Below are 57671 nucleotides of genomic sequence, written 5' to 3' on the forward strand. Positions count from 1 at the left end.
ATCTGAACAGCACTTTTTCCGCCTTCGTTACTCACATACCCGATGCCGGTCGAGATGATGCCGTACAGCGTGACGCTGTTCTGCGCCCAGGCGCTCGTCGAGATCATCGAAATCGAATAAATTAAGATACCTAATTTAATTTTCACGAAGCATCCTTTTATGTCAGGAAAACGACGATTTAATTTAATGTGTCAGGAAACGCGAGAGGATCGGTTGAAAGCGGATTGCAGGAATTGCGTCAGACTCAGATCGAATTGCTCCGGATTCTCGATGTTGGAAAGGTGACCCGATTCGGGAATCACCTTGAGCGTCGCGTTGGGAATGCTGGCGGCCAGTTCCTGCGCCAGCACGGGCGGCGTCAGCGTGTCGTGCTCGCCGACCATGACGAGGGTGGGCGCGACGATCCGCGACAGGTCGCCGACGAAATCGTCGTTCAGATTGGCCTCAATGGTTTTCAGATAGCTGTCCGTACGCAGGATCGAAATGCTGGCGACCAGTTCATCGAGCGCGGCTTCCGTAATCTTCGGACCGGCAAGACCGCGCGCAACCGCCGGTGCGATGTCGGCCGGCGTCTTGCCCGCGAGAAGCGGTTGCGCACGGGCAGCGAGAAAAGCCTCCCGTTCTTCCGGCGTGCGGGTGTCGCGCGTATCCGGACGCGTGTCGACCAGCGTCAACGAGGCAACGCGCTGCGGATACTGCAGCGTAAAGCGCTGCGCAATGCGCCCGCCGAGCGACAGCCCGACCAGATGCACGCGAGCCGCGCCACAGTGATCGATGAGCCGCAGGACATCGTGCGCGAAGTCGGTGATCGTCACCTTGCCGTCATAGTCGTCACTCGCGCCATAACCGCGAGCATCCCAACTGACCGCGTGCGCGAAGGTGCCGATCGAAACCAGTTGCCGATACCAGTTCGAACGGTTTCCACCGATACCGTGCAGAAACAGAACGAGTTCTCCTGTGCCTCGCTCCGAAAAAGCGATCCTCGGCGCGCCCGGCACGAATGTGACCGGCCACGCGGCGGGAGCGCCGCGCCAACCTGCTTCCCCCATTTTTGTCCCCATAATAGTTAGCATGACATCACGCCGAAGCGTGCCGATGTTGCATCAGCCGGCAGAAACATGGAAAATACATGTAATTTCATATGTATGTGAACACACCTTAGGCCACCAATTTCTGCATGTCAACGGGCCACGCATAGCGTTGCGAAAAGACCGGCCGGAAACCACCAGCGGGATGTTTCCTCGAGGAGAAAAAGCAATGAATACGGCAAAGGGAAATCGTTCGAGCGGCAGAAAAAAGGAGAGCGGCGCGACGGCGGCGCCCCAAAGCACGGGGCCTCATTCATCACAGGAAAAGACAGGCCGCGCCGACATACCGCCCGACGCCTCGTACTTCACCGACCGCTTCGTGCCGTATCTGATCAACCACGCGGCCAGCCTGTTCAACCTGCAATTCAGGAAAGACCTGCGCAAGCTCGATATTTCGGTCATGCAATGGCGCGCGCTGGCCGTGCTGCACGGCGAGCCGGGATTGGCGCTGCGGGAAATCGTGGCGAAAACCGCAATCGACCAGCCGACGCTGAGCCGGGTCGTCGATCAATTGCACGAGCGCGGCTTGATCGAGCGCGCCGCGCGGGAATCGGACAGCCGATACCTGAGCCTGTCGCTCACCGCAAGCGGTGAGGATCTTTATCAGAACCTTTGGCAACTTGCATGGAAGCATTACCAAAGGGGGACGTCTCATCTGACGCCTGAGGAGACCGAGACGCTCATGATGTTGCTGAAGAAAACGATCAGCAGTCTTGAGGCAAATTGAATCGCACCGGTTTATTGCGGCTTGATCGGTCGTGAGTCGTGATTGCGCGCCGGCTGGAGAGCGAGGCGGATCGCTTCGTTCGCCAACACGCGGAATCGCACAACCAACCGAGTCCCGGGCAACGCCTTCTCTACCATTCACCACGGGCGATCAAGACATTGCTGGGCACCGCTCTTCGCGCTGTCTCCCGCCCGGCTTGACCGGCACATCATTCAAGCCTGCCCGCCCATCACGGCACCGGTTTTCCCGGAACCGAACATCAACTCCGATAGCGCGGCTGTCGCCTGCTGGATCGCCGATTCAATCGACGCGATCCCGTCATGCAGACAATTTCGTCGCTTAAGTCCGCGCGCTGCCCCCTTGCTGCCGGAGGCGTCTGATCTCTTCCTTCATGGCGCCCGCAACGGGCGACTCCCGCGCAGACTACCAGGACCCAACGCTTCGGATTCCAGAGTTATCTCTTTTGCCCGTCAAATTCGAAGCGCCTTTGCCCGCCTTCGTCAGTCCGGCACGCCCCCGCAGTTTCCGCATCCCCACCCAAGCGAACCGAACATCTAAGGGATACGCCTTATCCTTGTATGTATCCAAATTTGGATATAGTATTGAATACCAAACGCCGGGGGACGCTCCGGAGCCTACCTGTCCAGAGGAGTGTTCATGAGTAAATTGTCCGGCGCCGAAGCCATGGTGCGCATGCTGCAACTCAATGGCGTCAAACATATATTCGGACTGTGCGGCGACACCAGCCTGCCGTTCTACGACGCGCTTCACCGTCTCGATCACGGCATGCAGCACATTCTGACCCGCGACGAGCGTAGCGCCGCCTACATGGCGGACGGCTACGCCCGCGTCACCGGCAAGGTGGGCATATGCGAAGGCCCGAGCGGCGGCGGCGCCACGTATCTGCTGCCGGGACTCGTGGAAGCCAACGAGTCGTCGATTGCCGTCATCGGCATCACGTCCGACGTCTCGGTCGGCTCGCGCGGCCGCTATCCGCTGACCGAGCTCGACCAGAAAGCGCTATACCGTCCGCTCACCAAATGGAACACCACCATCGACCGCGTCGACCAGATTCCCGGCGCGGTGCGCGGCGCTTTCCGCGCGGCCACCACCGGCCGGCCGGGCGCGGCTCATCTATGCCTGCCGTACGACGTACAGAAACACGAAATGGATTACCCGGACCTGTGGGCCCAGCCGGGTCACGACCGCTTTCCGGCCATGCGCACCGCCCCGGCACGCGACGACCTGGTACGCGCCGCCGAACATCTGCTGTCAGCCCGCACCCCGGTGATACTCTGCGGCGGCGGCGTGGTCATCGCCGGTGCTTGCGCCGAGCTGCAAAAACTGGCGGAAGCGCTCAATGCGCCGGTCTGCACCACGGTAAGCGGCCAGGGAAGCCTCGCCGACACCCACCCGCTGAACGTCGGCGTCGTCGGTTCGAACGGCGGCGTGCTCGCCACCCGCGAGGTGCTGGCCGCCGCGGATGTCGTGCTCATCATCGGCTGCCGTGCCGGCTCGACTTCCACCGAACACTGGAAGGTGCCCAATGCGTCGGTGCCCATCCTGCATATCGATTCGGACCCGATGGTGGTCGGCACCAACTACCGCACCGAGGTCGGCATGGTGGGCGACGCTCTGCTGGCGCTGCAAATCCTCAACGAGGAAGTACGGGACCGTCTGCCGCAACGGCGCGGCGACACCAGCGACGGTCATGCGCTCGCGCGGGCGGCGCGGCACGCGAAGTCGGAAGCCTTCCTGCAGCTGGCCGCGTCGAACGACACGCCGATCAAGCCCGAGCGCGTGGTCGACGCACTGAACCGCCTGCTGCCCGACGACGCCATCGTGGTGGCCGACCCCGGCACCCCCTGCCCTTACTTCTCCGCCTATTTCTCGGCCGCGCACTCCGGCCGGCACTTCATCACCAATCGCGCGCACGGCGCGCTCGGCTTCTCGATGGCGGCCGGCGTCGGTGCGTCGATCGGGCGCCCGGGCTGCAAGGTCGTCTCGGTCATGGGCGACGGCAGTTTCGGCTTTACCGTCGGCGAACTGGAAACCGTGGTGCGCCACAAGGTACCGTTGCTGATGATCGTGTTCTCCAATTCCGTCTACGGCTGGATCAAGGCCAGCCAGAAAGCCGGCTACGAGGAGCGCTATTTCTCCGTGGACTTCGACCGCACCGACCATGCGCGCGTAGCCGCCGCCTATGGCGTCGCTTCATGGAAAGTCGAGGACCCCGGACAGCTCGATGCCGTGCTGCGCGCCGCCATCGCACATGGCGGACCGGCGCTGGTCGACATCATCACGCAGCCGCTCCAGGAAACCGCCGCGCCGGTCAGCCAGTGGATGGGCTGAGCGACGCACGGGCCACCGGAACATGAACAACGCAATCAGGACAGACAACCGGCCAATCGCCGTGCTCGGCGCCGGTACGGTCGGCCTATGCGCCGCCGCCGCGCTGCGCGAAGCCGGCTACGCGGTGGTCGTGATCGACCGCGCGGCGCCGGCACAGGGCGGCGCCTCGCTGGGCAACGCAGGCTGTATCAACCCGTCGTCGATCATTCCGGTCGCCATGCCGGGCGTGGTGCGGAAAGTGCCCGGCTGGCTGCTGCAACCGGATGGTCCGCTGGTGCTGCGCGCCGCCTGGCTGCCGCGCATGCTGCCGTGGCTGACGAGCTTCGTGCGGGCGGGCAATGCGGCAACCGTCGAGGCCTCGGCCGCCGCCTTGCAACGCCTGCTGGCCGGCAACGTCGAAGCCTGGCAGGCGCTGGCAGCGCAAGCCGGCGCGCGGGACCTGCTGCACGATCGCGGCAACCTGGTGGTCTACTCGACCGCGGAAGGCCACGCGGCCGACCAGCGCGCGATACGCCTGCGAACCGATCACGGCATCGCCGTCGAGACGCTCGATACCGCCGCGCTGCGCGACCTGGAGCCCGACCTCGCACCGGTCTTCACGCGCGGCTATCTGATGCCCGGCAATGCGCACCTGACCGATCCGGGCGAGTTCCTGACCCGCATCGCCGACTGGCTGGCGACACGCGGCGTGGAGTTTCGCCGCGCGGAAATCTCCGGACTACGGAGCAATGGCTCCGCAGTCACGGAAGTCGTGCTGACCGGCGAGACGCTGCCTGTGCAAGCGGTGGTGATCGCGTTGGGTGCCTGGTCGGGTCCGCTTGCGCGAACGCTGGGAGACCGCGTGCTACTCGACACCGAACGCGGCTATCACGTCGAAACGCCGGAGACCGAGGCCGGTCCGCGCCTGCCGGTCATGTGGGGCGAAGGCAAGGTGGTGGTGACGCCCATGCACGGCCGGGTCCGCTGTGCCGGCACGGTCGAGCTGGCCGGTTTGCGCGCCGCGCCGGACTGGCGCCGCGCCGATCTGCTAGCCCGGCTGCTTGGCCGCATGTACCCACGGCTGACACCCGGCGCCGAACGCGACGGCAGCGCGCATATGGCACGCTGGCTGGGCTTTCGCCCCAGTACGCCGGATTCGCTGCCGGTGATCGGCCGCTCCCGCCGCCACGCCAATGCCGTCTATGCGTTCGGCCACGGTCACGTCGGCCTCACGGCCGCGCCGGTCACAGGCCGGCTCGTCGCGAGTCTGATCGCCGGCCGGCCGGCCGCCATCGACCTCGCCCCCTACTCGATCGACCGCTTCCGCTGAAGCACCGCCTCTTACCGACACGGAGTCACCCCATGTCCTCAGACAGACACGCTGTTTCTTCCGCCAGCACGGCCGAGCGGTTCTACCATGGCGGCAAATCCGTCTATGGCGCACCGCTCGGCATCCTGATGCTGGATGCACGCTTCCCGCGCATTCCGGGCGACATGGGCAATGCCACGACCTGGCCGTTCCCGGTGCTCTACAAGGTGGTCAAGGGTGCCTCGCCCGACCTCGTCGTGCTGCGCGAGGCGAGCGGCACGCTGGAACGCTTTATCGACGCCGCGCGCGAACTGGTGGATCTCGGCGCCGAAGGCATCACCACCAACTGCGGCTTCCTCGCGCTTTTCCAGCGCGAGCTCCAGCAAACCGTACCGGTCCCGGTATTGACTTCCTCGCTGTTGCAGGTCGCCCAGGTCGGCCGCACGCTGGCGCCGGGCAAACGGGTGGGCATCGTGACGATCTCGTCGGCGACCCTCACGCCGCGCCATCTGAGCGCGGCCGGCGTGCCACCCGATACGCCGATCGCCGGCACCGACGAGGGCGCCGAGTTTTCGCGCGTCATCCTCGGCAACGAACTGACGCTCGATCGCGACCTGGCCGAGCGCGACGTCGTGACGGCCGCCATCACGCTGACGCGCAACCATCCGGACGTGGGCGCCATCGTACTGGAGTGCACCAATATGTGCCCGTACGCGAACGCGGTACGATGCGCGACCGGTTTGCCGGTGTTCGACATCTACAGCCTCGTCAGCTGGTTCCAGCTCGGCCTCGCGCCACGCCGGTTCTGAAGCGGCCAGCAAGTTGACCGGACGCCCGCGGCTCATTAATGTATACAGCTTTGGATAATGCCTGCGGGCACCTCACGTCATGCCGCGAACAGCCGCCCCTCGGGAAACGCCACCGGTCCGGGTCAATATTGCCGAGGACGTTTTCTGCCGTCTGCGGGACATGGCCATCCAGTACGAGTTGAAGCCCGGCGAACGGCTCAACGAAGTCGATCTGGCGGAACGTCTGGGCGTGAGCCGCACGCCTGTGCGCGAAGCGCTCTACCGGCTGGCCCAGGAAGGTTTTCTGGTCGAATCGGGCCGCGGCTACAGCCGTCGGCAACTGGACGTCAAGGAAACGCTGGATCTGTATGAAGCACGCTGTGCGATCGAGGCCGAATGCGCGCGGCTGGCCGCCGAGCGCGCGTCGGACGAAGCGCTCGACGAGATCGACGCGTTTCTCAAATCCAGTGCCGGCGTGCCGGCCGACACGTCGGCATCGCATCTGGTCGAACTGGACGAAGCGTTCCACGAGCGCATCGCGCGGGCGAGCGGCAATGCCGAGTTGATGCGCATCCTGATCAATCTCAATCACCGGATACGCTTCATCCGCTGGATCAATATGGAGAAGATCGGCCGCGACCACACCCAGGCCGAGCATCGCAAGATCCTTGCGGCACTGCGCAAACGCGACGCCGATGCGTGCGTGGCGCTGCTGCGCACTCATATTACGCACCGCACCGACCAGATCGTCGAAGCCATCACCGCTGGCCTCGCGCGTATTTATCTACAGCAGCCATAGCGGCTGCGGCAGGCGGTAACGACCGTCATGGCCGCACGGCACGACGGCGCTCATCGCGTTCGGTGCATGCCTACCACGCCAGCGCATAGCTCGGCCGCCGCGGATCGGCACCGGCGGTCAACACCCCCCGCCCGGGATCGCTGACGATCATGCAGGCGCCGCCGGCCTTCCAGCCGAACTGCGGCCACCAGTCCACCTCGTGCCCGAGTTGAGCCAGCGCGTCGCCGGTTTGCGGCGGCAGCCGTGCCTCGAGCTTGATCTTGCGCGGCGTATACGCGTGCGGATCGGTCGTGAGGGGGAAGCCGTAAGTGGCAAAGCGCGGCGCTTCCACCGCCTGCTGCGGGTCCATGCCGAAATCGACGACGTTCAGGAAAGCCTGCAGCATGGCCTGGATCTGCACGTCGCCGCCCGGCGAACCGAACGGCAGCGCGCGGCGGCCACGCTCGCCGTGTACGTCGTCGGGATGCGCAGGGCCGAACGCGATCATCGGGCTCGGTGTGAGCCGGGGCCGCTTGCCGGGCGCCAGCACCGAGGGATGCCCCGGATCGGTCCACGACTGCGCGCCGCGGCTGGACGGCATCATGCCGGTGCCGGGAATGATCGGGCTCTCGCAGGTCGCGTCGCTCGGTGTGGCTGAAAACAGATTGCCGTGCCGATCCGCCACGCACACGTACGAGGTGTCCAGCGCGGACACGTCGACGCCGCTCTCCAGCGGCTGCGCCGCCGGCATGCCGTCGAACACCCGATCGGCGCGGATACGCGCGCGCAGGCGGCTGGTGTAGTCGTCCGACAGCAGCCGCTGCAGCGGCACGTCGACATAGCGCGGATCGCCGAAGTATCGCTCGCGATCGGCGAACGTCAGCTTGAGCGCCTCGACCACGGTGTGCACGTAGGCCGGGCTGTTGTGTCCCAGCGCGGCGAGATCCACGCCTTCGAGCACCTTGAGCGTCTGTCCCAGGAGTGGCCCCTGGCACCATGGCGGGCAGCTATAGAGCTCGTATCCCTTGTAGCGGACCATGACGGGCCGCTCCACTTCCGCGTCGAACGACGCCAGATCTTCCGCCGCCAGCCAGCCGCCATGCTCGCGGTGATAGCTCAGCATGGCCGCGGCGATGTCGCCACGATAGAACGCGTCGTGCGCGGCGGCGAGACCATGCAGACGGCCACGGCCGGCCGCCCGCCGCTCCTCGTCGACCATGAACTGCAGCGTGCGCGCAAGATCGGCCTGCACGAACAGCTCGCCCACCGCCGGCGGACGACCGCCTGGAAGATAGATGCGCGCATTGGCCTCCCAGCGGCGGTAGCCGTCCTCGTGCTCGCGGATGGTTTCGGCCATCAGCGCATGCATGGCGAAACCATCGCGCGCGAAACCGATGGCGGCCTGCGCCACGTCGCCGAACGACAGCGTGCCGTAGTGCCGCAACGCGGTGATCCACGCCGCGGGCGCGGCCGGCACCACCGTCCGCAGCACCCCCGGGGGGATGCGCCCGCCATGCTCGCGCCGCAGATACTCTGCCGACGCCGCCCGTGGCCAGCCGCCCAGGCCCGCGATCGACACCACCTCGCGCCGCGCGGCCAGATAGATCAGGATCGGTGCAACCCCGGCCATGCTGACCAGATCGCTCTGCAACACACTCAATGCAATGCCGGCCGCGACGCCGGCATCGACCGCGTTGCCACCGCCTTCCAGCACGCGCATCGCCGCGTGCGCGGCACCATAGTGGCCGGCCACTACTGCATGACGCCGGCCCGTCACGGGCGGGCGATAACTATCGATCCCGCGTACGGCAGCAGCGGACGGAAGCTCGACGGTTGCCATGGGAAAACCCTCGGTTGCTATTGGATGTAATCGACACAATAATGTATCCAAACAACAATACATACATGGATACTAATTTACGCTGTTCGATACGTCAACTCGTGCAAGGGTAAAGGACATGCAATCAAACAACGGCGGAGCCTCTGCCGCAACCAGTCGTGCGCGTCTGAGAAGCATCGTCGTCTCGGCGACGATCGGCAATGCGCTGGAGTGGTACGACTTTCTGGTCTATGGCTACTTCGCCAGTGTCATCGCGAAAGTGTTCTTTCCGGTGCACGACGAGTGGGTGTCACTGCTGCTGTCGATCGGCACCTTCAGCGTCTCCTTCGTCACGCGGCCGGTCGGTGCCGTGGTGCTGGGTCTGTACGCGGACCGTCGCGGCCGCAAGGCGGCGCTCACGCTATCGATCTTCATGATGACCGCCGGCACGCTGGTGATCACGCTGATGCCCGGCTACAGCCGGATCGGCCTGTTCGCACCGCTCGGCATCCTGTGCGCGCGCCTGCTCCAGGGCTTCGCGGTCGGCGGGGAATACGGCAGCGCCACCGCCTTCATGGTGGAACACAATCCGGACAAGCGCGGCTATGCCGCCAGCTGGATGTTCTCCAGCCAGGGCATGTCCACCATCCTTGCCGCCTCCATCGGCAGTGCGTTGACCGTCGCACTGAGCGCGGAGCAGCTGCAATCGTGGGGCTGGCGGGTACCCTTCGCACTGGGCCTGCTGATTGGACCGGTCGGTTACTACATCCGCCGTCGGCTGGAAGAATCGCCGGAATTTCTCGCCGTCCACGCACGCACGACACCGCGGTCGCGCACCGCCGGCAGCGGACAGACGGGCAAGCTGCTGATCGCTACCGGCATCGTGGCGCTCTCCACGGTGATGACCTATGTGCTGCAACTGTACATGCCGCTCTATGCCGTCAGGCAGTTGCACCTGCCGGCCGCGCAATCGCTCGGCATCGTGGCGCTCAACGGCTTCCTCCAGTTCGCGCTGTCGCCCGTCATGGGAGCGCTGTCGGATCGCGTCGGCCCCATACGCGTCATGCTGACTACCGCGATGGCAATGGCCGTCTCGGTCTATCCGATGTTTCTCTGGCTCAAATACCACCCGACCATGGCGTGGCTGCTCGGGCTGGAAGTGATCGCCGGACTGTACAAGGCGGGTTATTCCGGACCCATGCCGGCATTGGTATCGGAAATCTTTCCAGTCGAAACGCGCTCGACCGGCCTGTCGTTTTCCTACAGCCTCGGGGTCACGTTATTCGGCGGCTTCTCGCCCTTCTTCGTGACCTGGGTCATCGGCGTCACGGGCGACACGCTGGCACCGAGCTATTACGTGCTGATGGCGGCGCTGATCAGCGGCGCCGCGCTCTCAGCGGTGGGCTGGCGTCGCGGCGAATGGCCGTTCGGGCGCCGACGCCATGTGGCAAATGCGCGGATACGCTGATGCCGCCTGGGCGGCAAGGCGTGCAACGTGACGCAGGACGCTCTCCGCCCGGCGAGTCGATGCCCAGTCATGTCGACGATGTTTCGACATGGCTTAACGTCAACCGCCGAAACCGTTTCGCTAAAAATTTCTTCCAGATAATTAGCATGTCTAATTTATAGATATTTGAATAAGGTTATTCAATTCCAGAAAGACGACAACTCAAGGAGACGCGAATGAAGATTCAAAAACTATCCGCAGTCGTTGCGTTAGCGACGATCGGATATAGCGCGCAAGCCTTTGCGCAGAGCAGTGTCACGCTCTACGGACTGATCGACGCCGGCATCAATTTCACGAGTAACGTGCAAACCGCACGGCCCGCCAGCGGTCCGCAAGGCAATCACCAATACTCGTTCCAGGATGGCGCGACGGGCGGTATTCGCGGTAGCCGATGGGGAATCAGGGGTGTCGAGGATCTGGGAGGTGGACTTAAGGCGGTATTCGTACTCGAAAACGGCTTCAGCATTGGAAACGGCGCCTTGGCGCAAGGTGGCGCGGAGTTCGGACGCCAGGCATTCGTCGGATTGCAAAGCTCATACGGCACCCTGACACTGGGACGTCAATATGACTCCGTGGTCGACTATACCCAGTTATTCCAGTCTGGAGCGCAATGGGCGGGATACATGGGTGCCCACGCCGGCGACGTCGACAACGCATTGAACACCCGACGCATCAACAATGCCGTGAAGTTCGCCAGCAACGATTATTCCGGGCTACGGTTCGGCGGTTTATACAGTTTCGGCGGGGTGCCCGGCAGTGTTTCCCGTAACCAGGTGTGGTCGTTGGGCGGCGGGTATACGCACGGTCCATTCGGACTTGGGATGGCCTATCTGAACGCTCGCAATCCAAACCTGGGGTTCTACGGCAGCAATCCCAATAACGGTACGACTGCCGCGAGCAACAATCTTGGCTCGCTGGGGTCGGCGACGACGCCGGAGTCCAATCCCATCTATGCCGGTTATGCATCGGCCTCCACGTTGCAGATCATCAGTGCAGCGGGTTCGTATCAGATCGGTAGCGCAACGCTGGGACTGACTTACTCAAACGTGCAGTTTCGCGGACTCGGCTCCACGAGCGGGCCGAATCCGCTGGGTTACACAGGCAATGCGCGGTTTAACAACGTCGAAGTGAACGGCAGATATCAGCTAACGCCTGCATGGCTCGCCGGCATCGCCTATATCTATACGAATGCAAGCGGCGCCGAAAACCGGAGCGGAGCGTTGTATCACCAGCTGCAAGCAGGGTCCGACTATTTCCTGTCCAAGCGCACCGACGTGTATTTCATCGTCGTTTATCAGCATGCGAGTGGAACCGACTCGCTCGGTCAGCCGGCGGTTGCGTATCTGACCGGGCAAACGCCATCGGCAAGCAACCACCAGCTTGCGCTACGCATAGGGATTACGCACCGGTTCTGATTGTCGACCCCACTGCTCCAAAATTCCAGCCACTGCTGTCGTACGGAAACACGTGCCCGCCTATTGACTCTCGTTCGAGCGATTGATAGCATGGCCTCACTTTCAAAACGCCCTCCCGGTTCGCCGGGAGGGCGTTTCGTTTTGGTTCCGCCATCTGAATGGAACCCTGAAATGAAAGTACCCCTTGAAATCCGTCCGGGCTCGGACGCCGGCCTCGGCTATGTACAGTACGGCCAGGGCCCGATTCATGTACTGGTCATGCATGACTGGCTCGGGGACCACGCCAGCTACGATGCAGTCATACCCTGGCTCGATGGTCATGCGTTCACCTACGTTTTCGCCGATTTGCGCGGCTACGGGCAATCCATCGCATTGACGGGTGAATTCACCCTGGAGGAAATTGCCACCGATTGCCTCATGCTCGCCGATCGGCTCGGTTGGCAGCACTTCCACGTAATCGGTCACTCGATGACCGGGATGATGACGCAGCGCCTCGCGGCAGACGCGCCTTCTCGCGTCATCAGCGCAATCGCCGTGTGTCCGGTTTCCGCTGCCGGAAACCGGTTGAGTCCGGAAGCCCTGACTTTCTTTGCCAGCACCGTAGAGGACGACAACGCCCTTCGGCGGTTATTCAAGTTCGTCTCCGGCGGGCTTTCCGACGAGTGGGTCGATAGCAAGGTGCAATATAACCGCGACACCGTAGCGCCAGCCTGCCGGAAGAAATACCTCGACATGCTGGTCACGGCAAATTTCGTCGACGACGTACGGGGACTCGAAACCCCTTTCCTGGTCATGATTGGCGACAAAGATCCGGGGCTCGATGCGCTGGCCATGCAGCGCACCTTTCTCGCATGGCATCCGAACGCGGAGCTGCACGTTATTCCTGACAGCGGCCATTACCCGATGCAGCAATGTCCGTCCTACTTCGCCACCGTCGTCGAAAGCTTCCTGAAGCACCAAACCGCCTGACGGGCCCAGGCAACACCCGCGCGCGGCGTCACGCCGTCACGTCGCGCGCAATCGTTGCGTCGAGGTCCGCGAAAGGCAGAGACGCGGCGTTGTCTGTCGTGCGCGTTACGATTGCGCGCCCAACGGATACGGAAGACACGAAGGAATGTCCAAAGTCAGGGTGCCGGTCGCATCGTCAAGGCGAAAGTACGAGTACGTCCACGGCAATGCTTAAATATCCAAAATAGTGGACATCGGCGGAATGGACGACTCCGGACACCGCATGACGATGCTCATGTTTCGCACGATTCAAATGCCGCCCAATGACTTATCCTCCGGCTATACTCGGAGCCTCTCTCCTCCTCGCGTGGCCCGGTATGAAGCGTGTCTCCGTACGGCAATCCTCTGTTCATGGAAAGGGCGTTTTTGCGCTTCGGGCGATTTCCACGGGCGAGCGCATCTTCGAGTACAAAGGTCTGGTGACCTCGTGGCGGGAAGCCGCCCGCCACTACGCGAAACGCGAGGAGAGCGGGCACACGTTCCTGTTCGGCCTGTCCGACGGACGCGTGATCGACGGCGGCCGCGGCGGGAATGGCTCGCGGTGGCTCAATCACGCGTGCATGGCAAACTGTGAAGCCGCCGAAGAAGACGGTCGCGTCTACATTGACGCGATCCGCGACATTGCGCCAGGCGAGGAGCTGTTTATCGATTACTCGCTCGAAATACCGCCCGAAGAAGCCGACGAGGCGCGCAACGATTACGCATGCCACTGCAACACCAAGGATTGCCGTGGCACGATGCTCAACCTGGCCTGAACCCGACCGATCTGTTTCGCCGCGCGCCTCGACCGGAAGGCGGCGGCGCGGAGCGTCCGCATGGTGCATGCATACACGTCCGCACATCAGCGCGATATAACGCCACCGCAACGCCACCGCAACGCCATCGCGCGAAGACCAGATTCACCCCTGCCTGGTCACCCGGCCAAACAGCAGCAGCGAGATACCGCCTAGCACGACAAACGCGCCCAACGTCGCGAAGCCGGGAATATACGAACCCGTCGACTGATACAGCATGCCCACCACGAAGCCGGCCATGGTGCCGCCACCGCCGGCGCCGATACCGTTGATGATGCCCGCGGCCGGACCCACGGCGTCCGGGTGCACGGTGCTTTGCACGATCGACCAGATGTTCGGCGAGAACGCGCTCGCATAAAACCCCAGCGAAAGCGTAATCAGGATCATCTTGGCCATCGCGCCGCCCACGAACGGGAGAGTCACGACGAGCAGGCCAGGAATGAGCAACCCGAGTCCGGCGATCAGGGTGCGCCGCTTCGTCCTGTCGCTCAGGCGTGAAAGCGGAATCGCCAGCACGACGGCGAACAGATAAGGGATGGAACTCGCGAATGCCTGTTCGAAGCCGGTAAAGCCGAGCGTCTTGACCGCGAGCGGAATCCACAGCGTGATGCCCCAGAACAGCGCCCCTTGCGTCAGGTAGCTGAACAACAGAAGCAGGAACGCGGGGCCGCCCAGCGAGGCGAGCGTCAACCGCTCTTTCTTCCCGGTCGAAACCGCGGGCTCGGGGAACGGCGCGGCGTCCTTGCGCGGCAAACGCCACAGATACAACGGCACGATAATCAAGAGTCCAAGCAGACCCGTGATATGAAACAGCGCGCGCCAGCCCAGCAGATCGTAGAACGGCGTCAGGATCATGAAGCCAAGACCGAGCGCCAGAAACTGACCGTAATACTGGATCAGGCTATTGGCGGTCGTCCGCTGCTCCGGGCTAAACCACGCTTTGGCGAAGCGCGATTGCTGCGGCCAGTAAATGCCTTCGGTCACGCCCAACACGACGCGGCAAACGAGCAGCGTGGCGATCGAGCCCGTCGTGCCTACGACGAGCGTCGCAACCGACCAGATCGCCACGCAGGCGATCATGATCCACTTCGGATCGCGCCGGCGCGTCAACAGGCCGCCGAGAATGTTCGCAATCGTATAGCCGATCAGAAAGGCCGTCAGCGCCCAACTGGATACCTTCGCGAACTGCGGGCCATCGAAACCGAGATCCCGCGCCACGCCCGGCAGGCCGACCGACAGATTCGAGCGGTCGAGGTAAGCGACGAACAACCCGATCATCAAGGTGCCGCCAATCGACCACCACGGTGCCGGCACCGCCGCGCTCCCGCCTGACGGCTCCAGTCGCTGTGTTTGCATGCTGCTTCTCCTTCCCTTGTTGTAGCGCCTGATGCGCCGGTGCGCGTTGCCCGACCGCAGGCGCGAGCGGTCGCCAGGTCATCGGAATGCCTGGGAAATGGCGGATTGGAAATGAATCAGCGAACCCGAAATGCTTCGAGCGCGTCGCGGTCGATCTCGATGCCAAGGCCCGGACCGTCCGGAATAGCCATGCCGCCGCCCGAGTGCACGAGCGGCGTCTTGAGAATCGCCTGGCGGATCGGATGCTCGGTCTGGTCCAGTTCGAGAATCGGCTCGACCGGCTGCAGCGAGGTCGGCGTATGCGTCGGCAGCGTCGCCATCAGTTGCAGCGAGGCGGCGATGCCGATGCCCGTACCCCAGACGTGCGGGTTGTAGCGAATGCCGAAGGTTGCCGCCATGTCGGCGATCTTCTTGCATTCGCTGATACCACCCGCGGCACACGTGTCCGGCTGAACGATATCGAGCGCGTGCGAGGCGAACACGTCGCGAAAACCGAGGCGGGTGAATTCGCACTCGCCGCCGGCAATCGGAATCGGCAGCGCGCGCTTCACCTCGCGATAGGCGTCGAGGTCTTCCGGGGGCACCGGTTCCTCGAACCAGCCGATATCCAGATGTTCGAGCTTGCGGCCCAACTGGATCGCCGCGACCGCGTCATACGCATGATTCGCGTCGATCATCAGGCCGACTTCCGGCCCGATGGCCTCGCGCACGGTGTGCGCGGCGAGGACGTCGTCACGGATACCGAAGCCGACTTTCAGCTTGACGGCATGAAATCCCTCGCGGACATAGCCGGCCGCTTCTTCGGCGAGATACTCCAGCGGGTTGCCGCCTTCGCGCCGATACAGCCCCGTGGCATACGCGCGCACCGAATTGCGCAACGGGCCGCCGAGCAAGTCGTAGACCGGCACGCCGAAGTGCTTCCCCTTGATGTCCCACAGCGCAATGTCGATGCCGCTGAGCGCTTCGACCACGAGCCCCTTCTGGCCGTGATCGCGCAAATCGGCGTAAATCTGCTGCCACAACCGGTCCGTGTGCAGCGGATTCTGGTTCAGCAGCCAGCGCGACATGGCCTGCACGACGGCCGACGTCATGCGTCCCGGTCCATAACATTCCCCCCAGCCGGTCAGCCCGGTATCCGTTTCGATTTCGACCAGCATCGCGGTGCGGCTGGCGTACCAGGCGCGCGAATAAGCGAACGGCTGGGATAATGATGCTTCGAGAACATGGGTGCGAACGGCGCTGATTTTCATCTGGGCTCCTTGGCGAATTGATTGACTGGCATCGCCTCGGTGCGGCAAGCCTAGATCGATTTATTAAATATTATTATATAATTCACTCACCTTTTAAGCGGGAAAACCCCAGGCCATGATGTTGAAAGGTCCCTTGCCCAAAACGCGCACCGAACAGGTAGTGGATGCGCTTGGGCGCGAAATCGTCTCCGGGAAGCTGGAGCCTGACAGTCCGCTGCCGGCGGAAGAGAACCTGCTGGCGCAGTACGGCGTGAGCCGGACGGTGTTACGCGAAGCGCTGCAGGTTCTGGCCGCCAAAGGGCTGATCGAGTCGCGCCAGAAACGCGGCACGCTGGTGACAGCACCGCCGAACTGGCATCAGCTCGACCCGGCCGTGCTCGGCTGGCACAGCCAGCTCAGCGCAAACGCACCGGTGCTAGTAGATCTGATCGAAATGCGCCGGCTCGTCGAGCCGTCCGCGGCGGCCCTGGCGGCGACCCGCTCCGGACCGGAAGACAAGACGCGGCTCGCGTCGGCGTATGAAGCGATGGCCACGGGCGCGCACACCGACGACACCGAAGGCTTCATCAAAGCCGATCTGGAGTTCCACACGGCCATCCTGCTCGCCGCGCACAACCGCTTCCTGTTGCCGCTGGCCCATGCTATCCGCGCGACGATGCTGGCATCGCTGCATCTGACCAATTCGCGCGCGGAAGAAAACCACGCGATCTCATTGCCGCTTCACAAGGCGATTCTCGACGCCATTCTCGCGGGTGACGGGCCCGGCGCGCACCGCGCAATGCTCGAACATCTCGACGACACGGAAATGCGCAGGCTGCGCTCCGCGCAGCAGCAAACGGACGACGAGTAACGCCGCTGCGCCCACTGCCCGCTGCTCGAGGCGCGATGCGGCCGTGATGGTCTGATCGGCTTGCCCCTGCCGTTGTGCGAATCGCTGACGCAAATGCCGATACGCCTCACAATGCGGGGCACGCATTGGAAATGCCGCCGTATTGACGCGCACGCATCTTCCCGTTATCTCCCTCACCCTGGAGCGGTCCTATGCAAACAGCAGTCGGATTCATTGGTCTCGGCGTCATGGGCACGCCGATGGCGCTCAACCTCGTGCGGGCCGGCACGCCACTCGTCGCCTGGAGCCGCTCCCAGGGACACTACGGCACGGTGCGCGACGCCGGTGCGCAAGTCGTCGAGGAAGCCGGCGAGGTCTTCGCGCAGTGCCGGACCGTGATCCTCATGCTCGCCAACGATCCCGCGATCGATGCCCTTCTTGGCCGCGGCACGCCGGCATTCGGCGCGCGCGTCGGCGGCCATACGATCGTCAACATGGGGACCACGTCGGCCGGATATTCCCAGGCGCTGGCGGCCGAGATCGAGGCGGCGGGCGGCCGTTACGTCGAGGCGCCCGTTTCGGGCTCGCGCAAGCCCGCCGAAGCGGGCCAGCTCGTCGTCATGCTCGCAGGCGCCGCCGCTGATGTCGAAGCAGTGCGTGCGCTCGTCAAGCCGCTGTGTCGCGACAGCTTCGTGTGCGGTGCGGTGCCGTCGGCCCTGACGATGAAACTCGCCGTCAATCTGTTTCTCATCACCATGGTCACGGGTTTGACCGAGGCCACACACTTCGCTGAGCGCCACGGCATCGATCTTGCGCAGTTCGCCAATGTGCTCAATGCCGGACCGATGGCCAGCGACGTATCGCGCGTAAAGCTGGACAAGCTGGCCACGCAGAACTTTTCGGTGCAGGCCGCCATCACCGACGTACTGAAGAACAGTCGCCTCGTGGCCGAGGCCGCGAGAGACGCGAGTATTGCGTCGCCGCTGCTCGACCTCTGCCACGCGCTTTATGGCGAAACCGAAGCACTCGGCCACGGGCAACAGGACATGATCGCGGTCATTCGCGCGATCGAGCAGCGCACCGACCACGGCGCGCCGGCAAACCAGCCGTCCGGGCCGCAAAGCTGAGCACCGCGAATGCCATCCGATAACGAGATGCATACGGCACCTACAGTACCTACAGCACCCGGAGCCTGACCCGGCATCGCGCAAGGCAGACGGCCGGCCTTGCGGTTGCCGCCCGTGCTTGCCGGTCTCAGCCTCTCCCCGCGCGCGTTATCACCAGCCTTGCGCGCGCAGCCTCTCGAGAGAAGCGCGCAGGTCCTCGATGGGGCGCGCGCTGATAATCTCCAGCACCACGTCCCCCGCGAATTGCATATCCGCGAGTTGCCGGCGTATCGCCTCGAAGTCGATGTCGCCCGAACCGATCAGCGCATGCTGCCATTTGCCCTTGCCCGCATCCGAAAGATGCACGACCGCGACACGCTTCGCGAGCAACGCGAGTCCGTCCACGGGGTCTTCTCCTATCGCGGCCGCGTTGGCGACGTCATAGAGCACGTCCACATTGCCGAAGTCGTGTCGGTCGAGAAACTGCGCAAGCGCCGCAGCCGTATCCAGCAGGCAGCCGGGAATGTTCTCGATCAGGATGCGCATGCCGAGCTCGCCCGCGCGATGCACAAGCCGTTCGAGCGCTTGCGAGTACACCTGAAGAGGACGCTCGTCGGGCGGCGGCAGAAGCATATGCTTGCGGCCCGAGTTGATCGTGAGCCACTTCGCGTTCACCGCATGCGCCAGCGACATCGCCTGTTCGTAGGTCGCCATCGCGAACTCCACGGCAGCGGGCGTCGAGCTTGCGATATTGATGTCGCTGCTCGGCAGATCGACGGCGATCACGCGTGCGCCGCACGCATCGAGCGCACGCTGCAGCGGCGGCAACGCGGCCTGCCAGGTCCACGGGTCCAGATGCGGGGCCATCGCCATCAACTGGAAATCGCGAAAGCCAAGCTCAGAAAACGCAGCAATGGCGCCTGCCGCATCATGCGTCCATACAGTGCCGAAGGTATGCGCGCCCAATAACTTCATGTGATGTTCTCCCGGATAAGCTGGATCGTCAGGCGACGAGCGCCACGCGATAATGTTCGACTGTCCGATGCAGACCCTCGCGAACCGGCGTCAGAGGCAGCGCGCCGAGCACGTCCTCGCCGGTCGCGCCAATCGCCGTCGACAGACTGGGCATCGGCGGACCTTCCGCGCGAATGTCCGCCGCGGGATCGATGCGACTCAATTCGTCGATCACGTCGCTCATGTCGGTGCTATGCCCCGGCTGATTAACCACGTGAGCGCCATCGAAGCTGCGCAGTAGCGCACGCTCGTAGGCCGCCGCGACATCGCCGACGAACACGAGGCCCGAGCGTCCCGTATAGGGAATGACATACGGTTCGCCCCGCGCCACCGCGCGGCAGGCGAGCGTCGGGCCCGCCGTGAGTCCCGTCTCGCGACCGGGGCCGTAAATGACGAACGGGCGAAAGCCGATGCTCGCGATGCCGTGGTCGAGCCAATATGCGCGCGCCGATCCCTCGTTCGCGAGCTTGAACGCGCCATAGTGCGTGGTCGGAAAAGGCACCTCGGGATCATCGGGTCCGTAGACGCCGCCGCTGCTCGAATACAGAACCTTGCGAATACCGGCTCCCTTCGCCGCCTCGAATACATTCAGCGTGCCGATGACGTTGACCACCGCGCCCAGCAGCGGATCGCTCTTGCAGGCGGGCGTCAGCAGTCCCGCCAGATGGATGACGTGATCGCAATCGCGCATCGCGGCGCGCACATCTTCCGCGCGACGCACGTCGCCCACGCGCCAGTCGAGCGTTGCCGCCGACGCCCCGAGCACGGCGGTCGCGATGCTGCGATCGTCACGCCATTCCATCAGGCGCACGTCGATGCCGCGCGCGATAAGCGCGCGCACGAGCCACGCCCCGAGAAAGCCGCCGCCGCCCGTAATCAGTACCTTCATGGAGTCGCTCCTTCGCTATCGTTCTGGAAACGCTCACGCGCGTCCGGTAGGGTCGCCCGCGCGCACCTCGTCGGAAACGGCATGCGCCACCGTCTCGCTACCGTGCTCCTGCTCGACGATGTAGCGGCGCAGCGTGAACGGCAATGCGCCCATCAGCACCGTCGTGCAGCCGAGAACGAACAGCGCGGTGCCGAAGCTGCCCGTGCTCTGCTTGAGCCAGCCGACCAGTACCGGGCCCACGTAACCCGTCAGATTGCCGAGCGAATTGACGAAGGCGAAACCGACCGCCACCGCATTGGTTCCCGCCAGCACGAGGCCGGTCATGGTCCAGAACGCGGGCTGCGTCGCGTTGACGCCGATGACGGCGAGCGTCAACGCCGCGATGTTGAGCACCGGCTGATTCAGCGTGTATCCCGCGATAAAGAGACCCGCGGCCGCGACCCATCCGGCGATCGCGTAATGCCAGACGCGCTCGCGCTTGAAGTCGGAATGCAGCCCCCAGAACACGACTGCGATGCCGGCGAAGCCATAAGGAATCGATGCGACAAGGCCGGTCTGGAAGGTGGACAGCCCGAAGCTCTTCACGAGTTGCGGCAGCCAGAAGTTCACGCCATTCGTGGCGAGGCCGTTCAATGCGAGCATCAGCACGACGCACAGCACTTTCGGATTCGAGATCGCCGCGAGCCAGCCGCCCTTCGCGTGCACCTTGGCGAGCGCGCGCTCGCCGTCCAGCACCTCGATGAGCCAGGCGCGTTGATCGTCGCGCAGCCAGCGCGCCTTGAGCGGGTTGTCCGCGAGATAGCGCATCGTCGCGATACCGAGAATCACGGCCGGTAACCCTTCGAGCACGAAAAGCCAGCGCCAGCCCGGCAAGCCGTGAGCGCCATCGAGGAGCGTCATGAGGCCGGTCGAAAGCGGTGCGCCGACGAAGCTCGCCACCGGAATGGCGAACATCAGAAAACCGACCACGCGCGCGCGGTAGCGCATCGGAAACCAGTAGGTAAAGTACAGCATGAGCCCCGGATAGAAGCCCGCCTCGCCGAGCCCGAGAAGAAAGCGCAACACGTAGAAGGACGTGGCGCTATTCACGAAGGCCATCGCCACCGAAATCAGGCCCCAGCTGATCATGATGCGCGCCAGCCAGCGACGCGCGCCGAAGCGCTCCAGCATCATGTTGCTCGGTATCTCCGCGAGGAAATAGCCGATGAAGAAAAGCCCCGCGCCCGTGCCGTACGCGACGTCGGAGAGTCCGAGATCGGTCTTCATGGTGATGGCGGCGAAGCTGACGTTCACCCGATCCAGGAACGCCACGAAAAACAGCAGTCCGACAAAGGGCGATATCTTGCGGATCACAACGGACATCGTTTCCCGCTGCAACGGGGAATCGTCGGTAGTGCGAAAACTTGCAGGGGTTGCTTTAGACATGGGTCTCCTCCTTTTTTCCGCTTGAAATCCTGAGCACCAGCTGCGCTCAGAAAAGCGTGTGCATGCGAAGTTCAGCGAGCGTGCGACAGCAATTGCGAAAGCCGGTAATCGGCCGCTTCGATATCGAGTAGTCCTTCCGTGCGCAACGCAGCGAGCACGCGTTCGCGCGCCGCCCCGAGTTCGTCGAGACCGAGACCCTCCACGATGACGACCGCATCGAATACGTCTTCCCGATTGGGGCCTTTCAGCTCGGTCTCTTTCGTGCGCACGCTCGTCACGTCGGCGACGTTCGAGCCGAGACGCACGCTGATCACACCGTCGATGGCCGCGATGTCGTACAGCGCGCCGGCGCAAACGCGCATGACGTCGTCACGGCGGCTTGCGTCGAGCGTCAGGCGATAGGTCGAGCACGCGCCGCCCACCCCATCGCCCATGCCCGCGGTCACCACGCAGGCGCCGCGAATGAAATTACGGAAGACGGGATGCATGCGCTTCGACCATTCGGTCGGATCGTTCAGGCGCGCGAGATAGCCCGGCGAGCGGAAGGTTTCGATATGCGCGCCGTCGTACAGCGTGAAGCAGCCATGCTTCGGCAGCGACCAGTTGACGTAGCGGCGCGCGGCAAGAAAGCCCGGAATGCCGATGCGCTCCGGCATATGCTCGCGCGTATGCCAGCGCTCGAACGCCTGCGTCTCGCCTGTTTCGATGTCGTGCCAGATGGCAAGGAATGCGTGGCCCGCGGCCATGACGTGTCTCCTGTGTTGCCGGCCACGCACGATGCGCGCCGGATCGTATGGCGACACATTACTATGAACTTGATCGGTTATTATTTATCGATCTGATATCACATAAATAACCTGAAGATGAATAATGAACTTTATCTTCGCGATCTGCGCGTGCTTTGCGCGGTCGCCCGGCGTGGGAGCTTCATTGCGGCGGCGATCGAACTCGGCACCTCGCCGCCCTACGTCAGCAAGCGCATCGCCGCACTGGAAGCCATGTGGGGCGTACAGCTCTTTCATCGCACGACGCGGCGCGTCGCCGTGACGGAAGACGGCGATATCGCCTACAGCCGCGCGCGTCGCATTCTCGAGGAAGTGGTCGAGATGAACGACCTGCTCGCCGGCGGCGAGCGCGAACCGCGCGGCACCTTGCGGATCAGCACGAGTCTCCGACTCGGACGGCTGCATGTCACGCCGATTCTCTCGATGCTGCGCGAGCGCCATACCGGACTCGAAATCTGGCTCGAACTCGTCGATCGGCGCGTGGACCTCGTCGGGGAGAACTTCGACCTCGACATCCGCGTGGGGGAAGTCCAGGAAGCGGCCGTCATTCCGCACAAGGTGTCCGAGAGTACGCGCGTACTGTGCGCGTCGCCGAGCTATGTCGAGAAGCACGGAGCGCCCAAATCGCTGCCCGACCTGGTCCAGCACGACTGCCTGGCATTTCGCGATCGCCAGCAGGCATTCGGCGTATGGCAACTGAACGGGCCGAACGGCGCGGAGTTCGTGAAGGTGACGGGGCCGATGGCGTCGAACCAGAGCGACATCGTGCGCGAATGGGCGCACGATGGACACGGCATCATCATGGCATCCGAGTGGGATGTCGCCGAGAGCATCGAGTCGGGCGCGCTCGTGCGTATCCTTCCCGATTACTCGCGCCCGGCCGACGTGTGGGCCGTGTCGACCGCACGTTCTTCGGCTTCGGCAAAGGTGCGCGTGGCGATCGAGTTTCTGCGCCAGCAACTGGCTGCCGGCCCGTTTGCGCTGCGAAGGCTATAGGCTTGATGGCGAGTGTGCCGATCGATATCGTCCCGGCGGCGGGTTGCGCTGCCTCCACGTTCATCCCAGCCGTCGCGCCTGCCTTGCTGCTCCGCCTGCGTCGCTGGTGGTGCGAAGTCTCCGGCTATTGGATGATTGGATATGACGTAATGGCCCGGCGTCAGTCTTCGCCCCGATTTTGAGCGAGGCGATGATGACAAAGGAGTTGAGAGGGCAAGATCGATGTCAAAGAAGACAGCACTGTCGGCAATGGTAGCTTGACGTGTAGCACCAGTCGGCCCATTGTCTGGCAGGGTAATGTCTTCGCTTTAAACGCAAGCCCGAAGCAGAGACTATGCTGCGGGCGATGCGCCGCTGTTTCGGCGCATCGCCAAGGTTCATTCCGCACGCCGACGCTTAGTCATACTCCTTCCTGGCTACTGTCACCAAAAGCAAAACCGGGTGTTAAACAAGCCCGGCATCTTGCAGACCCCTTCTGATCTGCTGATCCGCCTGTCGGCTTCGTAATTGAGCAGTTTGCCCAAGAGCCTGCATTTCGCTCAGATGTCTGCCGGCACTATCGACAAGGTTCTCAAGGTTTTCGGCATAAGGCGAAAGCTGGTTAAACGCTTCCGTGAGAAGCCGCGCGCTTTTTCCATCATTAGCTTCGTGCGCTCGGCCGATGTTGAATTGCATGACGTGAAGCGGCGATCGGCCCTCCGAATTCAGGGCCCGCAGTGCGGGGCCTAGCAGGCGCTTCCGGTCTGAGTTTGTGAGTCCCCAATCCCGCAGGAGCCGGATCGTGTCCGTAGTTGGGTTCTTTGCAAGAAAGTGGAAAGCATTGTTCTTATGTTCGGAGGACTGGGCGGTCGGATCGGCTCCATTCGCGAGCGCTTGCTGAAGTTTAGCGCTATCCCCGCGGGCGGTTTCATCGCGTGACGTGGCATTCAACTTTTCCTGAGGAGTGTGGCCAACCCGCTTCATCGCTCGCCCCATTCTGGATACGCCCGACTCCCGGGATGGACCTGTTATCTGACCGTCGCCGGAGGCCCGCGATGGCCGTTGCTCATCGTACCCCAACGTATTCAGGCCTTCGATCAACGTCGACGTCACTGAAACAGAGTCAACGGAGTGTCTCCGGTTCGAGGTAGATGCCGCAAACTCTGGCGGCAACGGTGGAACAGGTGGTACTTCCCCTCCTGGTTGACGATTAGATCTCAATAGTCCGCTTCCCATGCGGCGAAGACTCTGCAGTCCCCCTATGATGACCCCTTGGCTCTCCTGGCGCCTGATTGTAGGAGCTTGACCTTGATTCCGAGTCTCGTGTGTTCGCTCAGTATTCGCGGCTATGCCGCCTGGACTATGGCTGGATGACCCCGTTCTATTAATTGTTGAACTCATGCATTTCACCTTTGAGAAGAGATGGTGGAAATCTTTGACATAAACGTCATCGAAATTAATGTGTGGCCGTTTGTCAGCGACAATTGAATCGCGAAGTCAACGCGTGCGATACGAAGAAAACCCTGCGCAACGCCTCGATGATCATGAAGGGCCGCGATTTCGAGAAAACATACAAACACTATCTTCTTTGCAGGGTCAAGAAAAAAAGAGTAGCGAAATTTGTGTGCGAAACGCGAATATCCACGGAGATAGATGACGCGTTCAGTGAGGCTCGTAATCACAGAAAAACATCAAAGTGCCTTGCAACCGCAAATCAAGCTTCAGTGGGCAAGCGGCACCACCTGCGCATCCCGTCGCTCCGCCGGTGACCATCGTCGAGATCGATGAAGAGACGCTCGCGATCGGCCTCGACATCTACATGCCCGAGTCCGATCAGACCTCACCGGACAAAGTGGCCGACAATCTGTCGGCGCCCGACGCGACTCTCGCCACCGCGTTGCGCGCCCTGCCCAGCCACGACACGATTCTCGCGGCTTCTCTGCGCGCGGCGCCGACCCAATATTTTGCGGCCTGCCTACGGTCGAAACCATCGAGAAATAGCGCAACACTTCCCCTGCGCGAACGAAGCCGAGCGGGATGACCGGCATCGAGGGCGTGACGGTCGAACCGCGATGCACCTTCCAGTCACATGGCACGCCGAAACATGGCATCTCCTTGACGGCGCCCACCACCGGATTGATCGTGCGATAGCCGACGTGTAGAGGCCACTTCCGCACGCGCCAATTACATGCGACGTAATCGCGGCATGCCATGCAGCAGGTAAGCGGCAACGCGTCCTGCCCACAAACCGTGGTCCCGGTACACAGGCCCTCGCCACCACGCGGCCCACGCGCCAGGGTTTTCCCTCCTTCAACATCCGCGAAAGCGACCTACTATCAATGACTTAAAACTAACTAATTCATCAATTAGTGACGTGAGCATGCCCCAACCTATCCGCTCCCGCATGGGTCGCCGTCCTCATCCGCAGGACTTCGACGCGCGCGAACATCTGCTCGATGTCGCAGTCAGGCTGTTTGCCGAGCGCGGCATCGCCAACACGACGGTGGCGCAAATCGCGGCGGCGAGCGGCGTGACGTCCGCGATGGTGCATTACTGGTTCCAGACGCGCGAAAAGCTGCTCGACGCACTGTTCGAGGAAAAGCTCGTCGCCGCCTTCGCGGCGATCTGGGAACCGGTCGACCCCGAGCACGACGATCCGCTTGCGCTGACGCAAGGCATCGTCAAGCGCATGTTCGACGTCACCGAAAAAATGCCTTGGCTGCCCTCGCTGTGGCTGCGCGAAATCGTCAATGAAGGCGGGTTGCTGCGCGAGCGCGCGTTTGTCCACATCCCCTTGCAGAAGCTCGCGGGGTTTGGTCGGAACATCGCACGCGGCTGCGCGTCGGGCCAGTTGAACGCGCAACTCGAACCGTCGCTGCTGTTCAATTCCGTGCTTGCCCTTGTGATGCTGCCGCAGGCAACCGCGAAGATCTGGCAGCGCCTGAACCCGAGCACCTCGTTCGATCGCGCAACGCTCGAACGCCATGTCGTCGCGCTGCTCACGTGCGGGATGAACGCAACCCCAACGCCCGCATCGACGCCCACGGCGCCCCACGCGAAAAGGAAGCCGTCATGACTCCGTCCGCGCTCAAAGCGTCGCTTGCCGTCGTGCTGACACTCTGCATCGCGTGTGCAGGCTGTTCGCGGCAACCGGCGAACACCTGGCAAGGTTATGTCGAGGGCGAGTACCTCTATCTTGCATCGTCGCAGGCGGGACAGTTGACCCAGCTCGCGGTTTCGCGCGGGCAGACCGTCACGGAGAACACGCCGCTCTTCGCGCTCGAAGCACAAAACGAAACCGAGGCCGTTGCACAGGCCAACGAACAATTGCGCGCGGCACGCGCCCAGCTTGCCGATCTTGGAACCGGCAAGCGCCCGTCCGAAGTCGACGTGACGCGCGCCCAACTCGTGCAGGCCGAGGCGGACGCCGCGCGCGCCGCGACCCAGTACCATCGCGACGAACAGCAATTACGCGCGGGCGGCATCGCGCAAAGCCAGCTCGACGACTCGCGCGCGAACGCTCTGTCGAGCGCCGCGCACGTACGCGAGTTGCAAAGCCAGCTCGCCGTCGCGCGTCTGCCGGGACGGATCGAACAGATTCGCGCGCAGCAGGCGCAAGTCGACGCGGCCCAGGCCCAACTCGGCCAGGCCCAATGGAAGCTCGATCAGAAAAGCATCCACGCGCCGCACGGCGGCCTCGTCTTCGACACGATGTATCGCAGCGGCGAGTGGGTGCCGGCTGGCAGTCCCGTGGTGCGCATGCTGCCGCCGGAAAACGTCAAGGTGCGCTTTTTCGTGCCCGAGGCCGTAGTCGGTTCGCTCGCGCCGGGCCGCCGCGTATCGATCCATTGCAACGGCTGCGCGGCCGATATACCGGCCACGCTCAGCTTCATTTCGGACCAGGCGGAATACACGCCGCCCGTGATCTATAGCAACGAAAGCCGCTCGAAGCTCGTGTTCATGGTCGAAGCCCAACCCCAGACCGCCGATGCGCCGAAACTGCGGCCCGGCCAACCCGTCACGGTGACGCTGCAATGAACGCACCCGCCACCGCCGGCAACACGGCCGACCCCGCCTATGCCATCGACGTGCACGGGCTGAACAAGCATTTCGGCGCGAAGCACGTCGTCAACGATGTCTCGCTGCGCGTACAGCGCGGCGAGATTTTCGGCTTTCTCGGTCCGAACGGCAGCGGCAAAACCACCTGCATCCGCATGATGTGCGGCCTGCTCACGCCCGACTCCGGCAGCGGCACCTGCCTCGGCTACGACATCGTGCGCGAGAGCGCGCAGATCAAGCGGCACGCCGGCTACATGACGCAGCGCTTCTCCTACTGGGACGATCTGACGATCCGCGAAAATCTCGACTTCGTCGCGCGCATGTACGAGATGAAGAACCGCCGCGACGCAGTGGATCGCGCGCTCGAACAGCTCGGCCTCGCGAGCCGCGCCAAACAGTTGGCCGGCGCGCTGTCGGGCGGCTGGAAGCAGCGTCTCGCACTGGCCGCGTGCATGCTGCACGAGCCGGAACTGCTGCTGCTCGACGAGCCGACCGCGGGCGTCGACCCGAGCGCGCGCCGCGACTTCTGGGAAGAATTGCATCGCCTTGCCGCAAGCGGCATCTCGGTGCTCGTCAGCACGCACTATATGGACGAAGCGGAGCGCTGCCATAAGCTCGCCTACATCGCATACGGCAAGCTGCTCGCGCGAGGCACGTCGCAAGAGGTCATCGATTCGCAGAGGCTCGCGACATGGGCCGTGTACGGCCAGAATCTCGTCGAGCTCGGCGAACAACTGCGCCGCTCGCCCGGCGTCGAACAGACGGTCGCGTTCGGTTCGTCGCTGCACGTGAGCGGCCCGGATACGCCCGAGCTGCATGCGACGCTCGAACAGTTGGCCCGCTCGAATACGACGCTGCGAATCGAAAGACAGCCAACGGGCCTGGAAGACGTCTTCATCTTCATGATGAGCCGCTCGACCGACAACTACGCAACGCCTTCTACGGGTCAAGCATCGTGAACGCCGCCCGCCGCTTTCCGCGCTTTTCGCTGACACGCTGGTGGAGCATCGTGCGCAAGGAGTTTCTGCAACTGAAGCGCGACCGCATCACGTTTGCGATGATTATCGGCCTGCCGATCATGCAGATGACGTTGTTCGGCTTCGCGATCAACACCGACCCGAAGCATCTGCCCACCGCCGTGATCGCCGCCGATCACAGCGAGTTCACACGCAGCTTCGTCATGGCGATGCGCAACTCCGACTACTTCGACATCGTCTCGACGCTGCCCGATGAAGAGTCCGGCCGCCGTGCGCTCGCGCAAGGCAAGGTGCTGTTCGTGCTGAACATCCCCGTCGGCTTCACGCGCGATCTCGCCAAGGGTGCGCATCCCTCGCTGCTCGTCGAGGCCGACGCGACGGACCCGACGGCAGTCGGCACCGCGCTCGGTGCGCTGCCGTCGATTGCGCAATCCGTGTTGCAGAAGGACCTCACGGGTCCGTTGTCGGCGCTCGCGGTCGGCCCCGCCGCATTCGACGTGCAGTTGCACCGGCTCTACAACCCCGAAAGCGTCACGCAATACAACGTCGTGCCCGGCCTGATGGGTGTGATCCTGACGATGACGATGGTCATGATGACGGGCCTCGCGATCACGCGCGAACGCGAGCGCGGCACGATGGAAAATCTGCTCGCCACGCCGGTGCTGCCGCTCGAAGTGATGACGGGCAAGATCGTGCCTTACGTGGCGATCGGGCTGATCCAGGTGAGCATCATTCTCGCGGCGGCGCGCTTCGTATTCGGCGTGCCGTTCGAGGGCAGTCTGATCGCGCTGTATCTGTCGGCACTGCTGTTCGTCGCGGCCAATCTGACGATCGGCATTACGCTGTCGTCGCTCGCGCAAAACCAGTTGCAGGCCATGCAGCTGACGATGTTCTACTTCCTGCCCAACATCCTGCTGTCGGGTTTCATGTTCCCGTTCGCGGGCATGCCGAAGTGGGCGCAAATCATCGGCAACCTGCTGCCGCTCACCTACTTCAACCGGCTCGTGCGCGGCATTCTGCTCAAGGGCGTCGGCTGGGCCGACATGTGGCCGCACGTATGGCCGCTGCTGATCTTTCTATGCGTCGTGATGGGTATTGCCGTGAAGTTCTACCGGCGTACGCTCGATTGAGGATGGCCCGCCATGTGTTCCGCTTCCGCCGCCACTGCTCTCATCGCTTCTGCCGCTACCGCCTTTCGTGCTGTGATTGTTAAGGTCGCGGCTTGCCGTTTCGACGCACGCCGGCTTGCCGTGTTCGCCGCGAGCGCGGCATTGTGCGCGTGTACGGTCGGCCCGGATTTTCATCACCCCGACGTCACCGCCGTATCGAGCTATACCGCCGCACCGCTTGCGGCAAGCACGGTTGCATCCGACGGCCCCGGCGGCGGCGCGCAGCACTTCGTGCCGGCCGATCTGCCCGGCGACGGCTGGTGGCGCGCCTTCGGTTCGCCGACACTCGACGCCCTCGTGCAGCAGGCGCTCGACGACAGCCCCACACTCGCGCAAGCCCGCGCGAAACTCGACGAAGCGCAGCAGGACTATCGCGCGCAGGCAGGCGGCACGCTGTGGCCGCAGGTCGATGCGAACCTGTCGGCCACGCGCGAGAAAATCGATCCTGAGGCACTCGGCTTCGGCGCACTGACGCAGGGCCGGTCGTTTGCGCCGTTCACGCTGTACAGCGCGCAGGTTACGGTGTCGTACACGCTCGATCTGTTCGGCGCGAATCGACGCGCGCTCGAAGCCGTGGCCGCGCAGGTCGACTATCAGCAATACGAACTCGAGGCCGCGCGTTTGACGGTCGCGGGCAATGTCGTGACGGCGGCGATCCGGCGCGCGTCGCTCGCACGGCAGATTGCGCTCACCGAAGCGCTGCTCGCGGTACAAATGCAGCAACTCGATATCGCCGAGCGCCGCTATCACGCGGGCGGCATCTCCGAGGTCGATCTGCTGAGCCAGCGCACGCTCGTGCAGCAGACCCGTGCGACGTTGCCGCCCTTGCGCACGCAACTCGCGCAGACCGACCATCAACTCGCGATCTATCTGGGACGCGCACCAGCGGAACTGGCAGCCACGCACGACCTCGCCGCGCTCGATCTCGATACGCTCGTGCTGCCCACCGATCTGCCGCTAACGTTGCCTTCGACGCTCGCGCAGCAGCGGCCCGATATCCGTGCGTCCGAGGCACTGCTGCATCAGGCCAGCGCGAACGTCGGTGTCGCGACCGCCAATATGTATCCACGCATCACGTTATCGGGCAGCGCGGCGACGGAACGCGTGAGCGTGTCCGATCTGCTGACGGGCTTCAACGTGTGGAATTTCGGCGCGGGTCTCACGCAGCCGCTTTTTCATGGCGGCGAATTGCTGGCGCGCAAGCGTTCCTCGGAAGCGGCCTTGCAAGCGGCGCTTGCCGTGTACAGGCAAACCGTCCTGCAAGGACTGCAGCAGGTTGCCGATGCGCTGCGCGCGCTCGATCAGGACGCGCTCGCATTGCAGGCGCTCGACGATGCGCATCGCAGCGCGCAACGCAGCGCGGGCATCGCCGGCGAACGCTATGCGGCGGGTGGCATCAGTCAATTGACGCTGCTCGATACGCAGCGGCAGGAATTGCAGACCGGACTCGATCGCACGAAAATCGCCGCGCAGCGTTATGCCGATACTGCGGCGCTGTATCAGGCGCTCGGGGCTCGGCCTTAGTGCGTCAGGCATGTTGAAGCGCTGGCACGGCGTGGACAGGTATAAGTCAAGGCAGGATGGCGCGCAGCCGATCACGCCAGTTGGGCGGGATGTCGATTGTCCCCGTTCCCGCCAGTGACGCACGATTCGGCGCGATATAAGCCACTTTGTGAAATCACGCTGTTACATTCGGATGCTGTTGTACCTGCGTGCGCGTCGACAATGTATTGGACGACATTGAACCCGACGATTACCACGACGACATCGACACCGATGCGACGCACTCGCGAAAGTATCCTCATTTCGGCACCCCGAACTTGATCGGATTGATTTTCACAACCCGGTAATCGGAGAATAGAACCCTATCGCCGCCCGCGTTGTGTGCGTCCTGCCAACGCCGGAAATCGCTATTGTGGACGGGCCATTGCGATCCCCCTTCGCGGGGGTCTTCACATACGCGATGTCTCCAGGTTGTTCCCGCCATTCCCCATCGCTCGGCGTATAGACGGATAATTTTTGTGCGCTCATGCAGTTTCAGAAAGGGTCTATGGAATGGCCCTTTTAGCACGACCGCCGTACAGTACATCTCGAAATTGCCGTGCTAATGCCGGTTCTTCCGCGTGTCTTATCCCTCGATGAACTGCCCGCGGCAACCATAACTCACCCCACGACCCCACCGACAAACGACCGAAAACGATTTCGATTATAATCCGATCATCTTGAACGTCAGATCACGGATTCGGTAAGGCAGCCATGACACAGCGTATCAACATCGTCGGACTGGCCCAGCAACTGGGGCTGTCGGTGTCCACGGTCTCCAAGGCTCTCAACGACCGCCCGGACGTGAGCGACGCAACCAAACGCCGGGTGCGGGCCGCGGCGCAAGACCTCGGATTTCTCCCCGACCCGAGCGGAAGGCGGCTACGCACCAAGACGTCCGAAACCATCGGCTTTGTCCTGTCGCCTCAGCAAAGCGGCCTCGCGCATCCGCTCTTTCTCGATCTGCTGACGGGCATCGATCAGGGCCTGGAGAATTCGCCGTTCCAGCTCGTCATCGTCACCGGGCGGACCGTGGAGACGGAGATTGACAGCTTCCGCCGTCTTGTCGAAAAGCATCGCGTCGATGCGGTGATGTTCGGTCGGACACGGCGCACCGATCCCCGCATACGCTACCTCGAGGAACAGAAAGTGCCGTTCGTGACGCTGGGCAGAAGCGAGACAGGCGCGCCCTTTCCCTATGTCGACATCGACAGGACCGTGGCCGGCAGGAACGGCACCGCACGCTTTATCGGCCTCGGCCATCGACGCATCGGGCTATTGAATACGCCAGGCTATCTGATGATGAGCCACCATCTGCGGCAAGGCTACCGGGCCGCGCTAAGCGCCGCGGGGCTGCCCTACGAAGCCGGCCTGGTGATCGAAGCCGACTTCGGCGAGAGCGGCGGCCTGAACGGAGCGCGGCAGCTTCTCGCCATGAAGCATCCGCCGACGGCGATCATGTGCGGCCACGATCTGATCGCGGCCGGCGCCATGCAGGCGATTGCCGAAGTCGGCAAACGTGCGGGCACCGACGTCGCGGTGATCGGCTGCGACAACCATCCGCTCGGCCCCTATCTGAATCCGCCTCTGACGACGTTTTCCGCTCCCGCTCTCGACGCGGGACGCAGGATGGTCGAACTGCTCCTCGCGCACATGGCGGGACGTCCGGCCGAAGACCTGCAGGAGGTCTGGTCGCCCGAGATGATACTGCGGTCCTCTCACGGCGGGCAGCAGGAACCGGTTCGAAAAGCGGCCGCCAGAACCTGAACTCATCGTAGCGCCCTTGATATGGGTCATCTCGGCCGTATTTTGACGAAATCGTTTTCGATCATTTGGCCTATAAGGAGGAAATCGTGAAAGACCAGCAAGGTGGCTGCCTGTGTGGAGCCGTACGCTACGCGCTCAAAGGCCAGCCGCAAACAACCGTGATATGCCATTGCACGCACTGCCAGAAGCAGAGCGGCAGTGCGTTTTCGGTCAACCTGCTGATGCAGGAGAGCGACTTCGAACTGCACGGCGAGACTCGCTTCTTCGTCGATCGCGGCGATAGCGGCTTGTCGCTCCACCGTCATTTCTGCCCGACGTGCGGTTCTCCGATCATGACGAAAGCGGAGAACCTGCCCGGCATCGCCATCGTAAAAGCCGGCACGCTCGAACATATGGAAACGGCTCGGCCACAGGTCGAGATTTATACCGACCATGCGGCGCCTTGGTTCACGCCGCTCACGGGTGCGGCCCGCTTCGAGCAGAGCCCACCTGCCCAGTAACAAGGACTCCGGAAAAGGAAAGGAATCGAAATCATGAGCTTTCAGACAATCAACCCGACAACCGGCGAAGCCGGTCCGGAATTTCCGTTTCTCTCGAACGAGGAAGTCTTCGCGGCGCTGGCAACGGCGAACGCGTGCTTCCATGACGACTGGCGCAAGCGGCCAGTCGCCGAGCGGGCACGGATCGTGGGCCGCGCCGCCCGGATCCTGCGTGAAAAGCGCGACGAATATCAGCGCTATCTGACGCTCGAAATGGGCAAGGTGACGCGCTTCGGCTATATGGAAGTCGATCTCGCCGCCGATATCCTCGACTATTACGCCAGGAACGGCGAACGCTTCCTCGCCACGCGGACTTTGCCCGACGCGCCTGGCGCCATGGTGGTGTCCGAGCCGATCGGCGTCATCCTCGCGATCGAACCGTGGAACTTCCCCTTCTATCAGTTGGCCCGCGTGGCGGGGCCGCAACTCGTCGCAGGAAACGTGGTGCTGATGAAGCATGCACCGAACGTGCCGCAGTGCGCGCTTGCGTTTGCGCGGCTGTTCGAGGAAGCCGGCGCTCCGCTCGGCGCATACACCAACCTCTTCTGCAGCGTCGAGCAGATAGCGGACCTCATCGACGACTTCCGTGTGCGCGGCGTGGCGCTCACCGGTAGCGAACGCGCCGGCATGTCGGTCGGTGAACGCGCCGGGCGCAACGTCAAGAAGACGATCCTCGAACTGGGCAGCAGCGACCCCGCTCTGATCCTGCCGGGCGCGCCGCTCGAACACGCGATCGAGCAGGTCGTGATGGGCCGCACCTTCAATTCAGGCCAGGGTTGCGTGAACATCAAGCGCGTCATCGTGGTCGGCAAGGAGCGCGGCGAACAGATGCTGACCGCCTTGAAAGAACGATTCTCCGCGATCAGGGTAGGCGATCCGACCGACGCGGCAACCGATATCGGCCCGCTCGTCAGCGAACGCGCACTGGCAACGCTGTTGCAGCAGATCGCCGATGCGAAGGCAGCGGGCGCGGAAGTCGTGTTCGGCGGCAAGCGCGTCGAGCGGCCCGGCTTTTTCCTGGAGCCGACGATCATGACGAACATCTCGCCCGAGAATCCGCTGTTCGACCAGGAAGCATTTGGTCCGGTCCTGTCCTTCTATGTCGTCGATAGCGAGGAAGAGGCCATCAAGCTCGCCAACGCCACGCGATTTGGTCTGAGCGGCTATGTTTTCGACGCCGACACCGCGCATGCTCAAAAGGTCGCGGCACAGCTCGATTCCGGCATGGTGTACATCAACACCTGCTTCATGGATGCACCGGAAACGCCCTTTGGCGGCACCAAGAATTCCGGCTTTGGGCGCGAGCTTTCGGAACTTGGTATCGGCGAATTTCTCAATCACAAGCTGATCAAGGTCACGGAGATCGCCTGAGCGCGGTACCTGTGGCGATCGCCCTGTGTGCGCCCGCTGGCGGCCAAAGCTGTTCCGGCGGGCGCACAATTTCAAAGCATGAAGCGCTTGCGCAATGCAGGCGCTTCGATCATGTTCTCGCCCGAGCATGCCGGTTCAGGCGTGCAGACTATCGGCCTGAAGAGCTGCGCGACGATGACGGACTCCCTTCGACAGCGCGACGTGTCTTCCTTACGGGCGATTGCGCCTGGCTTGCGGCCCACTGCAGTCGGGAGATGGCGCGGCGGATGGCCTCGTCGAAACTTGGTTCGCTTGCGAGGTGGCGGTGATCGATCGATACGAGCCATCCTTGCGGCGAGTTACACCAGCGAATACGCCGTTCCTCGTACAGTTGTGAAAATGTTCTCCACAGACAGGCATCCTCCTGATTCGCGGAAGCTGCCGCGGCCAGCCGGCGCATCTCAAAGCCAGTCATTGCATTCACGAGCCCCTCCGGCTGCCACGTTGCAAGAATCAAATACGCTCGATAGCGATGGACACCGCTTTACCCGAGCGCGTCGACAAGCTCCGGAACGATTGTGAACAGGTCGCCCACGAGACCGTAGTCGGCGACACTGAAGATCGGCGCTTCGGGGTCCTTGTTGATGGCCACGATGACCTTCGAATCCTTCATGCCTGCCAGATGCTGGATCGCGCCGGAAATGCCAACCGCGATGTACAGTTGCGGCGCGACAATCTTGCCGGTTTGTCCGACCTGAAAATCATTCGGAACGTACCCCGCGTCAACGGCGGCTCGCGAGGCACCCAAAGCAGCACCCAGCTTATCGGCAAGCGGCTCCAGCACCTTCGTGTAGTGCTCGCCGCTGCCGAGGCCTCGGCCGCCCGACACGACGATGTTTGCTGCCGTCAGTTCCGGACGGTCCAGCTTCGTCACTTCACGGCTCACGAATTGCGACACGCCAGCGTCCGCTGCCGCTTCGACCCGGTCGATCGATGCGCTACCGCCTTCTGCCGCAACGGGGTCGAAACCCGTCGCGCGCACCGTGATGACCTTGATCGGATCACTCGACTGCACCGTCGCGATCGCGTTGCCAGCGTAAATCGGGCGCTCGAATGTGTCGGCCGAATCGACCGCTGTGATGTCTGAAATCTGCGCCACGTCCAGCTTCGCCGCGATACGCGGTACGACGTTCTTGCCGTAGGCCGTTGCCGGCGCCAGGATGTACGAGTAATCCTTCGCGATGTTCAGCACGGTCGCCGCGACGTTTTCCGCGAGACCTTCAGCGAGTTGTGGCGCGTCGGCGAGCAGCACCTTGCTGACGCCCGCGATTTTCGCTGCCGCATCAGCCGTCGCCTGGGCATTGTGGCCTGCAATCAGTACGTGTATGTCGCCGCCGATCTTCTGGGCCGCGGCGACCGTATTGAATGTTGCGGCCTTCAGTTGCCTGCCGTCGTGTTCGGCAATCACCAGAATCGTCATATCCCCTTTCTCCACCACCTGCGGTTGTCTTCAAAGCACCCTGGCTTCGGTCCTGAGCTTGTCGACCAGCGTCATCACGTCCGGCACTTTCACGCCTCCCGCACGCTTCGGCGGTTCGCTGACCCTCAGCGTCTTCAGGCGAGGCGAGACGTCGACACCCAGATCCTCAGGCTTCAGGGATTCCAATGGCTTCTTCTTCGCCTTCATGATGTTCGGCAGGGTGACGTAGCGCGGCTCGTTCAGCCGGAGGTCGGTGGTGACGACCGCGGGCAATCGCACTGAAAGCGTCTCGATTCCCCCGTCGACTTCGCGCGATACGATGGCCCGCCCCTCTTCGAGCACCACTCTGGAAGCGAACGTGGCCTGCGCAAATCCCGTGAGTGCCGCGACCATCTGGCCGGTCTGGTTGGCATCGTCGTCGATGGCCTGTTTGCCAAGGATCACGAGCCCGGGCTGCTCCCGGTCGATCACAGCCTTCAGCAATCGGGCAACGGCAAGCGGTTGCAACTCCACGTCGGTCTCGATCAGCACCGCCCGGTCCGCGCCCATCGCCAGCGCCGTACGCAACGTCTCCTGACATTGCACGACGCCTGCCGACACCGCGACCACCTCGCTCGCCACGCCGGCTTCCTTCAGGCGGACAGCCTCTTCGATGGCGATTTCATCGAATGGATTCATCGCCATTTTCAGGTTGTTCAGGTTCACCCCCGAATTGTCCGAGGCGACCGTCACTTTCACGTTAGCGTCCACGACACGCTTCACTGCCACGACAATTTTCACTCCATCACCTCTACTGTCCGGTCGTTCAGAGCGAGATCGACGCTCGCCCGATCTTTCATTTCGCAAGCATCGCGTCGATATCGCCCACGACGAAGTCTGGGCCGGATGCGGCTTGCACGCGCTTTATCATGTCGTGCATCTCGTCAGCACGGCGCTGCCGCGCCCAGAAAACGGGGCCGCCCAGGTAACGCGGGAACCCGTAGCCATGCACGAGCGCCACGTCGATATCGCTGGTACGAGAGGCAACACCCTCTTCCATCACCTTCGCCGCTTCGTTGACGATGGCGGCCATCGCACGCTCGACGATTTCATCGTTGCCCAGCGAGCGCGGAACGATGCCCCTCTTCCGTTGCTCACGAGCAATGATCGTGAGCACCTCCGGATCGGGAACACCGCGCCGGCCACCGGCCTCGTACAGGTAATACCCGGCACCGGTCTTGCGGCCAAACCGGCCGGCTTCGCACAACGCGTCCGGAATCGTCACATAGCGGGCGGGCCTGCTCACCGCATTCAGGCGCTGACGCATCTTCCAGGCGATGTCGAGCCCGGAAAGATCCGCGACGGCGAACGGGCCCATCGCGAAGCCGAATTCCTCCAGTGCTTCATCGATCTGCTCGGGCAACGCGCCCTCTTCCAGCATGTACTCGCACTGCTTGCGGTAGGCCGCAAAAATACGGTTGCCGATAAAACCTTCGGCGACCCGAGCGACCACCGGCACCTTTCCCAGACGTTTCGCGATTGCAATCGCGATGTCTACCGTCGCGGCATCCGTGTGCTCCGTTTCGACGATCTCCAGAAGCCGCATCGCCTGTGCCGGACTGAAGAAATGCAGGCCCACAGTACGGCGTGGACGACCCGCGTCCGCCGCAAGCCGGTTGAGGTCGAGATACGAAGTATTCGAAGCCAGAATGGCATCGGGCGGCAAGACATCGTGCAGCTTTGCCATGATGTCGCGCTTGACGTCGAAATCTTCGAAAACAGCTTCGATAGCGAGGTCGACCTCGTTCAATTGCCCGAGATCGCTGACCGTACGGACTCGTGCGAGCCGCTCGCGCATCTCGCGTTCGTCGAGCTTGCCCTTTTTCAGCAGTGTGTCGTAGGTGCGCTGAAGCTTCTCCGCGACTGCCGCCAGTGCGATGTCATGGGTGTCGAACAGAACGACTTCATAGCCCGCGTCGGCAAAGCATCCGGCAATGCCGACACCCATGGTGCCCGCGCCGACCACGCCGATTCGACGAATACCCACCGTGTCGGGACGACCGCCATAACGCAAACGCTGGCACTCCCGCTCGGCGAAAAACAGATGGCGGAATGCGCGCGCGGCAACGCTCGTGCGCAGCACGTCGAAAACCGCGCGCTCCCGTGAGAGTGCCTCATCGAACGGCACATCGCCTGCCATGTTGACCGCGTCGACCGCCTGCTGGATATGAGGCAGGTTCTTGCGCAGCCGCATGGCGGCGCCGATGGCCGACTCGATTTCCCCGGCCGATGCAAGCGGAACTTCGCGGTCGCGAATCCGCCGCTTCCTTGCCGCGAACGTCAGCGCGAACTGTGCGGCGGCATCGGCCAGATCGTCGTCGACGAGCTGGTCGATGAGCCCGAGCTGCAACGCTTCGGCTGCCGTCAGCCGGCGCGAGGAAGCGACAAGCTCGACGGCTTTCGCTTTGCCCGTGATGTATGCGACGCGCTGGGTTCCGCCGGCGCCGGGAATCATGCCCAGGCTGACTTCGGGCAATCCCATCGTCGCCCCGGAAACCGCAATGCGCCCATCGCAACCGAGTGCCAGCTCAAAGCCGCCACCGAGCGCATGACCATGGATCGCAGCGATGACCGGAACGGCTGCATTCTCGATCGCGAGAATCACCTCGGGCAATGACGGCGCCTGAATCGGGGCATCGAATTCGCGTATGTCCGAGCCGGCAATGAATGTGCTTCCGTCGCCAATGATGACGATGCCGCGCAGCGTGGCGTCGTTCCCGAGGGCAAGAATGCCTTCGAGCAGTCCGCGGCGAACTTCCACCGAACTTGCATTCACGGGTGGATTGTCGATCACGAGAAAACCGATGTCGCCATGCTTTTCACAACGAACCGGTTGCGCCGCCACCTCGAACTCAGGGCCTGAACGTCTGTCCATACTAGCCCCCGATCTTCACGAGAGCATCCACCGCGAGAACACCTTGTCCTTCTTCGAGCACCATCACCGGATTGACTTCCGCCTCCAGAACCGGGGCACCGGGCAGTGTAGCCAGCTTCGACACAGCGACGATGGCATCCGCCAGTGCTTCGAGGTCGCCGCGTGCCTTGCCGCGATAGCCGTCGAGCGCACGCATGGCCTTGACCTCGGAAATCATTTCGAGCGCCGCTTCCCGCGTAACGGGGGCGAGGCGCAGCGCGCGATCCCTGTAAATCTCCGTGAAGATGCCGCCTGAGGCCAGCATCACAATCGGCCCCACTTGCGCATCGCGACGGTATCCGATGAGAACTTCGCCCAGTCCCCGGGTCATCTGCTGGACAAGAACGCGCTGCAGTTCGAACCCTTCGACGTTGCGGGCCACGTTCGCGCGGATTTTTTCGATCGCGGCATCGAGTTGCCCGGCGTCACGGATGCCGAGTTCGACACCGCCCACGTCCGTCTTGTGCGGTACGTCGGCCGATAGCACCTTCACTGCAAGCGGATACGGCAGGTTATCCGGAAGACTGCCGTCGCCTGTTACGTCGATCGCCACGGCGGGCGCATGAACGACGCCGACCTTCGCCAGCAGTTCGTAAGCCGCCAACTCGTCCAGAAGTATCGGCGCACCTCCCGCGTCGACTGCGGCCGGCTCGACGATCGCGAGCGGGCTGCGTCGCGCATAGGCCGATGCGATCGAGTCCGCGCAGGACTCGGGCGTGCGGAAACACGGCACACCGCTCGCGGTCAGACGCCGCAGCGCTTCGGGGGCATCCGGCACGACAAACGCGGCGAGCGGAAGCAACGCCGGTGACTGCGTTGCGCTATCGATAATCGGACGCACCGCAAGCTCGGGAGAGAATCGCGCGGAGGAGCCGGCGACCGCCACGACCAGGTCGAATTCCGGCGCCGATCGCAGCACGCCGAGGGCCGCGCTCATCACGTCATAGCGGGTGCCCGCGAGCGTGAGGTCGACGATGCGGCCGCTGTTCACCTTCACGCCCGCAGCGGCCAGACGCTCGTAAGTCTGCGCGCTCGGATGCTGGACCTCGATGTTCCGGACTCCGAGCTGATCGACGACCATGGCCGCGCCGCCGCCGGTCGTCGTCACGACCGCGACGCGCGGCTTGCTCGCCGTGGCGGCTTGGGCAACGGGAACGCATGCCAGCAGAGGCAGGCATTCGAGAAACGCATCGAGCGTTTCGACGCGTGCGATACCGCAATCTCTCAGGAAAGCATCGGCGACATCGTCCTCGCCGGCGAGGGCTCCCGTATGCGAGACCGCCAACTCCGCGGCCGCACTCGAACGGCCGAGTTTGTAGGCGACGACAGGCTTGCCTTTCTGCGCAGCCTGAACGGCGAACTGGCGAAGTTTGTCGGAGTGCCGCAAGGTCTCGAGGAAGAGCATGTAGCCCGTGACCTCGGGGTCGTCCAGCGTCGCCGCGCAAATTTCGCCGACGCTCAGGTCGACCTCGTTGCCGACCGAAACGAGCCCGGCAAAGCCGACTCCGCGCTCCTTGCCTCGCGATACGAGCGCCCCGATCATGCTGCCGCTATGCGACGCGACAAAGATTCCGCCCACCGGCAGGTCCGGTTCCGCGAACGCCGCGTTCGCGGTCAGCGCAAGCTTCCTGCGCACGTTGACCATACCGAGGCCGCTCGGGCCCAGCACGCGAATCCCGGTCCGTTGAACGATCTCCCGTACGCGTTCCTCGCGAGCCTCGCCCTCCGGACCGCTTTCAGAGAAGCCCGCGGCGAGAATCGTGGCAACGGGAACACCGAGTTCGGCGCACTCCTGCAAAGCGTCGATCGCGGCGTCGGTCGGCGTGAGAATGAAGGCATGCTCCGGCACGACCGGCAGTGCGCGAACACTGGGCCAGGCCTGTTCACCCAGCACGGTGTCGCGGTTGGGATTGATGGGATAGACGTCACCGTCGAAGCCGGCCTGGCGGATAAACCGGAGCGGACGCGCCGCGGTTTTCGAGGGGTCGTCCGATGCGCCAACAAGTGCAACGCTGCGCGGTGCAAGGAGCACGTCGGCCAGCGACCTGCGCTGCGATTCGCCCTGGGGCATGATGCTGTTCTCCATGTTAGACGCCCCTCTTATTTGCGCTGATCGAAGCGGCGCTGGAACACGTTCTCGGCGATCCGGTTCTTCAGCACTTCGATCGAGCCGCCCGCGATCATCCAGCCACGCGTGCGACGAACGCAGTATTCGACCAGCGACTCCTGGCTATAACCCATGCCGCCCATGACCTGCAGTGCCTCGTTCGAAACATCGAAGCCCGTCAGGTTGCAATGCGCTTTTGCAATGGCCGTGTTGTACGCGGTCGGCAACTCGCCGTTCGGAACATTGGCCGCGCGATAGAGCAGCAGTTGCGAGGCTTCCAGCTTCAGCGCCATATCGGCGAACTTCCATTGAATCCCCTGGAACTCGCAAAGCTGCCGGCCAAACTGTTCGCGGATCAGCGCATGCTCGCGTGCCGTATTGAAAGCGTAACGCCCCAGCGCCAACGCACGCGATGCGTTGCCGACGCGCTCGACGTTGAAGCCCGAGATCTGCTTCTTGAATCCGCCCGGTCCCAGCAGAACATTCTCGGCGGGAATACGGCACTCTTCGATATACAACTGCGACCACTCTTCGCCGCTCATGAAGCTGGACGGCTGACCGACCGTAAATCCGGGCGTACCCTTTTCGATCAGCACGGAGCCGATGTTTTCCACACCGGGACCGAATCGGCAATAGACGAGAAACAGGCTGGCATCCGGACTATGAGTCGAGAAGATTTTCGTCCCGTTGATAACGTACTCGTCGCCCTCGCGCCGTGCCGACGTCTTGAGTTGCGTGACGGCCGAGCCGGCACCGGGCTCCGTCATGCCCAGCGAAATCACCTTGCGCCCGCTGAGCAGATCCTTGAGATAGCGCTTCTTCTGCTCGGCCGTCGCATACTCGACGAACGTGCGAATCGGCCCGAAATTCCCGGCCTGCACGATGTCCGCGCTCTTCGGACAAACCAGCGCGATTTCCTGAATCGCGATGACCGCATCCATGAGGGTGCCGCCCTGGCCGCCATCCTCTTCGTTCATCGTGATGCCGAGCAGGCCTTGCTCCGCAAGCTTCCCTGCAACGTCGAAATCGAAACCGGCATGATGCGCGCGCTTGAGTGCGCCTTCCGCCAACGTGTCTCGCGCGAATCGCTGCACTGCATCAGCGAACGCGGTCTGCTCCTCAGTAAGTGCGAAGTCCATGTTTTCCTCTTTGACCGTGGAACTGCTATGCGATTGATTATTCCAGCCGGTCGATTGACACACTACTTCGCATACGGTACGTTTCTGTGACTTTTTGGAACATCTCATGCCCCGGACAGTCCCGCCCCTGAACCCTCTTCACGTCTTCGAAGCCGTCGCCCGATTGGGCAGTCTGACGAGTGCCGCCGCGGAGATGTACGTGACACATTCGGCCGTGAGCAGGCAACTCGCCACGCTCGAAAACTATCTCGGCGTGAGTCTGTTCGACCGGGGACCCAGAGGCGTCAAGCTCACGAAGGTGGGAGCGGCTTACTACAAGCAGATTGGGCCGGCGTTCGCGTCCATCGTGAGCGCGACCGAGACGATCGTCGGCCGCGTGGAGGGAGAGCCGCTACGGTTATCGGTCTACAACACGTTCGCCGCAAAATGGCTCATGCATCGGCTGCATCGATTCGAGAAGGCACAGCCGAACATCCCGGTCGAACTCAGCACGACCGTCGCGAAGATCAATTTCAGCGAAGTTCAGGTCGATGCGGCTATTCAGTTCGGAGACGGCAACTGGCCCGGCATCAACTGCGAACGTCTGTTCGATGACGTCATCGAACCGGTATGCAGTCCGGAACTGTTGAAGAACGGCCCACCTCTCGCCACTATCGACGACCTGGCCAATCATCGGCTGCTTCAGTCGCGATACCGGCGCAACGACTGGTTCGACTGGCTGCGAGCGGTGGGCCGCGGCGACCTGGAAGGATTGGTGAGCCGTCAGCGAGGAGGATTTCAGAATTCCCTGCTTGCGTACCAGGCCGCAATCGAAGGGATGGGCATCGTCATCGGCCAAACGCGGCTGCTTGCGAACGACCTGACCACCGGCGTTCTGGTCCGGCCTTTTGACCGGCCGGTAACCCGCGAGCTCGCTTACTATCTGCTGGTTCCAGACAACCGGAAACACTCCCGGAAGGTCGAGGCGTTCAGAGCATGGCTTCGTTCTGAAATTCAATCGATGCCGGGCTAAACGTATCCGGGGCCCAGTTGATTGGCGAATCACGCCGGCCCCGGTGGAACACACTTCTAGCGACCGTCGCGGTCTCGCTTGAATCCTGCCGGCAACAGGTTCGACAGGTTCAGATCCGATACGTCGAGTTCTTCCATCCGCCACAGTTTTTCCAGAAGTTCGTGAGCGGCTTGCGAGCCGATCACGGGCTCGGCGAGTTCCCGGAACTTGTCGTCGATGTCCGCGTCGCTGAGCGGCGCTTCGGGGTCACCGCGCCGGTAAGGCGCGAATGCCTCGACTGTCTTGCCATCGACGGACGCCAGTTCGACGCGGGCAGCACGCATCCTCGGAAAATTCCGGGTTATTTCCGGGTCCGCGACCAGTTCGATCTTCTTCATCCACTCCCGCACGTGACCATCGCGCAGACGTTCGTCCGAAAAAGCCTCCAGACGGACCGAGCCGTACACCGCCGCATGTGCCAAAACGTAGGGCAAGCTGAAGCGCGCTTCAAATGCCGACTTCGGCTCACGAATACCCGCGACTTCAAGAGCAGGCGCGTATGTTCTGACGACCACCCGGGCAATTTGCTCCCAGCGTAGTCCGCTGGTTTTCATCGCATCGAGCAAGGCGTCGATAGCTGCGAATGTGTGGCCGCAGCAACCATGGTTCTTCTGAGTGATGCGCTCGATGTTGAATACGTCGCCCAGTCCGTCCGTTACCGAACGCCAATCGGGCGAGTCGCAAAGCGCGGCGCCGAATCCGGCGCTTCCTTCGAGAATGTCGGCCACGCCCGTCACGCCGGCCGACGCGCCTTGCGCCGACGTCACGCCGACCCAGGCCGCATGTCCCGCGTGAAGCGCCTTGGTCATCGCATCGGACCTGAAAGCCTGCTGCAGACCCGACGCAAACGTCGCCGATGTGGCCATGGCGTGCAACGCCGCCTGAGCGTCGCCGGGAGAGGTCAGGAGAACACCCGCGGCTGCCGCGCCAAAGCAGCCGACCGTTCCGGTGGTGTGGAAGAACCGATAGTGAGCCGGCTGGATCGCCGCTCCGATGCGTGTCGATACCTCGTAGCCCGCGACGATCGACTTCAGAAGCAGCAGACCGGAGGCATGCGAATCCTCGGCGAGTGCGAGAGCGGCCGCGATGGTGGGGCAACCTGGATGGTAGATGGCGTCGCGGAAAATGTCGTCGAATTCCACCGCATGCGAGATGCTCCCGTTGAGCCATGCTGCCGTCGCCGCGAACGCGGTCGTCTCGTTGCCGGGCAGGCTCGATCGTCCATGTCCGAGTTCGGCGCGATGCGCTTGCAACAACTGGATGCCGGGCGCGACCTGAGTACCCGGCAATAGCGCTGAAAACCAGTCGATCAGCACGCGTTTGGCCGCGCGAAGCGTGTTCGGCGTCAACTCCGCTGTCGCCTGCCCTTCAACATACTTTGCAAATGATTCCAGTATCATGGCTGCCTGTTCCGAGATGAGTTGGGCAATATCGGCTTACGCCCGATGAAAGCGGTGAAGAGCTAGGAGATGAATTCGCTCAGATGTCTGTTGAACCACTCGGCGCGCTCGTACTGGAGCCAGTGAGCGGCCGCTTGCACCGACGCACGATTCCTTGCGGAAAGGCTGTGAATCCAGCCCTCGCGCGCAGCCACCTCGTGAGCCTGATGCGGATCCTTCGAGCCGAGCACCAGCCATACCGGCGCCTGAACTCTTTCGATAAGCGCCCGGGTAGGATTGCTGCGGGCAATGGGCCGGGTCAGAACCCGGGTTGCGCGAACGTGCCGCGCCGCGAGCGCCGTGAGTTCCGGTGTCACCAGCGATGGATCCGACAGCATGATTTTCTTCAGCGAGACTTCCACGCCGCCCGCCATGCCCACACTGCGAGCGACCTCGGCAGCCTCTTTCTGAATCTGGCTCAGTGAGGCCGAAACCGGCCCCATGCCCGCGGGATTGACCAGTGTGAGCGTGCGAATCCGCTCAGGCCTGCTCGCCGCCATATATCCGGCAACGCAACTGCCGAACGAGAATGCCACGAGGTCGAACTGCCCGACGTCGAGTTCGTCCAGCAAATCGAAGACACGTTGCCCGGCAACTTCGAGCGAGAAAGTTTCGGCGGGAGCCGACGATGCGCCGAAGCCCGGAAGATCGGAGGCAATCACTCGCCGCCCTTGCGCGAGTGCCTCGAGGTTGGCTATCCAGTGATACCAGCCGCCGTGCCCGCCGTGAACGAAGACAACCGGCTGGCCCTTGCCGAGGTCCACATAGCTGAGGCTCCCGTTCGCCGCGGTCTGTTGCCTCGCCTGTCGCGACAGTCGCTCGAAGGCCGCTGCGATCATGACTCCACCGTCGAACGCTCGATGCGCTTGCCGTTGGTTTCGGCCATTACCAGGTAGGTGACCAGGCTTATCGCCGACCCCACGCATACGTAGATCAGAAAGAACCGTTCCAGGCTGCGCTCCTGAAGCCAGGTCATCAGATACGGCGTCGTTCCACCCAGCACGGCGACAACGAGATTGAACGGCAAGCCGATGCCCAGCGCCCGCACGTCGGTATCGAACAGCTCGGCCATTACCGCTGGTGCGATGGACGTGTACAGCGCATAGAGCACCATGCCGAACAGTTCGACGCGCAAAATGGACCAGAAGGTATCGCCGACCGACAGTACGACCGGATAGAGAAACACCGTGTACGCTGCGGCCATCACGATCAGTTGAGGGCGGCGGCCGAACCGGTCCGAGAGCATGCCAAACAGCGGTTGAACCACCGTGAACGCGATGAGGCTCCAGGTACTGGCCGCGTAGGCGGTCGCGGGCAGCGCACCCGAGCGGTGAATCGCATACACGGGAACGTAGACGATGAAGAGATAGAAGGCGAAAGCGCCAAGAATGCTGGTACCGATCAGCGTCAGCACCTCGCGCCGATGATCGGCGAGCAGAGCCCGGATCGAACCGCTGGTTTGCTGGTTCTGCTGTTCCGCGGCTTTCGTAAACGCTTCCGTTTCGGCGACCCGGGTACGCAGCCAGTATCCGAACAGACCTCCGGCGGCGCCGATAACGAACGGTATGCGCCATCCGAAGCTCGCCATCTGGTCATGGCTCAGCGACTGCGTCAGCGCCCAGGTAATGCCTGATGCCAGAATAAGTCCGATCCCGGTGCCGAAAAACAGGAAGCTGCCGTGATAACCGCGTCTATCAGGCGGCGCTGTCTCGGCGAGGAAAGAACAGGCCGCGGCAAATTCGCCGCCCACCGACAAGCCCTGCAACAAACGCGCGACCGTTGCGATGAGCGGTGCGGCAAGTCCAATCGTCGCGTACGTCGGCAAGACGGCAATCATGAGCGAACCGAAGGCCATTGACGTGACGGACACGGTGAGCGCCGTTTTACGGCCGTAACGGTCGGCGACGACACCGAGCAGCCATCCGCCGACTGGCCGCATCACGAATCCGAGTGCGTATACGCCGAAAGCGGCCAGAAGCGCGGAGCTCTGGTTGTCGGCGGGAAAAAGTTGCGCGCCGAAGAAAATGGCGAGATTGGCGTATATCGAGAAATCGAACCATTCGATGGCATGCCCGATACACCCGGCGATGCGACTTCGAAGATACGCTCTGGTCGAGGCCTCCGTTGCCTCGGCTGTGGATAGGGTGTCTGACACATTGTCTCCTTTGAGGCGGTTATCGCTCTTCCGGTGTCCCCTACGTCAATCTGGCTTCAAGACAGCGGATAGGTGCGCAGAGTTTGGCGCGCACAGCCTGCGTTGAACACTTCCTATCGCTCACACTGATGTTCTAAAAAGTCACAGTGCGCAAACGGAACTGCTGCGGCATCGCCGTGCTGGAATGGAAGAGTCGTCAACCAGATCGAGAGGCTCAAACGCGCCACCAGCCTCTGCCTCGCGGGAAATCATACCGACTGCCGGATTTCCCGGAAGTTACCTGATAAACCCACACGAATTAATATTAAAAAATACATAAATACCATCTAAAAAATATTTACTTAAAATCATTTAATCCTTCATAAAAACACCACCATAAAACCGATCTTCATTTTCTTGACACATGCCCGGCGACTGCTAACATAAACTGAAAATGCAAGCATTTCCGGTTTAAATAAGGCGTTACGATCCGTAAAAACCAGCTGATTCGATGAAATCCATTCGCCTTTCCAGTGCAATCAATCTCCCAACCATTTATTAATACAAATTCAATGCATCAAACATGGAAATTATTCATGCAATGTTAAATATATAGAAAGGAAATCGTTAAAAACGATACCAGTATGTTCGATGTGCAGTCATTAGCCGGACCGGAAAAATCACACGCGAACCGTCGTCGCACCCAACCGGCCACGGCACCTTTTCTAACACGTTGCGAGACAGGAATTCCATGCGCGGACTGATCCCTTCCCTGTGTACGGTCGTATTGCTCGCGACTCATTGTGCCGCCGCGATGGCGGGCTTTCAGTCGAACATCACGAACCTCTCCGATGACATCGTGTATGACATCAGCGAGAACGGCGCCAGTACGCGGACCGTTGCGAGACGCATGCGGATCAATACCGAGCAGGGTGTCACGCAGAGCGGGCAGATTTCGCTGCGTTACAGCGAATCGCAGCAGAATCTGAAGGTCGAGGAGGCCTACACCACGACGAAAGATGGCGTGCGTCTCGATGTCACGCCGGACAGGATATTGACGCAACAAAGCCCGAAAAGCGCAGGCGCACCGATGTTCGATGACGACAAGGTCAAGGTCATCGTATTTCCCGGCGTCGCGGTCGGCGCCGTGCTGACGCTGCGCTACGAGTTGACCCGGAACAAGCCGCTGTTCCCCGGCCAGTTCTCGATGAGCGAGTACTTCAGCAACGCGATTCAGCGAGATTCGATGCGGTTGACCGTGCATGCCCCGGCGTCGATGGCGCTTCACGCGGACGCGATCGGGCTCGATGGCGGGCGGATCGACACCAACCAGCCTGACCGGCAAGTGTGGCAATGGACGCTGACGAATCGTCCCGCGCATCCGCCCGAGTTCGGTTCGGTCAGCAACCTCGACTACAGTCCGCGTGTGGTGATGACGACCTTCCCGGACTTTGCGGCTGCCGGCGCCGCCTATCTGGAGCGTGCGCGTCCGAAGTCGGCTGTCACACCGGCGATCCGATCCCTTGCCGACCGTCTCACGCAAGGTGTCGACGATCCGCGACGTCAGGCGGAAATTCTCTACGACTGGGTCAGCACGCACATTCGCTACGTCGCGATCAATCTCGGCACGGGCAGCGTCGTGCCTCACGAAGCGGATGCGATTCTCGCGTCCACCTATGGCGACTGCAAGGACCACGTGACGTTGCTGGAAGCGCTGCTTGCTGCGAAAGGCATTGCCAGCGCGCCGGTGCTCGTCAATCTCGGCACGATGTACTGGCTGCCAGGCGTTGCCGATCCGCTCGCGGTATTCAATCACGTGATCACGTACTTGCCGGCCTTCAAACTGTTCGCCGATTCGACCGCGCAAGTTGCCCGCTTCGGCGTGCTGCCGGGTTCCGAACTCGGCAAACAGGCACTCCTGACGGATGATGGTACAGGCACGGCCCACGTCATCACGCTGCCACTCTCGACGCCCGACACCGGGCGTGTGCAGGTCACCACGAAGATTTCGCTCGACGCGCAAGGCAACGGCTCCGGAACGAGCCGGATCGACAACACCGGTACGTTCGACTGGGCAGCGCGCCGGATATTGACCCCGTTGCCGCCCGGCACCGAGTCGCAATTTGCCGCGCGCATGCTTACGCTAACGGGTCAGGACGGCTACGGTACCTATCTGCACGGCGATTTGCTCGATTTGCGCGAACCGTTCCAATACGAGACGCGCTTCACGTTGCCGGATTATGCGCAGCTACCGGGCCCGGGCGCTTTTCAGGTGCCGCTCGGCCTCGGTAGTTTTTCCGGAATCAGTACCGCATTCGAGACGATCATGGTCGACACGCGCGACTTCGCGATGCCGTTCCCCGGACGCCACGTGATGGAAACCACGACCATTACGCTGCCGGAGGGCATCACGGTGCCAAGGCTGCCACGCCCGGCCGAGATCCGCTCCCCGCTCGGCACCTATAGCTCCTCGTACCAGACCGACGGCCGGACCGTCACCATTACGCGCAACCTCGACATCAGTCTGCCGACCGCGCTGATCGAGCCAGCCCAGTATCCTGCGTTCCAGCAATTCGGGCGGGCAGTGAGGCGGGACTTGCGCACCGTACTCGTCTATTGACGGTACTGACGTGGTCCCACGGGATTAAGACCTGGCTCTGCGCGCCGACGAAGCGAGAACGAAGCGATCCGTCTAACCGGGCTCGTACAGGGCGAGTGGTCGATTCAACACGTTTCGCGCCATCGACCACTCGCGTGAAGCCCGAAGCCCGAACGCATCACTCCCGCACGACGGCCGACCGGCGCAGCACAGAGCGGCCGAGCCCCTGCGCAACGCCCACACCGAGCAAGGCAGTACCGCCGCCGAGCAGGTGATAAAGATGCAGGTTTTCGCCGAGCAACACGATCGCGATCAGCGCGGTAGCAATCGGCAGCACGTTCATGAACAGCGCGCAACGGTTCGGGCCGAGATGCCTGACGCCCTGCATCCACAGATACGGAAGCACGACCGAAGCGAGCACGCCCGCATACAGGATCAGCGGCACGCTCGCGCGCGTCGGCAACGCTTCGGCGGCCGGCAGGCGCAGCAGCATCGGCAGCATGAAGACAAGCGCGAACAGCGCCTGCAGGTACGTCGATTGCCAGGTCGGCAGACCGACGTGCCAGCGCTTGAGCAGCACGCCATACAGCGCGTAGGCGAGCGCTGCGAAGATCATCAGCAGATCGCCGAGATGCACGCCGTTCGCGAGCAGCGTCGCCGGATTGCCTTGCGTAATCAGATAGACCACGCCGAGCAACGACAGCATTCCGCCGCCAACCATACCGGACGTCGGCGTTTCGCCGAGCAGCACCGTACTCGCGACCATCGTCATCAGCGGTACGAGCGCGGTGATGATCGACATGTTGGTCGCGGGGGTGGTTTTCGCCGCTTCGTACGACAGGCTCTGGAACAGCGCCATCGCGAGAAAGCCGAGCACCGCGAGTTTCGGCAGTTGCGGCACGATCGCCGCGCGGTTGCGCCACGCCGGCTTCAGCGTAAATACGCTCATCAGCGCGACGGCCAGCAGCAAACGGTAAAACGTGATCGCCGACGGGTCGATCGTGTGCGCCGACAGCTTCGACACGATCACGTTGCCGGCCCACAGCAGGATTGCCACAAACGGAAACAGGAAATACGATCTCTTCATGTCTTGCTCTACTTTGATGTCGTTGATTGATATCGTTGAGACGGGATCGAAGCGGTGCGTTGATCGCTCGTGGACGCGGCTCGCGCACGGCTTCAGGGTGAAGTACCATCGTGCGCCCGCGGCCTCGCGGCTGTCTCACGTCAAAAAGTCTTTACCTGTCGTGAAACGGTCAAGTGAGCGGTCAAATAAGCAGTCAAATGAGAGATCACGCGGGCGATCGAAAGCGCACTCGACCGCGCATCCATCTGCTTGTTTCCATACCCTGTTGCCAGCACGAATGAACACGCGAACCCATTCCGATGCGCGCGGCGCGACCGACACGCCTGTCGCGCCCAACGCTCACGTGCCGTTCGAAAGCACGCCGATGCCGGTCTCGGCGATGGCGGCCTGGTATCCGCACGGCACCGTGATTGCCGCGCACCGGCATCGGCGCGCGCAGTTGCTGTATGCAATCGAAGGCGTCATGCAGGTCGAATCGGCGACCGGCTCGTGGGTCGTGCCGCCGACGCGCGGCGTGTGGCTCGAACCGGAAGTCGACCATTCGGTACAGATGAGCGGTGACGTGAAGATGCGCACGGTATTCGTCGAGCCGGGCGCGGCCGCGCATCTGCCGGCGCGCAGTTGCGTGGTCGAAGTGCATCCGCTATTGCGCGAGCTGATTCTCGCGGCGATCGACATACCGCTCGACTACGCGGCAGGCTCGCGCGACGATCATCTGATGCAGTTGCTGCTCGCGGAGTTGAATGCGGTGCCGTTGCTGCCGCTTTATTTGCCGTGGCCCGCCGAGCGTCGGCTGCGTGAAGTCTGCGACAATCTGCTCGCCGCCCCCGACGACAACCGCACGATCGGCGCATGGGCGCGCACGCTCGACGTATCGGAGAAGACTTTTCAGCGCTGGTTTCAGCGCGAAACCGGCATCACGTTCGGACGCTGGCGTCAGCAGGCGCGTCTGCTGCTCGCGTTGAAGCACCTCGCTCATGGAGAGAAGATCATCGCGGTCGCGATGAATCACGGCTACACGAGCCAGAGTGCGTTCGCCGCGATGTTCAAACGGCACTTCGGGGTCGTGCCGTCGGCGTTTTACGCGTAGTGGCGTAGTGGCGCGTGGGACCAGCGAGGGCTCGACGGCGACCGTGCGCTGTATCCCCGAATGCTGACGCATGCACGCGTCGGCGCGCGGTCTGTGCAATCTGGGGGGGCCCGCTTTCTTCGCAATCTTCTTTGCAAGCTTGGGGTTGGATGGGGAAGTTTGAGGTTGACGCATAGCGGGCTTGACCGTTAGTTGCGTTAAAAAGCAAGCGTCTCTTGCCCCCGATAGATGCCCTTCACTGTTCGACTGGTATGCCATGTGTCGTCAGGGGCGATCTGCACCGAGCCTGGCTCTCTCAGATCAGGCCCATGCCGCGACCGAATGCGACGCACTGCTGACGGCCTCGATCGGCTTCGATCTCTCACGCAGACAAGCTCGCAAGAATCCGTGAAAAATCGACACGCTTGCCGATGCCCGGGAAAACTCGCAACGCCAGTCGACGTGCAACCCTTGCTGCGCGTCGACTGGTGCACCCGGCCTGGCTTGTGATCCGATTAATGGACGCCGCTCACCACTGCATCGCCGCCCCCACGCCGACTGTCGTCCCCGCCGCGCTGGTGCCAAAGCCGGCCTTGACCTTGATGCTCTCGGAAATGCGAGCCGTTCCGCCAATGGCAACGGCCTGATATCCCCGATAGCCGGCGGTGCCCACTCCCAATGAAAGCGTCTTGCCCGGATCGACTTCGGGAATCATGGTCAGGGCCGTCGCCGCGGCGATCCCGGCATACGCATAGCGCGCGGTCGAATTGATGCCGTCCTGCAGTTGGGCGGCACGCTGGTCTGTATAGGCATTCGCCTGAGCAAGACCGGCATTCAGCTGCTGGACGTTCACGGCGTCGGTAGGCAGCGTGCCGGCTGCAACGTTCGCGACCTGCCTCTGGTTCGTCGCAGATCCCACTGAGACGACGTTGGTTCGCCCCCCGTCGTCACTGTTCGCACCGAGTGCCACGGAATTGTTGCCGGTCGCGCTCGCCCCGCTGCCTAACGCTGTCGAGTTATCGGCTGCGGCAGTCGAATGGCCGCCCGTTGCCGTGCTATTGGCACCCGATGCGACCGATCCCGAACCGCCGGCTGCGGAGTTAGGCCCGGTGGCGCCCGGTGGAATCTGCGGTCCGACGGGGTTGGAGGAAAAATCTCCGCCCCCGCCGGTTTGCTGCTTGATGAGCTCGGTGAGGTGTGTGGCAACGGCGTCGAGCTGGCTCACGTTGACCGCATCGTTTCCGGCACTGCCGCCCGCCACGCCTGTGATCTGCCGGTTGCCGACGTTCACTTCGCCCGCCGACGATTGCGGGCTGCTGAGCCCGTACGCGATGTAATTGCTCAGCGCACCAACCGTGGTCACCGAACCGGCGCCGAGCGCCACACTGTTCGCGAACGATGCCGTCGAGCCCGCGCCCAGCGCGAGCGAATCCACGGCGCTGCTGTTCGCGCCGGAACCGACAGCCACGGCGCCCGATTGCGTCGCGCTGGCCAGCGAACCCTGCGCCACGGACTGCGCGCCACTGGCGTTCGAGCCACTGCCGATTGCGATCGCGTCGGCCTGATTCGAGTTCGCGGCCTCGCCTATCGCCACGCCGCCAGGCGCCGTAGCGTTCACGATGGCGCCGTTGCCGATGCCGATACCGTTGTCGCCGTTGACGACGGTGGTCGGCCCAACCGCGATCGATTCGGCCCCCACGGCCAGCGAATCCACGGCGGTCGAATTCGCATGGAAGTATCGTGTGCCGGTCGCGGCGAATGCAGACAGCGCGCCGGCAAGTTGCCTGATGGTGACGGCGTCCTGGGGCTGGGTGCCGTCGGCCACGTTCGTCAATTGGCGAAACGTACCGGTCGTCGCGTTCCCGAACGACACCGCGCCAAGGAGCGTGAGGTCGGATGTGTTGTACGGGATCGCGTGACCGCCGTTTGGAATCTCGCCGACGCCGGGCACGACCGGGCGGTCGGCCACCGAGCCGGAACCAATGGCGACGCTGTCGGCGACGGAAGCCACGCTCTGCGGTCCGAATGCCAATGAGTTGATTGCCTGTGCCTGCGCGCCGGTTCCGGCCGCGAAACTGTCTGCACCGCTCGCGATCGCCAGAGGGGCAATCGCGATGCTGTCGATGCCGGTCGCCTGGCTGTCCGCAGCGGTCGAATTCGAGCGGAAGTATCGGATACCGGAGCCGTCATTGATATCGCCGACGGCGTTCTGCAGGTTGGTGAGATCTGTGTCGAGCCCGGTGAGTGCGGCACCGACGTTGTTGAAGATCGTGCCGCCGATGGTGTAACTGGGTGCGGAGACGCCGACGCCTGGTGTGTAGGTCGAGCCGCCGCCCAGTGCTGCGGCGACCGAAGTTCCGGTCGCGTTGCCTGCGCTGGCTACCGAGAAGAGTTGCGAGCCGTTCACTGCATCGGTCGAAGTCGCTGAGAGCACGCCTGCGGCGACGTTCTGGATCTGCCGCTCGCTGCCTGCTGCGCCTACCGACACCACCGAAACCGGGGCAGTGGCCGCGGCCGTACCACCGCTCAGGTCGAAGGCGCCTGTGTGCGGCGCGGCGGTGCTCGACCCGGCGCCTAGCGCCACGTCGCTGGCATTGTTTGCGGTGGCACCATTGCCGATCGCAACCGACGAGGGTCCCGTCGAGACGGACTGCGGCCCGAGCGCGACGCTGTCGGCGCCTGCTGCAGTTGCATCCGCGAGCGTGGAATTAGCCTGGAAGTACCGCGTCGCCGCATACAGTTGACTGCCGTTGATCGCATCCGTGCTGGTCGCGCTGACGGTGCCTGCCGCAAGCGCTGTGATCTTGTTGTTATTCATCTGAACGACGCCAAGCATTGAAATGCCGGCCGTACCGAGTAGTTCCAGCGTGCCGTCAATATAGCCAGTAACGCGGGCCGTGGAAGCACCAAATCCCGCACCGCCCGTATCACTGCCGGCATTGTTAAGAGAGAAGGCGTACGGGGTCGGGTTAGTACAGCCCAATGCCACACCCGTTCCAGAGCCGGGCCCCCAGCTATAACCAGAGGTAACGCCTGCTGCCGCATTGCATAGTTGCAGTCCGGAGCCGGCCGCCTCCGCAGTCGGCGATCCAGTCAATACCGCCGCCCCCGCAATGGTAAGGATGACATCCGCTAGTGCTCGTGACCTGCAGGGCTTGCCGCGTGCCGAAGTACGCTCGGATGCTGCTACCCACGACCCAAGTGCTTCATTCCATACGCTGACGAATTGTGCGTTCATGAGTGTCTCTCTTTCATAGAACTTGTGGACATAGTTCTAGGCTTTGGCGTAGCGCATACGCTCGAACAGGCGCGCGCATTCAGCGCAGTACCAACGATTAAAGCTATGGCAGGTGGCACGAACCAGACGGGTCGACTGCTTTGGATGCGTCGGCCAGATCAATACGTCAGTCAGAATGAGGACAGTCTCGACAAGCGTCGACGAGAGGTTTTTCGCGTAGCGATGCAGGTAGGACAGTGCAATCGAATGCCCGGTCTGCCGACCCGCTCGCGCAGACTGCATATCTGGACGCCGCCCGTTGCAAGCGCTCTCCAGGCCTGGAATTCAGGCAAATACAGTCGATGTATCTCGACCCTATAAACAAAGGAATTCTTAGTAATTTTCTGACGATAAAGGCAATGTATTTTCCTGCGCTCGATACACAGGATGTGTCTCTCGGTTCGCGTGCAGGCGATGACAAGTTGCTCGATTTCACAAAATCGCTTCGATATGTGACCACGGTGAACCCCTCGTATTCTTTGCAATCGTTTTTTTGCCGTAAACCGCGTAACAGGAAAATAGCACTAGTCCGGAAAAACTAATAGATGGTTAACACGACATAAATCAGGTATTTACCTCTCCTATCAGAATGAAAAATTCACTCTTTTTAATATTGAAAATTTTTCAAAGAATAGAAACCCATACATCGAGAAACAGGCAAGTGATTTTAGTGTGAAATAAATCGCACAAAATCTACATAAGCATAGCCAACTTATAATTCTGAAGCTGAGCCTCGCATATGCAGCATACGTATCGCCAACCGCTTGAGCAGCACGCTTTCCTCTATTGCAATGCGTTTCTTCACCACGGCGAACACAGGTACAAACTCAATCGCGAAGCCTATCCCGTTGTTCAGCGCGAGACCGTAACCGGCAAGTGTGATGAACATGCACGCATACGAAGGATGATTGGCGAGGTGGTAGAGGTCGGAGATGACCAGTTCGTGCTTGTCGCGAATGGCGACGTTATAGGCAAACATTCGTCTGCGCGACGCGATGGCCTGGATGCGTAGGACAGCGACAACTACAGGGCGAGTGCGATACCAAAAAATCTCATCAGGGCCATTCCTTGCCGGCACCATACCGCACTGCCCCATAACGGCGTTCAATTCACAAATCGCGCTCGATACCGCTCTGCCTTCGCGCACATCGTTGACCGTACGTGTAGGGAGAACGACATCGAGCATCAACTGACGAAGATCACGTGAAGATCAGGCGTCTCCAGGCGAGACTAAACACTGTAATACCTCAATCAGCAGTGGAGCAAGCTGAGCCGCCCTACAGGGAAAACGAGTTACTTATTTAGAAGATGTACCAATTCTCCGAAGAATGATGCAGTAGTGTGCCCCCATGAAACGGGATTAAAAAAGAGGCCGTACGCAGCCTTGAACTCAAGATCCAGATTGAGGCGATGGTCTCGGAGAAAAACATCAATCTCAGTCGCCAGCCTCGAACGTGCCGATAGATTGCTTTCACTCTCGTACAGAGCGAAGATCTCCTCTATGGTATTTCCCCACAGTTCGAAATCTTCTCCAAAGTAGTTCTGGATGAAGTTCGAAAGCTCAGGGTATCGATCAGTCTGCCCATGGACATTCATTCAATCAGATAAGCTGTGAGGATGTAATAAGGCATACGAGCCGGAACCGCCGCCAGTTGAGGCGCACTCAACACGACACGCACGCCACTCGAATCCTCATTTGACATTCCCATACCCCTGTCGTTATCCAGGCAGCCACATTAGCCGCCAGGCACAGGGGTATGGAATGGGCACAGGATGATTTTTCAGACTTCTTTGCGCGATTCGCGGTAAGCCGCCACACAGCACAACAGCGCAGGAAGCCTCATCTCGCCCACCGACGAAAACGGAGAGAACCACATCGATATCAGCTACCGCGACCAGTAGAACAGCACCCGATACCTGCAGCCAACATCAATCAGGAATCTCCGGCTCAACCAGCTTCGCCAGTTGCGCCAGCGACTCCTGCCAGCCGAGGTAGCACATCTCGGTGGGAATAACCTCGGGAATACCTTCCTGCACGATGTTGACTTCGGTGCCGCACAACACCTGCCGCAACGAAATCGTCGTGTTCATCTCGCCGGGCAGATTCGGATCGTCGAAACGATCGGAGTAGCGAATCTTCTCGAACGGCACCAGCTCGACATACTCGCCGCCGAACGAGTGGCCGTTGCCCGAGCCGAAGTTGCGGAAAGACATCTTGTACGTGCCGCCGACCCGCGCATCCATGTGATGAACCTGACATGTGAATCCGTACGGTGGAAGCCACTTCGCTATCGCATCGGGTTCGAGAAACGCGCGATAGATCCGTTCGGGCGTCGAGCGCAAGACGCGATGGAATTTAACGGTTCCGGTAGCCATGATGAGTTCGCCTTTCACGAGAGGGGTTGAACATACTCTCACGACGAGCCGGCGCTGCGGAGATCGACACCGCGAAGACCAGGAGAAACCCGTAGATACGTCTTACGTGCGTCTTCGCCACCTCGGAGCGCCGTGTTGCGGCTCGGGACGGACTCCCCCGCGCGTCTAATTCCGCGCGAGCGTTTGCCCGATCACGAAGCGGTGTCCCTCGGGTGTCGCGACGACGAATTCACGCATGGCGTACGGACGGTCCATCGGCGGCTGAAGAATACGCGCGCCTTTTTGCACGAGTTCTTCATGGAGAGCGTCCACGTCGTCGACTTCCATGTAACCGAAGTAGCTGTGATCGCCGATCGCGGACGGC

At 62.3% G+C, this 57671-nt stretch carries 47 protein-coding genes and 1 pseudogene (2 of these 48 running past the window's edge); 23 read left to right on the top strand and 25 right to left on the bottom strand.

Features of this window, described 5'->3' with window-relative positions; translation table 11 throughout:
* Both GXB81_RS00520 and GXB81_RS00525 read right to left on the bottom strand, forming a co-directional pair.
* Positions 1 to 146 carry the 5' end (the start) of a porin gene (locus tag GXB81_RS00520; protein ID WP_345889870.1) on the bottom strand. 982 nt of this gene lie to the left of the window's left edge, so 146 of the gene's 1128 nt are visible here — the first part of the coding sequence; the start codon lies at positions 144 to 146; its stop codon lies beyond the left edge, outside the window.
* A gap of 45 nt (positions 147 to 191) precedes the next feature.
* On the bottom strand, positions 192 to 1049 hold the full coding sequence (locus GXB81_RS00525) for an alpha/beta fold hydrolase (protein WP_205988009.1): 858 nt from the start codon (positions 1047 to 1049) through the stop codon (positions 192 to 194).
* Between the two features lie 208 nt (positions 1050 to 1257).
* On the opposite strand from GXB81_RS00525, the gene GXB81_RS00530 reads away from it, so the two are divergent.
* The 5 genes from GXB81_RS00530 (at position 1258) to GXB81_RS00550 (ending at position 7042) form a co-directional block, all read left to right on the top strand.
* The gene (locus tag GXB81_RS00530; RefSeq protein ID WP_205988010.1) at positions 1258 to 1815 is read left to right on the top strand and encodes a MarR family winged helix-turn-helix transcriptional regulator; all 558 of its coding nucleotides are present in this window, start codon (positions 1258 to 1260) and stop codon (positions 1813 to 1815) included.
* Between the two features lie 657 nt (positions 1816 to 2472).
* Positions 2473 to 4167, top strand: coding sequence for a thiamine pyrophosphate-binding protein (locus GXB81_RS00535; protein ID WP_167048586.1), 1695 nt, complete (start codon positions 2473 to 2475; stop codon positions 4165 to 4167).
* Between the two features lie 22 nt (positions 4168 to 4189).
* Positions 4190 to 5476, top strand: a complete 1287-nt coding sequence (locus GXB81_RS00540; protein ID WP_205988011.1) for an FAD-dependent oxidoreductase — start codon at positions 4190 to 4192, stop codon at positions 5474 to 5476.
* A gap of 32 nt (positions 5477 to 5508) precedes the next feature.
* On the top strand, positions 5509 to 6264 hold the full coding sequence (locus GXB81_RS00545; RefSeq protein WP_205988012.1) for an aspartate/glutamate racemase family protein: 756 nt from the start codon (positions 5509 to 5511) through the stop codon (positions 6262 to 6264).
* A gap of 79 nt (positions 6265 to 6343) precedes the next feature.
* Positions 6344 to 7042, top strand: a complete 699-nt coding sequence (locus GXB81_RS00550; RefSeq protein ID WP_205988013.1) for a GntR family transcriptional regulator — start codon at positions 6344 to 6346, stop codon at positions 7040 to 7042.
* Between the two features lie 70 nt (positions 7043 to 7112).
* Here the strand turns inward: GXB81_RS00550 and GXB81_RS00555 are convergent, their stop codons facing one another.
* On the bottom strand, positions 7113 to 8861 hold the full coding sequence (locus tag GXB81_RS00555) for a gamma-glutamyltransferase (RefSeq protein ID WP_205988014.1): 1749 nt from the start codon (positions 8859 to 8861) through the stop codon (positions 7113 to 7115).
* Between the two features lie 118 nt (positions 8862 to 8979).
* On the opposite strand from GXB81_RS00555, the gene GXB81_RS00560 reads away from it, so the two are divergent.
* The 4 genes from GXB81_RS00560 (at position 8980) to GXB81_RS00575 (ending at position 13525) form a co-directional block, all read left to right on the top strand.
* Entirely contained in the window at positions 8980 to 10308 is a 1329-nt protein-coding gene (locus GXB81_RS00560; protein ID WP_205988015.1) for an MFS transporter, read from the top strand.
* A 215-nt stretch (positions 10309 to 10523) separates the two neighbouring features.
* Positions 10524 to 11762: a porin gene (locus tag GXB81_RS00565; protein ID WP_205988016.1), complete on the top strand. Its 1239-nt coding sequence runs from the start codon at positions 10524 to 10526 to the stop codon at positions 11760 to 11762.
* A 171-nt stretch (positions 11763 to 11933) separates the two neighbouring features.
* A complete protein-coding gene (locus GXB81_RS00570) occupies positions 11934 to 12731 on the top strand; it encodes an alpha/beta hydrolase (protein WP_205988017.1) in 798 nt (265 codons plus the stop codon).
* 356 nt (positions 12732 to 13087) lie between these two features.
* On the top strand, positions 13088 to 13525 hold the full coding sequence (locus GXB81_RS00575) for an SET domain-containing protein-lysine N-methyltransferase (protein ID WP_205988018.1): 438 nt from the start codon (positions 13088 to 13090) through the stop codon (positions 13523 to 13525).
* Between the two features lie 144 nt (positions 13526 to 13669).
* Here GXB81_RS00575 and GXB81_RS00580 read toward each other — a convergent pair whose 3' ends face one another.
* Complete coding sequence (locus tag GXB81_RS00580) at positions 13670 to 14920, bottom strand: MFS transporter (protein ID WP_167048568.1); 1251 nt, start codon at positions 14918 to 14920, stop codon at positions 13670 to 13672.
* A gap of 116 nt (positions 14921 to 15036) precedes the next feature.
* Entirely contained in the window at positions 15037 to 16170 is a 1134-nt protein-coding gene (locus GXB81_RS00585; protein WP_205988019.1) for a mandelate racemase/muconate lactonizing enzyme family protein, read from the bottom strand.
* A gap of 115 nt (positions 16171 to 16285) precedes the next feature.
* Between GXB81_RS00585 and GXB81_RS00590 the strand changes: the two genes are divergently transcribed.
* Positions 16286 to 17020 (top strand): FadR/GntR family transcriptional regulator, encoded by a 735-nt coding sequence (locus GXB81_RS00590; RefSeq protein ID WP_167048564.1) that lies wholly within the window; start codon positions 16286 to 16288, stop codon positions 17018 to 17020.
* A 191-nt stretch (positions 17021 to 17211) separates the two neighbouring features.
* Positions 17212 to 18126 carry an NAD(P)-dependent oxidoreductase gene (locus GXB81_RS00595; protein WP_205988020.1) on the top strand — a complete coding sequence of 305 codons (915 nt, stop codon included), beginning with the start codon at positions 17212 to 17214 and terminating at the stop codon, positions 18124 to 18126.
* Between the two features lie 150 nt (positions 18127 to 18276).
* Here GXB81_RS00595 and GXB81_RS00600 read toward each other — a convergent pair whose 3' ends face one another.
* From GXB81_RS00600 to GXB81_RS00615, 4 genes are all read right to left on the bottom strand, one after another.
* A complete protein-coding gene (locus GXB81_RS00600) occupies positions 18277 to 19080 on the bottom strand; it encodes a sugar phosphate isomerase/epimerase family protein (RefSeq protein ID WP_205988021.1) in 804 nt (267 codons plus the stop codon).
* Positions 19081 to 19108: 28 nt separating this feature from the next.
* Positions 19109 to 20008, bottom strand: a complete 900-nt coding sequence (locus GXB81_RS00605; protein WP_205988022.1) for an NAD(P)-dependent oxidoreductase — start codon at positions 20006 to 20008, stop codon at positions 19109 to 19111.
* 33 nt (positions 20009 to 20041) lie between these two features.
* The gene (locus GXB81_RS00610) at positions 20042 to 21433 is read right to left on the bottom strand and encodes an MFS transporter (RefSeq protein ID WP_205988023.1); all 1392 of its coding nucleotides are present in this window, start codon (positions 21431 to 21433) and stop codon (positions 20042 to 20044) included.
* Between the two features lie 71 nt (positions 21434 to 21504).
* Positions 21505 to 22179: a hypothetical protein gene (locus GXB81_RS00615; RefSeq protein WP_167048554.1), complete on the bottom strand. Its 675-nt coding sequence runs from the start codon at positions 22177 to 22179 to the stop codon at positions 21505 to 21507.
* Between the two features lie 117 nt (positions 22180 to 22296).
* Here GXB81_RS00615 and GXB81_RS00620 point away from each other — a divergent pair, with 117 nt between their 5' ends.
* Positions 22297 to 23214: a LysR family transcriptional regulator gene (locus tag GXB81_RS00620; RefSeq protein WP_205988024.1), complete on the top strand. Its 918-nt coding sequence runs from the start codon at positions 22297 to 22299 to the stop codon at positions 23212 to 23214.
* 444 nt (positions 23215 to 23658) lie between these two features.
* Here GXB81_RS00620 and GXB81_RS00625 read toward each other — a convergent pair whose 3' ends face one another.
* The gene (locus GXB81_RS00625) at positions 23659 to 23889 is read right to left on the bottom strand and encodes a hypothetical protein (RefSeq protein WP_205988025.1); all 231 of its coding nucleotides are present in this window, start codon (positions 23887 to 23889) and stop codon (positions 23659 to 23661) included.
* A 1262-nt stretch (positions 23890 to 25151) separates the two neighbouring features.
* Positions 25152 to 25289 (bottom strand): annotated as a pseudogene (locus tag GXB81_RS31280) (transcriptional regulator); the annotation flags it as partial.
* Positions 25290 to 25597: 308 nt separating this feature from the next.
* Here GXB81_RS31280 and GXB81_RS00635 point away from each other — a divergent pair.
* From GXB81_RS00635 to GXB81_RS00655, 5 genes are read left to right on the top strand one after another with little or no spacing between them, the layout of a single operon-like run.
* Positions 25598 to 26269, top strand: coding sequence for a TetR/AcrR family transcriptional regulator (locus tag GXB81_RS00635; protein ID WP_205988150.1), 672 nt, complete (start codon positions 25598 to 25600; stop codon positions 26267 to 26269).
* Complete coding sequence (locus tag GXB81_RS00640; RefSeq protein WP_167048546.1) at positions 26266 to 27231, top strand: HlyD family efflux transporter periplasmic adaptor subunit; 966 nt, start codon at positions 26266 to 26268, stop codon at positions 27229 to 27231. Before GXB81_RS00635 ends, GXB81_RS00640 begins: the two co-directional genes overlap by 4 nt.
* A complete protein-coding gene (locus GXB81_RS00645) occupies positions 27228 to 28211 on the top strand; it encodes an ABC transporter ATP-binding protein (protein WP_205988026.1) in 984 nt (327 codons plus the stop codon). Before GXB81_RS00640 ends, GXB81_RS00645 begins: the two co-directional genes overlap by 4 nt.
* On the top strand, positions 28208 to 29359 hold the full coding sequence (locus GXB81_RS00650) for an ABC transporter permease (protein WP_167048542.1): 1152 nt from the start codon (positions 28208 to 28210) through the stop codon (positions 29357 to 29359). Before GXB81_RS00645 ends, GXB81_RS00650 begins: the two co-directional genes overlap by 4 nt.
* 12 nt (positions 29360 to 29371) lie before the next feature.
* Positions 29372 to 30922, top strand: a complete 1551-nt coding sequence (locus GXB81_RS00655; RefSeq protein ID WP_241016166.1) for an efflux transporter outer membrane subunit — start codon at positions 29372 to 29374, stop codon at positions 30920 to 30922.
* Positions 30923 to 31199: 277 nt separating this feature from the next.
* Here the strand turns inward: GXB81_RS00655 and GXB81_RS31845 are convergent, their stop codons facing one another.
* A complete protein-coding gene (locus GXB81_RS31845; protein WP_346777760.1) occupies positions 31200 to 31487 on the bottom strand; it encodes a DUF6402 family protein in 288 nt (95 codons plus the stop codon).
* A gap of 167 nt (positions 31488 to 31654) precedes the next feature.
* Between GXB81_RS31845 and GXB81_RS00660 the strand changes: the two genes are divergently transcribed.
* From GXB81_RS00660 to GXB81_RS00670, 3 genes are all read left to right on the top strand, one after another.
* Positions 31655 to 32707, top strand: coding sequence for a LacI family DNA-binding transcriptional regulator (locus GXB81_RS00660; protein ID WP_241016168.1), 1053 nt, complete (start codon positions 31655 to 31657; stop codon positions 32705 to 32707).
* Between the two features lie 86 nt (positions 32708 to 32793).
* Positions 32794 to 33207, top strand: coding sequence for a GFA family protein (locus GXB81_RS00665; RefSeq protein ID WP_167048538.1), 414 nt, complete (start codon positions 32794 to 32796; stop codon positions 33205 to 33207).
* Positions 33208 to 33240: 33 nt separating this feature from the next.
* Positions 33241 to 34617 carry an aldehyde dehydrogenase family protein gene (locus GXB81_RS00670; RefSeq protein WP_167283392.1) on the top strand — a complete coding sequence of 459 codons (1377 nt, stop codon included), beginning with the start codon at positions 33241 to 33243 and terminating at the stop codon, positions 34615 to 34617.
* Between the two features lie 523 nt (positions 34618 to 35140).
* Here the strand turns inward: GXB81_RS00670 and GXB81_RS00675 are convergent.
* From GXB81_RS00675 to GXB81_RS00695, 5 genes are read right to left on the bottom strand one after another with little or no spacing between them, the layout of a single operon-like run.
* Positions 35141 to 36076 (bottom strand): FAD-binding protein, encoded by a 936-nt coding sequence (locus GXB81_RS00675; RefSeq protein ID WP_205988027.1) that lies wholly within the window; start codon positions 36074 to 36076, stop codon positions 35141 to 35143.
* Positions 36077 to 36106: 30 nt separating this feature from the next.
* Positions 36107 to 36856, bottom strand: a complete 750-nt coding sequence (locus tag GXB81_RS00680; RefSeq protein ID WP_167048532.1) for an electron transfer flavoprotein subunit beta/FixA family protein — start codon at positions 36854 to 36856, stop codon at positions 36107 to 36109.
* Positions 36857 to 36911: 55 nt separating this feature from the next.
* Complete coding sequence (locus GXB81_RS00685) at positions 36912 to 38960, bottom strand: 3-hydroxyacyl-CoA dehydrogenase NAD-binding domain-containing protein (RefSeq protein WP_346777761.1); 2049 nt, start codon at positions 38958 to 38960, stop codon at positions 36912 to 36914.
* A 31-nt stretch (positions 38961 to 38991) separates the two neighbouring features.
* The gene (locus GXB81_RS00690; RefSeq protein ID WP_205988029.1) at positions 38992 to 41100 is read right to left on the bottom strand and encodes an acetate--CoA ligase family protein; all 2109 of its coding nucleotides are present in this window, start codon (positions 41098 to 41100) and stop codon (positions 38992 to 38994) included.
* 29 nt (positions 41101 to 41129) lie between these two features.
* Complete coding sequence (locus tag GXB81_RS00695) at positions 41130 to 42275, bottom strand: acyl-CoA dehydrogenase family protein (protein ID WP_205988030.1); 1146 nt, start codon at positions 42273 to 42275, stop codon at positions 41130 to 41132.
* A 106-nt stretch (positions 42276 to 42381) separates the two neighbouring features.
* On the opposite strand from GXB81_RS00695, the gene gcvA reads away from it, so the two are divergent.
* Positions 42382 to 43287 carry a transcriptional regulator GcvA gene (gene gcvA, locus GXB81_RS00700; protein ID WP_205988031.1) on the top strand — a complete coding sequence of 302 codons (906 nt, stop codon included), beginning with the start codon at positions 42382 to 42384 and terminating at the stop codon, positions 43285 to 43287.
* 56 nt (positions 43288 to 43343) lie between these two features.
* On the opposite strand, the gene GXB81_RS00705 is transcribed toward gcvA, so the two are convergent.
* The 3 genes from GXB81_RS00705 to GXB81_RS00715 all read right to left on the bottom strand — a co-directional run bounded on the left by GXB81_RS00705 (position 43344) and on the right by GXB81_RS00715 (position 46920).
* Positions 43344 to 44726: an MmgE/PrpD family protein gene (locus GXB81_RS00705; RefSeq protein ID WP_205988032.1), complete on the bottom strand. Its 1383-nt coding sequence runs from the start codon at positions 44724 to 44726 to the stop codon at positions 43344 to 43346.
* A 62-nt stretch (positions 44727 to 44788) separates the two neighbouring features.
* Positions 44789 to 45604, bottom strand: a complete 816-nt coding sequence (locus GXB81_RS00710) for an alpha/beta fold hydrolase (protein ID WP_205988033.1) — start codon at positions 45602 to 45604, stop codon at positions 44789 to 44791.
* Positions 45601 to 46920: an MFS transporter gene (locus tag GXB81_RS00715; protein WP_167048509.1), complete on the bottom strand. Its 1320-nt coding sequence runs from the start codon at positions 46918 to 46920 to the stop codon at positions 45601 to 45603. The genes GXB81_RS00710 and GXB81_RS00715 overlap by 4 nt, the downstream gene beginning before the upstream one ends.
* Positions 46921 to 47650: 730 nt before the next feature.
* On the opposite strand from GXB81_RS00715, the gene GXB81_RS00720 reads away from it, so the two are divergent.
* Entirely contained in the window at positions 47651 to 49519 is a 1869-nt protein-coding gene (locus tag GXB81_RS00720; protein ID WP_241016171.1) for a DUF3857 domain-containing protein, read from the top strand.
* Positions 49520 to 49676: 157 nt separating this feature from the next.
* Here the strand turns inward: GXB81_RS00720 and GXB81_RS00725 are convergent, their stop codons facing one another.
* Positions 49677 to 50585, bottom strand: a complete 909-nt coding sequence (locus tag GXB81_RS00725; RefSeq protein ID WP_205988034.1) for a DMT family transporter — start codon at positions 50583 to 50585, stop codon at positions 49677 to 49679.
* Positions 50586 to 50949: 364 nt separating this feature from the next.
* Here GXB81_RS00725 and GXB81_RS00730 point away from each other — a divergent pair, with 364 nt between their 5' ends.
* Complete coding sequence (locus GXB81_RS00730; RefSeq protein ID WP_241016185.1) at positions 50950 to 51675, top strand: helix-turn-helix transcriptional regulator; 726 nt, start codon at positions 50950 to 50952, stop codon at positions 51673 to 51675.
* A gap of 508 nt (positions 51676 to 52183) precedes the next feature.
* Here GXB81_RS00730 and GXB81_RS00735 read toward each other — a convergent pair.
* From GXB81_RS00735 to GXB81_RS00755, 4 genes are all read right to left on the bottom strand, one after another.
* Positions 52184 to 54472 (bottom strand): YadA-like family protein, encoded by a 2289-nt coding sequence (locus tag GXB81_RS00735; protein WP_241016172.1) that lies wholly within the window; start codon positions 54470 to 54472, stop codon positions 52184 to 52186.
* A gap of 1171 nt (positions 54473 to 55643) precedes the next feature.
* A complete protein-coding gene (locus tag GXB81_RS00740; RefSeq protein ID WP_241016186.1) occupies positions 55644 to 56117 on the bottom strand; it encodes an isoprenylcysteine carboxylmethyltransferase family protein in 474 nt (157 codons plus the stop codon).
* A 743-nt stretch (positions 56118 to 56860) separates the two neighbouring features.
* Positions 56861 to 57307 (bottom strand): SRPBCC family protein, encoded by a 447-nt coding sequence (locus GXB81_RS00750; RefSeq protein WP_167048503.1) that lies wholly within the window; start codon positions 57305 to 57307, stop codon positions 56861 to 56863.
* A 165-nt stretch (positions 57308 to 57472) separates the two neighbouring features.
* Positions 57473 to 57671, bottom strand: partial view of a VOC family protein gene (locus tag GXB81_RS00755; RefSeq protein ID WP_167048645.1) — the 3' portion only. Its footprint extends 194 nt past the window's final position; only the last 199 of its 393 coding nucleotides appear in the window; its start codon lies beyond the right edge, outside the window; its stop codon occupies positions 57473 to 57475.

Origin of the sequence: Paraburkholderia sp. Ac-20336, from assembly GCF_017105025.1 — a bacterium.
In the GTDB taxonomy this organism is placed as follows: domain Bacteria; phylum Pseudomonadota; class Gammaproteobacteria; order Burkholderiales; family Burkholderiaceae; genus Paraburkholderia.

Bases quoted from the DNA above. Each gene is read 5' to 3' on its own strand.
- GXB81_RS00525 (WP_205988009.1), bottom strand. From the start codon at position 1,049: ATGGGGGAAGCAGGTTGGCGCGGCGCTCCCGCCGCGTGGCCGGTCACA.
- GXB81_RS00530 (WP_205988010.1), top strand. From the start codon at position 1,258: ATGAATACGGCAAAGGGAAATCGTTCGAGCGGCAGAAAAAAGGAGAGC.
- GXB81_RS00535 (WP_167048586.1), top strand. From the start codon at position 2,473: ATGAGTAAATTGTCCGGCGCCGAAGCCATGGTGCGCATGCTGCAACTC.
- GXB81_RS00540 (WP_205988011.1), top strand. From the start codon at position 4,190: ATGAACAACGCAATCAGGACAGACAACCGGCCAATCGCCGTGCTCGGC.
- GXB81_RS00545 (WP_205988012.1), top strand. From the start codon at position 5,509: ATGTCCTCAGACAGACACGCTGTTTCTTCCGCCAGCACGGCCGAGCGG.
- GXB81_RS00550 (WP_205988013.1), top strand. From the start codon at position 6,344: ATGCCGCGAACAGCCGCCCCTCGGGAAACGCCACCGGTCCGGGTCAAT.
- GXB81_RS00555 (WP_205988014.1), bottom strand. From the start codon at position 8,861: ATGGCAACCGTCGAGCTTCCGTCCGCTGCTGCCGTACGCGGGATCGAT.
- GXB81_RS00560 (WP_205988015.1), top strand. From the start codon at position 8,980: ATGCAATCAAACAACGGCGGAGCCTCTGCCGCAACCAGTCGTGCGCGT.
- GXB81_RS00565 (WP_205988016.1), top strand. From the start codon at position 10,524: ATGAAGATTCAAAAACTATCCGCAGTCGTTGCGTTAGCGACGATCGGA.
- GXB81_RS00570 (WP_205988017.1), top strand. From the start codon at position 11,934: ATGAAAGTACCCCTTGAAATCCGTCCGGGCTCGGACGCCGGCCTCGGC.
- GXB81_RS00575 (WP_205988018.1), top strand. From the start codon at position 13,088: ATGAAGCGTGTCTCCGTACGGCAATCCTCTGTTCATGGAAAGGGCGTT.
- GXB81_RS00580 (WP_167048568.1), bottom strand. From the start codon at position 14,920: ATGCAAACACAGCGACTGGAGCCGTCAGGCGGGAGCGCGGCGGTGCCG.
- GXB81_RS00585 (WP_205988019.1), bottom strand. From the start codon at position 16,170: ATGAAAATCAGCGCCGTTCGCACCCATGTTCTCGAAGCATCATTATCC.
- GXB81_RS00590 (WP_167048564.1), top strand. From the start codon at position 16,286: ATGATGTTGAAAGGTCCCTTGCCCAAAACGCGCACCGAACAGGTAGTG.
- GXB81_RS00595 (WP_205988020.1), top strand. From the start codon at position 17,212: ATGCAAACAGCAGTCGGATTCATTGGTCTCGGCGTCATGGGCACGCCG.
- GXB81_RS00600 (WP_205988021.1), bottom strand. From the start codon at position 19,080: ATGAAGTTATTGGGCGCGCATACCTTCGGCACTGTATGGACGCATGAT.
- GXB81_RS00605 (WP_205988022.1), bottom strand. From the start codon at position 20,008: ATGAAGGTACTGATTACGGGCGGCGGCGGCTTTCTCGGGGCGTGGCTC.
- GXB81_RS00610 (WP_205988023.1), bottom strand. From the start codon at position 21,433: ATGTCTAAAGCAACCCCTGCAAGTTTTCGCACTACCGACGATTCCCCG.
- GXB81_RS00615 (WP_167048554.1), bottom strand. From the start codon at position 22,179: ATGGCCGCGGGCCACGCATTCCTTGCCATCTGGCACGACATCGAAACA.
- GXB81_RS00620 (WP_205988024.1), top strand. From the start codon at position 22,297: ATGAATAATGAACTTTATCTTCGCGATCTGCGCGTGCTTTGCGCGGTC.
- GXB81_RS00625 (WP_205988025.1), bottom strand. From the start codon at position 23,889: ATGCAATTCAACATCGGCCGAGCGCACGAAGCTAATGATGGAAAAAGC.
- GXB81_RS00635 (WP_205988150.1), top strand. From the start codon at position 25,598: ATGGGTCGCCGTCCTCATCCGCAGGACTTCGACGCGCGCGAACATCTG.
- GXB81_RS00640 (WP_167048546.1), top strand. From the start codon at position 26,266: ATGACTCCGTCCGCGCTCAAAGCGTCGCTTGCCGTCGTGCTGACACTC.
- GXB81_RS00645 (WP_205988026.1), top strand. From the start codon at position 27,228: ATGAACGCACCCGCCACCGCCGGCAACACGGCCGACCCCGCCTATGCC.
- GXB81_RS00655 (WP_241016166.1), top strand. From the start codon at position 29,372: ATGTGTTCCGCTTCCGCCGCCACTGCTCTCATCGCTTCTGCCGCTACC.
- GXB81_RS31845 (WP_346777760.1), bottom strand. From the start codon at position 31,487: ATGTACTGTACGGCGGTCGTGCTAAAAGGGCCATTCCATAGACCCTTT.
- GXB81_RS00660 (WP_241016168.1), top strand. From the start codon at position 31,655: ATGACACAGCGTATCAACATCGTCGGACTGGCCCAGCAACTGGGGCTG.
- GXB81_RS00670 (WP_167283392.1), top strand. From the start codon at position 33,241: ATGAGCTTTCAGACAATCAACCCGACAACCGGCGAAGCCGGTCCGGAA.
- GXB81_RS00675 (WP_205988027.1), bottom strand. From the start codon at position 36,076: ATGACGATTCTGGTGATTGCCGAACACGACGGCAGGCAACTGAAGGCC.
- GXB81_RS00690 (WP_205988029.1), bottom strand. From the start codon at position 41,100: ATGCCCCAGGGCGAATCGCAGCGCAGGTCGCTGGCCGACGTGCTCCTT.
- GXB81_RS00695 (WP_205988030.1), bottom strand. From the start codon at position 42,275: ATGGACTTCGCACTTACTGAGGAGCAGACCGCGTTCGCTGATGCAGTG.
- gcvA (WP_205988031.1), top strand. From the start codon at position 42,382: ATGCCCCGGACAGTCCCGCCCCTGAACCCTCTTCACGTCTTCGAAGCC.
- GXB81_RS00705 (WP_205988032.1), bottom strand. From the start codon at position 44,726: ATGATACTGGAATCATTTGCAAAGTATGTTGAAGGGCAGGCGACAGCG.
- GXB81_RS00710 (WP_205988033.1), bottom strand. From the start codon at position 45,604: ATGATCGCAGCGGCCTTCGAGCGACTGTCGCGACAGGCGAGGCAACAG.
- GXB81_RS00720 (WP_241016171.1), top strand. From the start codon at position 47,651: ATGCGCGGACTGATCCCTTCCCTGTGTACGGTCGTATTGCTCGCGACT.
- GXB81_RS00725 (WP_205988034.1), bottom strand. From the start codon at position 50,585: ATGAAGAGATCGTATTTCCTGTTTCCGTTTGTGGCAATCCTGCTGTGG.
- GXB81_RS00730 (WP_241016185.1), top strand. From the start codon at position 50,950: ATGCCGGTCTCGGCGATGGCGGCCTGGTATCCGCACGGCACCGTGATT.
- GXB81_RS00735 (WP_241016172.1), bottom strand. From the start codon at position 54,472: ATGAATAACAACAAGATCACAGCGCTTGCGGCAGGCACCGTCAGCGCG.
- GXB81_RS00740 (WP_241016186.1), bottom strand. From the start codon at position 56,117: ATGCTCGATGTCGTTCTCCCTACACGTACGGTCAACGATGTGCGCGAA.
- GXB81_RS00750 (WP_167048503.1), bottom strand. From the start codon at position 57,307: ATGGCTACCGGAACCGTTAAATTCCATCGCGTCTTGCGCTCGACGCCC.